Genomic DNA, 56,650 nt, shown 5'->3' with positions numbered 1-56,650 from the left:
AAAATAGCCCCGGTTTGCGAGCGATCCTCACTGCTCCCATCGAAGACGAGCCGCGCTGACGCCTTTGGGGGGATCGCGCAACCCCGGCTGAGGTTGCCCTCACCTCGCCGGACAGAAACTGAGGCGGCTATGCGCGTGCGTGCCGCGTAGCGGCCTCGTAAAGCTCGAAGGTGGCAAGAGCACCCGCCACCATCTGGTCCAGCCAATGTTGGTCCCGATCGGCGGCGGCAGCGTCGATGGCATGCCGAATCGCTCGCCACTCCCCTGGCTGGTGAACGGCAGACAAATAGGCGACCGGCATTCCCGGTCCGACCTGTTTCGCCAGAACGCCGCCACCCAGACGCGATCCCTCCACCACATAAAGCGCGCCCCATTGGGACGGCCCCTGTTCATTCCTGGTACTCACAGCCAAATCCGCAGGTGAACCAAGCGCGGCAAGATCGGCAGCCAATAGCGGCGTGCGAAGGCGCAAGGCTGGCCATACCGCAGCCGCCATCGCCTCCGCGTGCGGCAGCGCGCGCCCATGCGCTTCCAGGAAACGCTGGTACGACAGGGGATTGTTCAGATCATGGCCGCCGAAAACCGAGTCGACTGCCTCGTGGGACGCCGCCGTCTTTGCGCGAAGCAGAGCAATTGCTGACATCAATGGGCGATGCCCGATCCGGGCCGGAACGTCGAGCCCTCGACTGGTACGGGTGGTCGGACTCGAACCGACAATCTGTTGCCAGAGGCGGATTTTGAGTCCGCTGCGTCTACCAATTCCGCCACACCCGCGTGATCGGATGCGCGCATTGGCACAAACGATGCCGGGCCGTCCAGCCCGGACGGTGAGTAATCGCGCCTATCGAGGTGCGCCGTTTACTCCGGCAAGCACTTCCGCCTGCCCTGCACTTACTTACGCCTACGCCAGACCCACCGGTTTACGCACGAGCTGCGGATCAATGGGCTTGTCGAACGCGATCCCTGCGCGCCCTTCGGTCTGCCACGCGACTCGCCCGGCGAGCCACCCTAACGCGGCAAGCTCGATCTGAATGACCGAATCGGGAGCTACTGGCTCGGGAAGCTCCACCATCAAGCCACCGCTCGATAGATTGCGGACGCGAACAGTGGTTTCGCCATCCACGCCAGCCACCTTCAGCCGCGCCAACAGAAACAGGCTGTCGCGCCCTCGATCATCGCCGCCAACAGCGGTGGTGTCCAAGAATACGCCGGCCGCGGAGTCCATGCTCGTCAAAGTACGTCCCAATTCTTGTCGAATCACGAACGGGCCAAGCCGAGCGGCCGCGCCCGATCAATCCTCGCGAGAAATCTTCTCGTTGCGCTCGTGCCGCTCCTGAGCTTCCACCGTCATGGTGGCAATCGGTCGCGCCTCAAGCCGGCCCAGGCTGATCGGCTCGCCCGTAACCTCGCAATAGCCGTACTCACCTTCATCGATGCGGCGCAACGCAGCTTCGATCTTCCCGATAAGCTTGCGCTGCCGATCGCGCGTGCGCAATTCGATCGACCAGTCGGTCTCACTCGATGCGCGATCGTTTAGGTCAGACTCGCGAAGCGAATCGATCTGCAGCTGCGAGAGCGTACCCAGCGATTCTCGCAGAATGGCATCTTTCCACGCCAACAGCTTGGCTCGGAAATATTCCTGCTGACGCGGGTTCATGAAAGGCTCGTCCGGATGCGGACGATAACCGTCGTCGTTTGCAGCCCCAAGATCTTTAGGACTTAACTGATCCACGCGATTGTAAGCCGTCGCCATCAACCCGTCTCCCCGCCCGCGTCAGGGTGTCGTTGCACCCCGAGGGCCCCGTGGCGCGCCTATAAACGCCGACCGGGAAACTCACAAGCATTCGCGAGCGTGGAAAAATGCGTAATCGATGCGGCATTGCCCGGCAGTGAACAGACAGGACGTTTCAACGTGTCCCGCCATGGTACGTTAACGTAGAAAACGCGGTCCTACTTGCGTCGCTCGCGTAAAAACCCCCGCCGGGACGGTCATTGCAGTTGAGTTTAAATCTTTGTTCTGCACGTTGGCCGCAAGCAGATCCTGAATAGAACACAGGACGGCACGTTGCGCCGCCTGGGAATGAGAGAGTGACATCATGTCAGTGCGGATGGCCTTGGCGAAACTCTGCGCGTGCACCGTAGGGGGTGCAGTGATCGGCGGCGGCGCAGTGCATGTCGCCCAGACGCAAAAGGCGCGCAGTTCCTATACGAAGGTGGCGAAGGTCGCGCCGCAGAAGCGGATCGTCCGGCGTACGCCCGCCCGCCGCACCGCCGTGCGCCGCGTGGTGGCGGCAGCGCCCGCCGCCTGCGCGCCGACGGTCGTCACGGTGGCAGCACAGGCAGCCCCCGTCCCAGTGCCATTGCCCGTCGGTCCGGCGATTGCCAGCGGCGGCGGCGATGTTGCACCCGTTGTCAGCGGCGGTTGGGGACGCGGCGTCGGCGGCGGCGGCTTCTTTGCAGGTGGCTTCTTCGGCGGCTCTGGCGGTGTCAGCGGATCAAGCGGCATCGTGATTTCGTCGACGTCCAGCTCCAGCGGCGGCTCGACCTCGACCGGCGGTTCGTCAACTTCGACTGGCGGATCCTCAACTTCGACGGGGGGCTCGTCCACCTCAACCGGAGGCTCATCAACGTCAACGGGAGGATCCTCCACGTCGACCTCGACCGGTGGCTCCTCGACCTCAACCTCGACCGGCGGCTCGTCGACCTCGAGCTCCACGTCGACCGGTGGGTCCTCCACCTCATCTTCCACATCGACGTCGACCTCGTCGTCGACCTCGAGCTCTTCTTACGGTTCGTCGTCCAAGGGGTGGAGTTCGAACGGTGGCCATTGGTCATCCAACGGGGGTTGGTCGTCCAACGGGGGCCACGGCGGCAACAGCAGCGGCAATCCCTCTCCCGTGCCCGCGCCCCCGATGATGATCCTCTTCGGCGTTGCTGCAGCAGGTCTGGCGGTGCGTGTACGGTTCGCCCGGAAAGCTTCGGCCAAGGCCTGACTGACTGGCCACGAACAATCGGCCGCGCGCCCTCACCAGGGTGCGCGGCCTTTAAGCATCACGCGTTCAGCAGCGCCTGCTCGATGTCGGTGATCGGATGCCCCGTCAGGTCTTTCGACAGCTCGCCGGCAAGACGGTCCGTGACTTCCTTGTGGTAGTGCTTGCGCAACTCCCCCAGCGTCTTGGGCGGCGCAACGACGATCAGCTTTTCGTAATCGTTGGATAGCGCCCGCTTTTTCAGCAGCTCTGCCGCGTCGGCTGCAAAACGATCCTCTTCAAGCTGGTGGAAATCCGTTTCACCCAATGTGCCGCGCGCCGGCGCAAATTGAGCCCCGCCGCCCCGCGCGTGCATGGATCCGTTCTGTGCAACCGCCGGCGCTCCCGGTCCGGACTGGGTGGAGGAAGCGGCACCCGCGGCATCGGTTTTCTGATCGCGGTCCGCCGGATTGGGGCGCTCTTCCGCATGCTCCACCGTCAGGTTCGGATACACGTCATCTCCCTCGTTCCGCAGGAACAGCAGCTTGCGGCCGTCTGCCACTAGAACGACGGAGTTGTGCGGGACTTGCATGATCGTACCTCCTTGCATGCCGTGTTGCCCAACCAACGCCTTGACGCGCATGCGGGTTGCCTTTCGGTCCTCTATCCGAGGCCGCTGCACGGCTTGCCTGAACCCCGCACCCTCGGCATAGCCCCGCGCCATGCTCGACATTCGCCTGATCCGTGACGATCCCGCCGCCTTCGACGCCGCCATGGCGCGCCGTGGCAAGCCGGCGGACGCTACCACCATCCTCGATCTCGATCGCCGCCGCCGTGAGGTGGTGACGGAGCTTCAGGTCGGCCAGGCGCGCCGTAACGAGGCATCGAAGGCGATCGGCGCGGCCAAGGCGAAGAAGGACGAGGAAACCGCCACCGCGCTGATGGCGGAAGTCGCCACGCTCAAGCAGCGGCTGCCCGAGCTGGAGGCGGAGGAAGCGCGGCTCGGCGGAGAGCTCGACAGCCTCCTCGCCGGTCTTCCCAACCTGCCGCTCGCCGACGTGCCCGATGGCGCGGACGAGAACGACAATCAGCTGATCCACGAACGCGGTCAGCGCCCGACGTTCGATTTCGCGATCAGCGAGCATGACGCGATCGGCCCAGCCCTCGGCCTCGATTTCGAGGCCGGTGCCTTGCTGTCAGGTGCACGCTTTACGCTGGTGCGCGGCCATGTCGCGAAGCTCGCCCGCGCGCTCGGCCAGTTCGGCCTCGACGTGCTGACGCACGACTATGGCTATGAGGAAGTGATCCCGCCGCTCCTCGTGCGGGACGAGGCGATGTTCGGCACCGGCCAGCTGCCCAAGTTCGCCGAGGATCTGTTCCGCACCACCGACGGCCGCTGGCTGATCCCGACCAGCGAGGTCAGCCTCACCAACATCGTGCGCGAGAAGATCCTCGCCGCGACCGATCTGCCGCTGCGCTTCACTGCCCTCACCCCCTGCTTCCGCTCGGAAGCGGGCGCGGCCGGGCGCGATACGCGCGGCTTCATTCGCCAGCATCAGTTCGACAAGGCGGAGATGGTCTCGATCGTCGAGCCCGATCAGTCGGAGGCGGAGCATGAGCGGATGACCGCCGCGGCGGAGGACGTGCTGAGCCGGCTGGAGCTGCCGTTCCGCCGCATGAAGCTGTGCACCGGCGACATGGGCTTCTCCGCTGCCCGCACCTATGACATCGAAGTGTGGCTGCCGGGGCAGGATCGCTATCGCGAGATTTCCTCCTGCTCCACCTGCACCGATTTTCAGGCGCGCCGCATGAATGCCCGTTTCCGCCCCGAAGGCGAAAAGGCGACCCGCTTCGTCCACACGCTGAACGGCTCGGGGCTGGTGATCGGCCGCACGGTCGTGGCGATCCTGGAGAATTACCAGCAGGCCGACGGCTCAGTCGCAGTGCCTTCGGTGCTGCAGCCGTATCTCGGCGGCTTGAACCGGCTGGAGCCGCGGCCCGTCCAGGGTTAATGCAGCGGTAATGACGAACCGTATCCCGCTTGCGCTGCCGCTCGCGATCGCGTTGGCGGGATGCATTCCCTCGGTCGACCGCCCGGCGCGGCCGGCCCCGTCCCGGCCCGATGCCGGCGGCAGTTATCCGCCCCCACGCCCGGGGCCGCGGCCGCAGGAGCAGGTCGAACAGCTTCCCGCCCCGCCCCCGGCCTGGGAGCAGCGCGGGGTGGCGGACGATGCGCGCCAGGTTCCGGATCAGACCTATGTCGTGCGATCCGGCGATTCGCTGCGCTTGATCGCCGAACGCACCGGTGCCGGATCGGAAGCGATCGCCCGCGCGAACGGGCTTTCCGCTCCCTTCGTTATCTACGCCGGCCAGCGGCTGCGCATCCCCGGCGGCCGCTATCACCTCGTGCGTTCCGGCCAGACCGGCATCGCGATCGCCCGAGCCTATGGCGTCGAATGGTCGCACATCGTCGCCGCTAACGCCCTCAGCGAGCCCTACATCCTGCGCACCGGCCAGCGTATCCTGATCCCGGGCGACGCGCGCCCGCGCAGCGCCGCCGAACGCGCCGCGGCCTTCCGCCTCGACATCGACGACATCATCACCGGCGGCGAACCGGCGATCGCCGAGAACCAGGCGCCGGCGAAGGCCGTGGCGACGCCGCGCCGCGTCCTTCCTGCGACGGCGGCGGTCGCTCCGCCTACCAGCAGCCCTGGCCGGTTCATGTGGCCGGTCGACGGCCGCATCGTCGGCCGCTTCGGCGCCGGCGCCAGCGGCCAGCGCAACAACGGCATCAAGATCGCGGTGCCGACCGAAACGCCGGTACGTGCCGCGGCGGATGGTACCGTCGCCTATGTCGGAGACGGCATTGCTGCGCTGGGCGGCCTCATCATCGTTCGCCATGGCGAGAACTGGACCAGCGTTTACGGCCACGCCTCCAAGCTGCTCGTCCAGCGCGGCCAGGCGGTGAAGAAGGGCCAGACGATCGCGCTGTCCGGCGACACAGGCTTCGCCGATCAGCCTGAGCTTCACTTCGAATTGCGCAAGGGCCGCAACCCGGTCGACCCGACGAGCCAGCTACCCAAGCGGTAGCCACGACGCCCCGCCCGCTTGCGGGAGCGGCCGGGGAAAGGCATGTGCGGCGCGTTATGACCGAAGCAAAGTCCGATCTCCTCCGCGTCCTCACGGACCGCGGCTACATCCACCAGATGACCGACGCGGCCGCGCTCGATGCGCTCGCGGCTCGCCAGGTGGTGCCGGGCTATATCGGCTTCGATCCGACCGCGCCGTCGCTCCACGTCGGCAGCCTCGTCCAGATCATGCTGCTGCGCCGCCTGCAGCAGACCGGGCACAAGCCGATCGTCCTGATGGGCGGCGGCACCGGCAAGATCGGCGATCCGTCGTTCAAGGAAGAATCGCGCCAGCTGCTGACGGAGGATCGCATCGGCGCCAACGTCGCCTCGATCCGCCGCATCTTCGAACGGTTCCTGACCTTTGGTGACGGCCCGACCGATGCCGTGATGGTCGACAATGCGGATTGGCTCGACAAGCTCGAATACATCCCCTTCCTGCGGGAGGTCGGGCAGCATTTCTCGGTCAACCGGATGCTGTCGTTCGATTCGGTGAAGCTGCGCCTCGATCGCGAGCAGTCGCTCAGCTTTCTCGAATTCAACTACATGATCCTGCAGGCCTATGATTTCCGCGAGCTGTCGCTGCGCCACGGCGTGCGGCTGCAGATGGGCGGCAGCGATCAATGGGGCAATATCGTCAACGGCATCGAGCTTGCCCGCCGCATGGACGGCACCGAGGTGTTCGGCGTCACCACCCCGCTCCTCACCACTGCCGACGGGCAGAAGATGGGCAAGACCGTTTCAGGCGCCGTGTGGCTGCACGAGGATCAGCTGCCGCACTTTAATTACTGGCAGTTCTGGCGCAACACCGACGATCGTGACGTCGGCCGCTTCCTGCGCCTGTTCACCGATCTGCCGGAAGACGAGATCGCCCGGCTCGAGAAGTTGGAAGGCGCGGAGATCAACGAGGCGAAGAAGATCCTCGCCAACGAGGCGACCGCCATGTGCCGCGGCCGCGAGGCAGCCGAGCAGGCCGCCGAAACCGCGCGCAAGACCTTCGAGGAAGGCGCCAGCGGCGACGCGCTCCCCAGCTTCGCGGCGAGCGGAGAGGTGCCGCTGGTCGACGTTCTTGTCGGCCTCGGCTTCTGCGCCTCCAAGGGCGAGGCGCGCCGCCTGATCAAGCAGGGCGGCGCACGCGTCGCCGGCGAGAAGGTGTCCGACGAAGCCGCCACCGTCACCGCCGGCGGCGAGCCGGTCCGCATCTCCGCCGGCAAGAAGCACCACGGCCTGCTGGTCGCGGGGTAATCGCCGCCCTCGGCAGCGATCCGGCGCCGCTGGGTGGGCGCGGGAAGGCGGATGGTGGGTGGCGCCTCGCGCGCCGAAGGATACTATCGGGTGATCTGGTTGATCACCCCTGCCTGTTGTGGCGTGCGGCGGCCGAACCAACTGCTGATCCAACGGCGTTCCGGCGTCTCGATTTCCATGGTCTGCTCGGCCCCGCCCGCGACGATGTTGGGGTTCCGTTGGAACGTTGGAGAGGCATAGAGGCAGGGATCGGCCAATAGCTGATCGAGTGCGCGGCCCTCTTCCGAAGAAAGGCTTCGTTCGAGCGTCATACGATTGGGCTCGATGTCCGCCAGCACGGATGTGGCTTCACTAATGCCGCTCGTGTGCCACTTCCCTTGCCAATCACGCACGGCAACGACGCGGGACGAGACCATGCTGTGGTGTGCCCCCGATGACCAGAACAGGATCCGGCTGCCCCCTTCGGGTAGCGGTACCTTCATTCTCTCACGAAAGGTGCGATGATCTGGCAGGCGACTGACGTGGGGTGACCAGGATACATCGACAGCCGCCGCCAATTCAGAAGCGCCGGGACAATTCGCATAAGCACGTTCGGCTGCCGCAGGGTCGAGCGCGCCGGCCTGCGCTGCGCCACGGAGAGGGCGGCCGTTCTCCCCAGCGAAACAGCCGCCCAGCATCAGCGCGGCAAACGGAAAAGTCGCGAAAACACCGCGTTTTTTTAGCACGCGATGTAATTACCTGCGACCGCGCGCTGTTACCGCCGGACCAGGAACACTCCCGCCACCACCAACGCCAGACCCGCCAGCCGCGTCAGCGTCACCGGTTCCTGCTTCAATCCAAGTAGCCCAAAATGATCCAGCGCCACTGCCATCGTCAGTTGCGCTGCCAGCGTAACGGTCAGCGTCACCGCCAGCCCGAGCCGCGGCGTGGCATAGGCCACCGCCGCCACGAACACGACGCCGTACAGCCCGCCGATCCACGCCCAGGGCGGCGCCTGTCGCACGGCAGCGAGCGGTGTGCGGTCGAACAATGCCCAGATCGCAAGCAATAGCGTCAGCCCGCCCGTGAAGGAGATCAGCGACGCGAACCACACCGATCCGGTGGCGCGCGCCAGCATCGCATTGCTCGGCGATTGCACCGCCACGCACAGGCCGGCGGCGATGGCGAACAGGAACGGCAGCAGCACCGGCATGTCGCGGCGTTATCAGCCGGACCGCAGCAGCGCCACGCCCGCGTCTCGTTCGAACAGATACAGCGCCACCCGCGCCGCCTGCCCGCGCGGGCCGGAAAGCCCGCCGTCGCGATCGATCAGCAGCCGCGCATCATCATAAGCGATCGGCAGCAGCTCGTTGAGCAGTTCCGGTGTCGCCAGCCGGAACGCCGCCTCGCCCGATTGCCGCGTGCCGAGCAATTCGCCCCCGCCGCGCAGTCGCAGATCCTCCTCCGCGATCCGGAAACCGTCATTGGTCTCGCGCATCAGCGCCAGCCGCGCGCGCGATGTCTCGCTCAACGCCGCGCCGCGCATCAGCAGGCAACGCGATTGCCCCCCGCCACGCCCCACGCGCCCGCGCAACTGATGCAGCTGCGCCAGGCCAAAGCGGTCGGCATGTTCGATCACGATCAGCGTCGCATTGGGCACGTTCACGCCCACTTCGATCACCGTCGTCGCCACCAGCACGCCAAGCTCGCCGCCGGCAAAGCGCGCCATCACCGCATCCTTCTCGGCCGGTCGCATCTTGCCATGCACCAGCCCGACGCGATCCCCGAAGCGGCCCGCCAGCGCCGCCGCGCGGGCTTCTGCGGCGGCAAGATCGCTCTTCTCGCTCTCCTCCACCAGCGGGCAGACCCAATAGGCCTGCTTGCCCTCCGCGAGGTGCCGGCCGAGCGCATTGACCACCTCGTCCAGCCGCTCCTCGCTGATGACGCGGGTCTCCACCGGCTCGCGCCCGGGCGGCATCTCGTCCAGCCGGCTCTGGTCCATCTCGCCATGCTGCGCGAGGACCAGCGTTCGCGGGATCGGCGTCGCAGTCATCGCCAGCAGATGCGGCGTCGTCCTGCCCTTGGCCGACAGCGCCAGCCGCTCCGCCACGCCGAAGCGATGCTGCTCGTCCACCACGACAAGGCTGAGGTCACGGTAATTCACCGCATCCTGAAAGATCGCGTGGGTGCCGATCAATATGTCGATCGATCCATCCGCCAGCCCCATCAGCACGCCCTCGCGCGCCCGGCCCTTGTCGCGCCCGGTCAGCACCGCGATGTTCACCGGCAGGCCGGCCAGCGTCTCGCGCAGCGTGTCGTAATGCTGGCGCGCCAGTATCTCGGTCGGCGCCAGCAGCGCGCCCTGCGCGCCCGCCTCCACCGCGATCAGCAGCGCGAGCGCCGCGACCAGCGTCTTGCCCGATCCCACGTCGCCCTGCAGCAACCGAAGCATCGGCGCGTCCTGCGCCAGGTCGCCCTCGATCTCGCGCGCCGTCCGCGCCTGTGCGCCGGTCAGCGCATAGGGCAGCCGAAGCATGTCGCGCAGCCGCCCGTCCCCCTTCAGCGCGCGACCGCCGCGTCGGCGTGTATCCTGCCGCACCAGCGACAGCGCCAGCTGGTTGGCGAAGATCTCGTCATAGGCGATCCGCGCCCGCGCCACCGCATCGGCCGGATCGGCATGGACGCGCGCCAGCGCCTCCTTCCACCCCGGCCAGTCGCGCTGTGCCAGCAGTCCCGGCTCGATCCATTCACCAAGCTCCGGCGTCCGCGCGATCGCCTGATCGACCAGCCCGCCCACGCGGCGCGAAGTGATCCCTTCCGACAGGGGATAGACTGCCTCGCGCTCGCGGAAGCTGTCCTCCCCGTCGACGATCTCGGGGTGGATGATCTGCAAGTCCTGGCCGTATGTCTCCAGCTTGCCCGAGACGCGCACCGGCTCGCCCACGGTATAGAGCTTGCGCACCATCCCGCTCGATCGCCCGAAATAGACGAGGCTGACGATGTTGCCGTAGCCGTCCGCCGCCTGCACCCGCGTCGGGCCGCGGGGGGAGGAGGAGACGCGGATGTCGCGCACCGTCAGCGTGACCGCGATCGTGCGTCCCGCATCCTGCGCCATCAGCTCATCTCGCGGCAGCCGGTCGATCCAGCCGCTGGGCAAATGGAACAGCACGTCCACCACCCGCGCCAGCCCCAGCCGGTCAAGCGGCTTGGCCAGCCCTGCCCCGACGCCCTTTAGCGCGGTGACTTCGGCGAACAGTGGATTGAGGATATCGGGTCGCATGACTATCTCTTGCGCCACGCCTAGCCGTTCGCATCGATCCTGTCAGGCGAGCGGGTGAATAATCGTAGCCGACCGTGCGAAACCACGGCCGGCCAAGTGTCGTTGGAGCCCTGATGGATCACGAAACTCGTTTGCGGCGCACCCGCTTCCGCGCCTGGCACCGGGGCACGCGCGAGGCCGATTTCATGATTGGCGGCTTCTTCGATGCGCATCACGCCAGCTGGTCCGAGGAGCAGCTGCAATGGTTCGAACGCCTGCTGGAGGAGCAGGACGTGGACATCATGGGCTGGGCGATCGGCTCCATCCCCTGCCCGCCTGAATGGGAAGGCGAGATGATGCAGACGATGCGCCGCGTCGATTTCGCGCTCGCTACCCCCGGCAGCCAGCCCGGCGCCTGACCCGCCCCCACCTGCCGCCGCCCGATACGAACGGACCCGCATTTGCCCGATCTGAAGACGATTCTCTCCGCCACGACGCCGCTCACCCTCTCGGGCGTGCCGACCGGCTTCCTGCCGAGCCTCCTTGCCGATCTCGCCCGCGCGGCCAAGACCCGCGCAGTGTTCATCGCGCCGGACGAGGCGGCGATGCGCGCGATCGCGGGCACCGCGCGCTTCTTCGCGCCGGAGATCGAGATCGTCGAATATCCGGCCTGGGATTGCCTTCCCTATGACCGCGCCTCGCCCTCCTTGCGCGTCATGGCTGAGCGGATCGGCGCGCTCCACAAGCTGCAGGCTACGCCCAAGGCGCCGCAGCTCGTCCTCACCACCGTCAACGCCGCCACCCAGCGCACGCTCACCCCGTTCCGCATCCGCCAGCTCGTCGCGAACCTGAAGCCGGGTGAGCGGATCGCGCGCGACAAGCTCGCCGCGCTGCTCTCCGCCAACGGCTATGTCCGCACCGATACGGTGCACGACGCCGGCGAATATGCCGTGCGCGGCGGCCTCGTCGACCTGTTCCCCTCGGGCGAGACGCAGGCGCTGCGGCTCGATTTCTTCGGCGACGAGATCGAGAGCGTGCGCACCTTCGATCCCGCCGACCAGCGCACCACCGGCAAGATCCCCGGCTTCACCCTCCTCCCCGCCTCCGAGGCGCTGCTGGACGAGGAAAGCATCAAGCGCTTCCGCAGCCGCTATCGGGAAACCTTTGGCGCCACCGCCACCGGTGACCCGCTCTACCAGGCGGTCAGCGAAGGCCGCCGCCTCGCCGGCATGGAGCATTGGCTCCCGCTGTTCGAGGAGCGTCTCGAAACCCTGTTCGACCATATCGGCGAGGACGCGCTGGTCGTGCGCGACGGCGGCGTGAAGGCCGCGGGCGAGGCGCGGTTCGAGGCGGTCGCCGACTATTACGAGAACCGCAAGCGCGCCGAGGCGGCGCAGCCCGGCAGCTACCGCGCTCTTCCCGCCAAGACGCTCTACATGCCGCCCAAGGAGTGGGAGACCGCGCTCGCCACCGCGACCGCGCACGTCACCACCCCGTTCCACGAGCCCGAATCCGCCACCGTCGTGGACTTCGGCGTCGACGGCCCGCGCGATTTCGCGCCCGAGCGCGCCGCCAGCACCAACGTCTACGAAGCGGTGGTCGATCACCTCCAGAAGCTGCGCAAGGAGGGGCGCACTCCCGTCCTCGCCAGCTATTCCGCCGGGGCGCGCGATCGCCTCGGCAATCTCCTCAAGGATCACGGCCTCACCGGCGCGAAGCCGGTCGAGACGTGGCAGGGCGCGCAGGGCGTCGGCGAGACGCAGGTCGCGCTCATCGTCCTGCCGCTCGATCACGGCTTCACCGCGCCCAAGGTCGCCGTCCTCACCGAACAGGACATGCTGGGCGACCGGCTGATCCGCCGCGCCAAGCGCCGCAAGTCGGCCGACGCCTTCCTGGCCGAGCTCGCCACGCTCTCGCCCGGCGATCTCGTCGTCCACACCGATCACGGCATCGGCCGCTACGTCGGGCTCACCCAGGTGCCCGTCGCCAAGGCGCCGCACGATTGCGTGCAGCTGGAATATGCCGGCGGCGACAAGCTCTACGTGCCGGTCGAGAACCTCGAGGTCCTCTCGCGCTACGGCGCCGGCGAGGAAGGCGCCACGCTGGACCGGCTCGGCGGCGAGGCATGGCAGCGTCGCAAGTCGAAGATGAAGGAGCGCATCCGCGAAATCGCGGGTGATCTCATCGCCACCGCGGCGCTGCGCGCGCTGCGCCACGGCGAGGTCGCGGCGCCCGACGCCAGCGGCTATCCCAGCTTCGTCGATCGCTTCCCCTATCAGGAAACCGACGATCAGGATCGCGCGATCGAGGAAACGCTCGCCGATCTCTCGGCCGGCAAGCCGATGGACCGGCTCATCGTCGGCGACGTCGGCTTCGGCAAGACGGAGGTCGCGCTGCGCGCCGCCTTCGTCGCGGCGATGGCCGGCATGCAGGTCGCGGTCGTCTGCCCGACGACGCTGCTCGCCCGCCAGCACCACCTCAACTTCACCCAGCGCTTCGAAGGCTATCCGATCGAGATCGGCCGCCTCTCCCGCCTCGTCCCCGCGGCGGAGGCGAAGCGCGTCAAGGAAGGCCTCGCCAGCGGCACGATCGACATCGTCGTCGGCACCCACGCGCTCCTCGCCAGGAACGTCGATTTCAAGCGCCTCGGCCTCGTCATCGTCGACGAGGAGCAGCGCTTCGGCGTCACCCACAAGGAACGGCTGAAGGCGCTGAAGGCGGACGTCCACGTCCTCACCCTCACCGCCACGCCCATCCCGCGCACGCTGCAGATGGCGATGAGCGGCCTGCGCGAGCTCTCCGTGATCCAGACGCCGCCGGTCGATCGACTCGCGGTGCGCACCTATGTCATGCCCTGGGATCCGGTCGTCCTGCGCGAGGCGCTGCTGCGCGAACATTATCGCGGCGGCCAGAGCTTCCTCGTCACCCCGCGCATCGCCGATCTGCCCGACATCGAGGAATTCCTGCGCAAGGAAGTGCCCGAGGTCCGCTACGTCATCGCGCACGGCCAGATGGCGCCGACCGAGGTGGAGGAGCGCATGTCCGCCTTCGTCGAGAAGAAGTTCGAGGTGCTCATCTCCACCTCGATCATCGAAAGCGGCATCGACATCCCGTCCGCCAACACGCTGATCGTCAACCGCGCCGATCGCTTCGGCCTGGCGCAGCTATACCAGCTGCGCGGCCGCGTCGGCCGGTCGAAGACGCGCGCCTACGCCTATATGGTCACGCCGCCCGAACGGCAGATGACGGATGCGGCGGAAAAGCGCCTCAAGGTCCTCTCCGATCTCGACAGCCTCGGCGCCGGCTTCCAGCTCGCCAGCCACGATCTCGACATCCGCGGCGCCGGCAACCTGCTGGGCGACGAACAGTCCGGCCATATCAAGGAAGTCGGCTACGAACTCTACCAGTCGATGCTGGAGGAAGCGATCATGGACGCGCGCGCCGGCGGCCTCGCCAACCGCCCGCGCGATTTCTCGCCGCAAATCACCGTCGATGCGCCGATCCTCATCCCGGAGGATTACGTGCCCGATCTCGATCTGCGCATGGGCCTGTACCGCCGCCTCAACGATCTCGACACGAAGCCCGATCTGGATGCCTTCGCCGCCGAGATGATCGACCGCTTCGGCCCCCTGCCGGAGGCGACCGACAATCTCGTCAAGGTGATCGAGATCAAGCTGAACGCCAAGAAGGCCTGCGTCGCGAAGATGGACGTCGGCCCCAAGGGCGCGCTCGTCAGCTTCCACGACGATACGCCGCCCAACGTCCCCGCGCTCCTCGCCTATGTCGAAAAGCTCGGCCCGATCGCGAAGCTGCGCCCGGATTCCAAGCTCGCCCTGACGCGCAACTGGGCGGACCCGGCCGCCCGGCTCCACGGGGCGCTGCAATTGTCGAAGGGGCTGGCGAAAGCGGCGGGCTAATACCGCCAAACCTCAACCGCCCGCCCCAATCCAACGCCTCGTCACCCCGGCCCCGAGCCGAGGGCCCGCTCCTTCTTGCCGGCGAGCCAAAGCCACTCCCCCTAACCCCGTCACCCCGGGCTCGACCCGGGGTCCCGCTGCCTGCGAAACTCACCTCACGCCCCGAACCCGTCACCCCGGGCTCGACCCGAGATCCCGCTTCCTCCTCCAAGCGTGCGAAACTCACCCCCCGCGCCAAGCCCGTCACCCCGGACTTGATCCGGGGTCCCGCTGCCTCCCCTCCCAGCCAATCACCCCAGCAGGTCGAACAGATCGATCCACTCAGGATTGCCCTGCTCGATCAGCGCGAATTTCCACTCCCGCCGCCAGCGCTTCAGCCGCTTCTCCTGCGCAATCCCGTCCAGCACAGAGCCGGCCCGGTCCGCCCAGACGAGCCGGTCCAGCCCGTATCGCCGACAGAAATCGGACCCGTCCCCACTACGATGCTGCTGAACACGCGCCGCCAGATGCGTGGTAATGCCAACATAGATGGCGCCCCGATAGCGATCGGCCATCATGTAAACCCATGCGCCGGCACCCTCTTCCATAAGTCGAAAAGAGAAGAAGCGGGATCCCGGGTCAAGCCCGGGATGACGGACGTTCAAGCAAACTTGCGATGATCTAGGACAAGTGTCATCGTGAAGCTAACTTGCTAGTCTCCGTCACCGGTGCTGACAGTGAACATTTTTAGCTCGCAAGGGTCTGGAGAAGCCGGATTAGAAGATAGACCGAAGATACTAGGCCGACGAGGAGTACGGCGGTTGCACCTCTAAGGAACCACGTTGGCCAGATACGTTGAGGCCCCATAGCTATTTCTTTACCTTCACATTCATCGCAGCGCACCGCGGTCATCGCCGGCAGGTCGGCGTTGATAGCCATTATGTTGATAGTGGTCTGCTCTTTCGGAGCCAAGCTATCGAATTTGATAGAATACCGATTGAAGGCGCTATCTATTTCGGAGAACGCTCTAGCAGGAAACACGTTCATGATGCGTGGCTTCCAGTTGAACGCAACCTCAAGACCTCGCGCCGGATTTAACCCGCTGTTTACCACTACGATGGATGCCATTTTGACGATCTGATTTGGCGATATGACGTTCTTCTGCTCGTCCAATAAAGGCTCATCCACGAGTATACTGGACGAATGGTGGATGCTGAAGTTTACCTTCGGCCGTAGCCGCATAGCTCGGGCAACCAACGCACCGAATATTACTGTAACCAAGCTCCACAGCTGAACCTGATATGGGCTAACAGCACTCCAGATCGTGGTCATCGAAACTCTCGCCCCCGCAAAGTGATGGCAACGAAAGTGCAATTCGGTACCAAGAGCAAGCGGCAGAAAATCAATGGTGATAAATAAATCACAGATCCTGCGGGAGGATCAATCGGATGAAATATGTAACTGCGTAACGGACAGATCGTGCCGGGCGCTACGATCTCGACAGCCTAGCTCAATTCGCGTCATCCCGCGTGGCTAGCCCCATCTCATAGACTACCGCCAAGTTTGCTAGAGCGCATCCCCATCACCAGCCCTACAACCACCAGCACCGCCGCCACGGCCGCCGCGCCCGCCACCAGCGTCGCCTCCTGCCCGCCGGCCGCGAAGATCGCCGCCAGCGCCCACAGGAACACAACCGCATAAGGCAGATTGCCGCGCCCGCGGATCAGCGCGGTCGCCGCGATCACGCCGGCCACCACCACCACGGCGGCCGCGATCATCGGTGCCGCCGCGCCGCCCTCCACGTCGTGGAAGCGCAGGCTCGCAGCGATGTTCACTGTCGTCGCCACCGTCAGCCACGCGGTCAGCGCGCTCAGCGGCACATAGGCGAGCCAGCGTTCGCCGGTGCTGAGCCGCCCGCTGCCGACCTGCCCATTGCCAAGCCGCCCGCTCACGAACACGCGATAGATGGCGACAAGGCACGCCAGCGTCAGGATGATGATCGCGGAGGAAATCGCGCTCAGCCCGAACACCTGGGTGTACGCCGCCCACAGGCCGTTGCCGAGGAACGCGCCCGCCGCCGGCCAGCGGATGCGCGCGAGCAGCGGATTGTCACGCTGTGCCGGCAGCAGCTGGTAGATCGCAAACAACGTCGACCCGAGATACAACAGCCCCCAGATCGAAAATGCCCAGCCCGCCGGTGTGATCAGCGTGCGCACCGTATCGGATTGGTCGCCGATCGGCCTCCCCACCCCCAGTTGCGGCAGCAGCGGCGTCAGGATCTGGAACGCAGCCGCCAGCAGCACGGCGATGGAAGCGGCGTTCAACGTGCCGCCGGCGGGGGAGTGGATGCGGGTTGCCATTGGCGCTGAACGCCCGTCCTGCCGGCCCGGTTCATCGCCGCGCCGCCCCATGCACCCGCCCCTTCCGCCGCCCGGCGGCGCGCCTACCGGCCAGCCCGTCGCACGGCCGATCCCGGCAGCCCCCCGGCGCCGATCCGCCTTCCTGTCCTACATGCCCGCCGGGGCGTATGATCCGCGCCATGATCCACGCCCCGCCCTACCCCGCGAATGTTGAGGCTGTTGGAAAAAAACGCGCTATCGCCTCAACTTCCTCAACATTCGCGAGCAGGCATTTTTTGAGAAGCGCGGTTTTCCGCCGTTTGTCACAGGCACGTTCCTTTTCGCACCCGGCCCGCCTAAACGCCCCTCCATGACTTACGACATCCACGTCATTGGCGGCGGCCTCGCCGGTAGCGAAGCCGCGTGGCAGCTCGCCGAAGCCGGCTTCAAGGTCCGCCTTTCCGAAATGCGCGGCTCGGGGGAGAACACCCCGGCGCATCACACCGATCATCTGGCGGAGCTCGTCTGCTCCAACAGCTTCCGGTCGGACGATGCCGAAAGCAACGCCGTCGGCCTCATCCACCAGGAAATGCGCGCGCTTGGCTCGCTGATCCTGCGGGAGGGGGATGCGCACAAGGTGCCGGCCGGCTCCGCGCTGGCGGTGGATCGCGATGGCTTTTCCGCCGGCGTCACCGCCGCGCTCGCCGCGCATCCCAATGTCACGATCTCGCGCGAGCGGGTCGATGCATTGCCGGAAGGGCCCGCGATCATCGCCACCGGGCCGCTGACGGCGCCGGGCCTGTCGCAGGCGATCGCCAGTGAGACGGGGAAGGACGCGCTCGCCTTCTTCGATGCGATCGCGCCGATCGTGTACCGCGATTCGATCGACATGGAGAAAGCGTGGTTCCAGTCCCGCTGGAACAAGGGTGATGGCACCGATTACATCAACTGCCCGCTCAATCGGGAGCAGTATGAGGCGTTCGTCGAAGGGCTGCTCGCCGGCGAGAAGAGCGTGCCGCGCGAATGGGAGAACGTGCCCTATTTCGAAGGCTGCATGCCGATCGAGGTGATGGCGGAGCGCGGGCGCGAGACGCTGCGCTTCGGCCCGATGAAGGGCGTCGGCCTCGATGATCCGCGCACCGCGACGCCGGATCATCCCAATGGCCGCTGGCCTTATGCCTGCGTCCAGCTGCGGCAGGATAATGCCGCGGGCACCCTGTGGAACATCGTCGGGTTCCAGACGAAGCTGAAGCATGCCGAACAGGTGCGCCTGTTCCGCACCATCCCGGGACTGGAAAAGGCGGAGTTCGCCCGGCTCGGCGGCCTCCACCGCAACACCTTCTTGCGCTCGCCTGAGCTGCTCGATCCCGAACTGCGGCTGAAATCGCGTCCGAACGTCCGCTTCGCCGGGCAGATCACCGGCTGCGAAGGCTATGTCGAAAGCGCCGCGATCGGGCTCCTGGCCGGCCGCTTCGCGGCGGCCGAGCTTGGCGGCCGCCCGATGACGCCCCCGCCGGTGGAAACCGCGCTCGGTGCGCTGTTGAACCACATCACCGGCGCCGCGGTGGCGGAAACGTATCAGCCGATGAACGTCAATTTCGGCCTCTTCCCGCCGATCGAGGGGCGCACGAAGAAAGCGGATCGCAAGAAGATGTACACCGACCGCGCCCGTAAAGCGCTTGGGCAGTGGCTAGAGGGCTGACCACCGCTCACCTGCGCCGGTTCGGCAATGCTGCACCGGCGTCGGCGGCCATATGGCCTCAGTCATCCTCCCCGGCGCCCGCGGTCGGGCACAGGCACTTCGGCTTGGTCTTCGCCTTGCGTTTCACCGCGGTGGTGGCGAACTCCGCGCGGTCCATCGCGGCGGATTTGTCGCGATCCGCGGCGGTGAACTTGCCGATCGACTTCGCTGCCCACTCCTCGAACGAAAGCCGCCCGTCGCCATTCACGTCTAGCTTGGCAAAGGCCTTGCGACGACTCGCGAGATACTCCTCGCGCGTGATCCGCTCGTCCCGATCCTTGTCGTAGCGGTCGAACCGCTTTTCTTCCCGCGTCCGCTCGCTTGCTTCAGGCACCGGCGCTTCCGGAGCAGCCCCTTGCTGCGCCTGGTTCGTCGTCACCGCCGGCGGCATCGGGGGCAAAACGGGCTCGGTGCGCGCCCGGCCAGAAAACAGCGTCCACCCGGCAGCCACCATCAACAGTGCTGCAAGTCCCCCCGCCAGATATCGCCACATGCCCCGCTCTCCCCCACGCGGCATGCTAGCGGCTCCGGCCGAACCGGCAAGCCTAGCGGCCGCTCATCCGGTGCCAGGCCAGGCGGAGCACCCTCAGCGGCGCGCCCGCGGCCTTCTCGCCGAGAAGATCGGCCTGGGCCACATGGACCAACGCGCCTAGAAAACGTCCGGCCGGGCTCCACCGCTGCGCCGCGGCGCGTTGCAGAAGGGGCCGCGCCAACGCACCCGCGCGCGCGGAAAGACCGGCATCCACCGTGAGGCGCGACAGATCGGCGAGCGCCCATCCCCTAGCCGCCGCAACTACGTCGTCCTGCGCCCTGGCAAGGCGCGCCGCCTCTGCGAACAGAATGCCGCGCTCCTCGCTGAAAGCGGACAGCGCCTCATCATCGGGTGCCGCAAGCAACCGTTCCCAACCGACCTCCATTTGCGCAAGCGCAGCGCCATTAGCCTGCGCCTCGGAAAGCGCCCGCAGGATCGGCTGAGCAGGCGGCCGCCCGGTGCCAAGCGCCGACAGCGCCTCGTGCCACCACGTCAGTCGCAGTTGCGCCACCATCGGGTCGCGCGTCCCCATCGCAAGCTTCGCCAGCGTCGCATCCAGAGCAAAGAGCGCCACGATTCCGTCGTGGGCCGCAAGAGGCGCGTAGCCGAGCGCGAGCGCGCGCTCCGGATGGCCGGCAGCAGGGTCGATCCCGAAGGTTTGCGTGTCGTTAACCATGTCGTTTGAGGCGGGCTTAGCGGCTCCTGCGGCAATGCGCATCGTGAAGACGACTATGGTCATGCAGGGTTCGAAGCGAGTGGAAAACAACGGAGCCGCGCACTTTCTCGGGAGGCTGCGGCGCGATGTCAGAGGCAATACGCTTGCCATGATGGCGGCGTTCCTCATCCCGCTTGCGGCCTTCACCGGGTCGGCGGTGGATGTCGGCCGCATGTACCTGGTTAAGATCCGACTCCAGCAGGCCTGCGACGCCGGCGTTCTGGCGGGCCGCAAGTTCATGGCCGACAGCACCAGCAGCACCCTCGACGCTAACGCGATAACTCAGGCGCGGGCCTTTTTCGCCAGCAACTTCCCGAGCGGCATCATGGGTACGCCGGCCTATACCAACACCACCAATCCCTATCCGTTCATCCCCACCAAGACGGCCGACAACCAGGTCGCCGGCACCGCGACGACGCTGGTGCCGATGACGATCATGACGATGTTCGGCGCCCCGACCCAGCCGCTGACAGTGACGTGCGAGGCGCGGTTTGACATCGCCGATACCGACATCATGTTCGTGCTGGACACCACCGGTTCGATGGCGTGCCTGCCTACCGACACGAGCTGCAGCCAGCCTGCCCAAAGCTATCAGCGGCCAGACAATTCGGGAATAGCTTTCGGTTGGGTAGAGAAAAGTGGCTCGGCGATATCGGGACTGAGAACAGCCGTTCTGAATTTCTATGACACGATGGCAGCCAACATCGATACAAGAACGAAGGTTCGATACGGCTTCGTTACCTACACCTCGACAGTGAATGTTGGCTCTGTGCTTCCCGCTGGCTCCTTGGTTAGCCAAGCTAATTATCAGTCGCGACAGCTAAATGGAGAGAGTGTCATAAATACGGTTGGCCCACAGTATGTTCAGGAAGGCTACAACAACTGCATGGCGCGCGCTGGTCGCAGCCCTTCGGATGGCTTTTCTACAAACGGGCTAGCTACACGAACATACACGAACTGGGCGTCGGGCTACTGCACGATCTACAGGCAGAACCTCAAGCCGAATTGGCGTTATAGCCAAACTCAGCGCGACGTTAGAGCGTTCGGACGTGGCGAGTGGGTCACGGATCCTACCAAGGTTACGGGGGCTATGGTCAAGTGGCAAGGTTGTATCGAGGAGCGGAGCACCAACGCGGGTGCGACGTCATTCGATACTGATAACCTGCCTCCTGATCTTGACCCAGATCTCCGGCCAACGACTGAAGACACACGGTGGGTACCTTTGTGGCCAGACGTAACATACTACCGGCCAGGCCCGTATCCCGTTGATTATTCTGGTTCGGGGACAAATCCGTACGGAGATTTTGCCTTATATAGTCAAAGTGGTGGCACCAATTATACCAATGTCTCGCCCGACGCCGGAACTGGATGGTCGAGAAACCTAGACTCAGGCTTCCACACTTGCGGCAAGCCTGTTCAACTTCTGAAAGAGATGAGCAGGGCTGACGTCTCGAACTACGTGAACGCAACTGATTTTCGAGCCATCGGTGGCACCTATCATGACGTGGGCATGATCTGGGGGCTGCGCCTGATCTCGCCTACGGGCCTGTTCGCCAGTTACACCGCGGCTCATCCGGGACGACAATCGCCGAACAGATATATCGTCTTCATGACCGATGGCGAAATGGCACCGGATGATCGTGTCTATGGCATGTACGGAATCGAGAGGCTGGACGACCGAATTTCTGGCGGATCGGGGGATCTGAAAAACTACCATAACAAGCGATTCGTGGCGGTCTGCTCCGCCGCCAAGGAGCGCGGCATTACCGTGTTCGTCGTCGGGTTTGGCCAAACCTTGAACAACGAACTCACTGCCTGCGCCTCGCAGGGTCAAGCGTACTACGCCCGCGACAACGCCGCACTAACCGCCGCTTTCCAGTCGATCGCCAAGCAAGTCGCCTTGCTCCGGATCTCGAAATGAGGCTGGCAAGGCGTCTTGCGACCGATCGCCGCGGTGTCACCATTGTCGAGTTCGCGCTTGTCGCGCCCGTAATGTGCCTGATGATGATGGGACTCGGCGACATGCTGTATCAGATGTACGCCAAGGAGCTGCTCGACGGCGCGCTCCAAAAGGCGGCACGCGACTCCGCAATCCAGGGCGGCGGTCAGCAGACCGCAGAAATCGATGGCGAGGTGATGGACATGATGGGCGCCATCATGTCGCGCCCAACCGCCTCGTGTGCCACCACGCCAGTCGCGGGCACCTATTGCGCCATCCGCCGTAACTTTGCCGTCTTCTCCGCCGCCGGTCCGGAGCCGTTCAACGACGACAATGCCAACGGGCAGCGGGATGCGGGTGAATGCTATCAGGATCTGAACAACAACGGCAACTGGGATGCCGTGGGCGGCACGGGGACGGCCGGTCAGGGCACGGCCAACGACGTGACGCTCTACACAATCAAGATTACCTACACGCGCATCTTTCCCGTACCACAGTTGCTCGGGTGGAGCCCGAACAACACCATCGCGGCGCAGGCCCTGCTGAAGAACCAGCCATACGCCTCCCGGCCGGAACCCACCATCACATGGAAATGTTCGTGATCTTTCCCGCCTTGCTGCGCCGGCTCGCCCGCGACAGTCGCGGGGCCGCGCTAATGGAATTCGCTTTCGCCACGCCACTGGTGCTCGCGCTCGGCCTCTATGGCGTGGAGATCGGCAATCAGGCGCTCACCCACATGCGGCTCAGCCAAATCGCGCTCAACCTAGCCGACAATGCGTCGCGCATGGGCCTGATCGGCAACAACAATGTCGAGACGATGCGCGAAGGCGACATGAACGACATGCTGCAGGCCGCACGATTGCAGGGCGAAGGAATCAATCTGACGAAAAATGGCCGGATCATCGTCTCCAGCCTGGAGAACGTCCAGCAAAGCTACGACAACGCGCCTGTCCAGCGCATTCATTGGCAGCGCTGCATCGGCATGCAGCGCGGCACCGGCTTTGATTCCGAATATTCCACTAGCACCAATGCCGGCACCACGTCGACAATGACGGATTCGGGCACCGCGATGCCCGGCGGCATGGGGCCGACCGGCTCGAAGGTGAACGCACCACCCAATTCAGCGGTGATGTATGTGGAGGTAAATTACCTCTATGAGCCGATCGTCACCCAATGGCTGAGCAGCCCGTTCCGCATGCAATATCGCGCGTCTATGATCGTCCGAAACAACCGCGACTATCGCCAGATCTACAATCCATCGTCCTACGCGCGCCGATCGACCTGCAACCTTTACACGAGCTAAGCATCGCCGCCCCGACGCGCGGCCGGGGCGGCGATGCCGGCGATCACTTCCTGTACGTCACCTTCTTCACGCCTTCGACGATTTTGTCGGACGAGATCAGCGCCAGCTTCTCGAGGTTCGCCGCATAGGGAAGCGGCACGTCCTCGTTGCACACGCGCACGACCGGGGCGTCCAAGTCGTCGAAACCTTCTTCCATGCAGATCGCGATGATCTCACTGGCGATCGAGCAGGTTGGCCAGCCTTCCTCGGCTACGACCATGCGATTGGTCTTGGCGAGGCTCTTGAGCACGGTGTCCTTGTCGAGCGGGCGCAGCGTGCGAAGGTCGATCACTTCCGCGTCGATCCCCTCACCGGCCAGCTTCTCGGCGGCTTCGAGCGCTAGGCCAACGCCGATCGAATAGCTGACGATCGTCACGTCCTTGCCTTCTCGCATGACGCGGGCCTTGCCGATCGGCAGAACCCAATCGTCGAGCTTGGGCACTTCAAACGACCGGCCGTAGAGCAGCTCGTTCTCGAGGAACACTACCGGATCCTCGCTGCGGATCGCCGCCTTCAGCAGCCCCTTTGCGTCAGCCGCGTCGTAGGGCGCGATGACGATGAGGCCCGGCACGCTGGCGTACCATGGGCCGTAGTTCTGGGAGTGCTGCGCGGCGACACGGCTGGCGGCGCCGTTGGGCCCGCGGAAGACGATCGGGCAGCGCATCTGCCCACCGGACATATAGTTCGTCTTTGCAGCCGAATTCACGATGTGGTCGATCGCCTGCATCGCGAAGTTGAACGTCATGAACTCGACGATCGGGCGAAGACCACCCATGGCGGCGCCCGTGCCGACGCCGGCGAAGCCGTATTCGGTAATTGGCGTGTCGATGACACGGCGGTCGCCGAACTCGTCCAGCAGCCCCTGGGTCACCTTGTACGCGCCCTGGTACTGCGCGACTTCCTCACCCATCACGAACACACGCTCGTCGGCGCGCATTTCCTCGGCCATCGCGTCGCGCAGGGCCTCACGAACGGTGACCTTCACCATTTCGGTGCCTTCGGGGACCGTAGGGTCGGTCACCTCCGCGTCGTGCTTCGCCGCCTCGAACATCTGCCGAGCGCCGGTCTCAACCTTCTCCTGCGCCGGGTGTGCGGAGTCCTCGACCTTGTCGGCCTTCTTCTCGTCCGCCTTGGCTTCCGGAGCGGCGGTGTCTTCCTTTGTCGCGGCAGGATCGCTGGTGCCCGCGGGCGCCGCGTCGGCGCCCTCGCCTTCCAGCTGCATGATCACCGTGCCGACCTTCACATTGTCGGTGCCCTCGGCGATCAGGATCTTGCTGACCACGCCTTCGTCGACCGCCTCGAACTCCATCGTGGCCTTGTCGGTCTCGATCTCGGCCATGATGTCGCCGGACTTCACCGTGTCGCCTTCCTTGACGAGCCACTTGGCGAGCGTGCCCTCTTCCATCGTGGGGGAGAGCGCCGGCATCTTGATGTCGATCGCCATCTCAATACTTCTCCACCAGCACGTCGGTATAGAGTTCCTTGGGATCGGGTTCGGGGGTGCTCTCCGCGAAATCGGCAGATTCGTTCACGACCTTGCGGATCTCGGTCTCGATGGCCTTCAGCTCGTCTTCCCTGACGCCCTGCGCATCAAGCAGCTTCTTCACATGCTCGATCGGATCGGACTTTTCTCGAACCGCCTGCACTTCCTCGCGGCTGCGATACTTGGCCGGGTCGGACATGGAGTGGCCGCGATAGCGATAGGTCTTCATCTCGAGGATGATCGGCCCCTTGCCGGATCGCACCCATTCAAGCGCCGCCTCGGCTGCGCCGCGCGCCGCGAGCACGTCCATGCCGTCGACCTGGATGCCCGGGATGCGGAAGCTCTCGCCACGGCGATACAGCTGGTCCTCGGCCGACGCACGGTTGACGCTCGTGCCCATGGCATATTGATTATTCTCGATGACGAAAATGACGGGCAGCTTCCACAGCTCCGCCATGTTGAAGCTTTCGTACACCTGCCCCTGGTTCGCCGCACCATCGCCGAAATAGGCCAGGCACACGCCGCCATCGTTGTTGTACTTGTGCGCAAAGCCAAGTCCGGCGCCCAGCGACACCTGCGCGCCCACGATGCCGTGCCCGCCGTAGAACTTATGCTCGACGCTGAACATGTGCATCGAGCCGCCCTTCCCCTTGGAGATGCCGGCCTGACGCCCGGTCAGCTCCGCCATCACATCCTTGGGCGGGATGCCGCAGAGCAGCATGTGGCCGTGGTCGCGGTAGCCGGTGATAACGCTGTCCTTCTCGGTCAGCGCGGACTGCAGGCCGACCGCAACGGCCTCCTGGCCGATGTACAGGTGGCAAAAGCCGCCGATCAGGCCGAGGCCATAAAGCTGGCCAGCCTTTTCTTCGAAGCGCCGGATGAGCAGCATGTCCTTGTAGAACTGCAGCAGCTCGTCCTTCGACGCTTCATAGGGCTGCGGCTCGTTCGGGCGCTCACGATTGGGTACGGGGGGTTCGGCGCTCTTCGCGCGGGATGTTCTTGCCACGGGGCTGGACCTCGCAGGTTCCTGGGGAAAAGGGAGAAGCCGGCCTATAAGCCTCAACGGGCGGCGCGCGCAACGCCGCGGCATTGCCCGTTGTGCCTGTTTGACGGGCGACTTAAGTCCGCCGGTGCATGTCAGCCGCTGTTCATCCGCTCCGCATCGCCAATTACCGCAGTTATTGGCTGGCCCGCCTCGCCAGCACCATTGCGCAATCGGCCCTCGCCATCGTGCTCGGCTGGCAGGTGTACAGCCTCGCGCGCGAAACCATGGACATCCGGGAGGCCGCCTTTCTGCTCGGCATGATCGGCCTCGCCCAGTTCATTCCCCTGTTCCTGCTGACGCCGGTCGTGGGGTTGATCGCGGACACGATCGATCGCCGCTGGATCGTGCGGGGCACCACCACCCTGCTTGCCGCCAATGTGATGTTGCTGGGTCTGGCGACGTGGGAGGGATGGATCAGCCTGCCGGTTCTGTTCGGCGCCGCGGTGCTGGTTGGCGTCGCGCGCGCCTTCGCCGGCCCGGCCTATGGCGCATTGGCGCCTAACCTTGTCCCGCGCGAAAGCCTGCCCAGCGCGATCGCCCTTGGTTCCATTGCCATGCAGGTCGGGTTCATCGCCGGCCCCAGCGTGGGCGGCCTCTTGTTCGCGATCGGCCCGATCACCGCTTATGCCGGTATGGCTGCGATGTTCCTGCTCGCGCTGGTCATGTTGCTCACCATCAGGCGCGTGCCGCAGCCTCCGGCGCAGAAGGACCGGCGCCCGCTCGCCCGGATTGTCGACGGCTTCGCCTATGTGAAGCGCAACCGGCTGGTACAGGCGGCAATCACGCTGGATCTGTTCGCCGTGCTTCTCGCCGGGGCGACTGCCCTGCTCCCGATCTATGCACGCGACATCCTGCATGTCGGTCCCACCGGCCTTGGCTTGCTGGCCGCCGGCATGGGAATTGGTGCTTCGCTGACCGGCGTCTTCCTGTCCTTTCGTCCGATGACCACCGATGTCGGGCGCAAGATGCTGATCGCGGTTCTCATCTTCGGGCTCGCCATCCTGACGTTCGGGATCTCGAAGAACTTCGCGCTCAGCCTCGCCGCGCTGATCGTGGCGGGCAGCGCAGACATGGTGTCGATGTACGTGCGCGGCTCGCTCATCCAGCTTCACACGCCTGATGAAATGCGCGGCCGCGTCAGTGCCGTCAGTCAGCTCACCATTTCCGCCTCCAACGAACTGGGCGAGGCGGAAAGCGGCCTCATGGCGTCACTGCTTGGCCCCGTTGGCGCCGTGGTGGTTGGCGGCGTCGGCGCAATCGCCGTCACCCTTTTGTGGTCGCGGTTGTTTCCGGAACTGAAGCAAGCCAAAACCTTTGACCCGCCAGAGGCACCCTTGTCGGTGGTGCCGCCCGAAACCCAGCACGGAGTAGCTCAGCCATGAAGGCGAACACGATCCTCGAGACGATCGGCAACACGCCGCACATTCGCGTGCAGCGGCTGTTTCCGGGATCAGAGGTCTGGATCAAGTCGGAACGGTCGAACCCAGGCGGCTCGATCAAGGATCGTATCGCACTCGCCATGATCGAGGCAGCGGAGGCATCCGGCGACCTGAAGCCCGGTGGCACGATCATCGAGCCGACCAGCGGCAACACCGGCATCGGCCTCGCGATGGTGGCCGCGGTGAAGGGCTACAAGCTCGTCCTCGTCATGCCGGAAAGCATGTCGCTGGAACGCCGACGCCTGATGCTGGCTTATGGTGCGACCTTTGATCTCACCCCACGTGAAAAGGGCATGAAGGGGTCGATCGAACGCGCGCTGGAACTGGTGGAAACCACGCCCAATGCCTGGATGCCGCAGCAGTTCGAAAATGCCGCAAATATCGACGTTCACGTCCGCACGACGGCACAGGAAATCCTGAACGACTTCCGCGATGCCCCGATCGACGTGCTGATCACTGGCGTCGGCACCGGCGGCCATATCACCGGGGTTGCCGAAACCCTGAAGAGGGAATGGCCGAACCTGAAAGTGTTCGCGGTCGAGCCCGCGGCGTCGCCCGTCATCAGCGGTGGCCAGCCCGGCCCGCACCCCATCCAGGGGATCGGCGCAGGCTTCATTCCGGCAAACCTCCACACTCAGGCGTTGGATGGCGTCATTGAGGTGGATGCGAATGTCGCCAAGGACATGGCGCGCCGCGCCGCGCGCGAAGAGGGCATGCTCGTCGGCATCTCCTCGGGCGCTACGCTGGCGGCGATCCTCCAGAAGCTGCCTGACCTGCCTGACGGTGCCCGCGTCCTTGGTTTCAACTATGACACCGGCGAGCGCTACCTGTCGGTGCCGGAGTTCCTGCCGGAGGCGTAAGGCACTGCATTCAGCCGCTGCGATGTCGATCCGAACACGGTTCGCCTTGAACGCGTCCTCCCGGGATTGTCTCGGGAGGACGTCGCGGCTTTGCGCAGCGGCCAGCAGCGCTGTCAGCTTCGCCGCACGGGGAAATTAGGTTAAGCGCGCCCCGTGCCGACCTTTCGACCGCTTCACCTCATCCTTGCTGCCATCGCGCTTGCCGCGATCGCCTTGCCGCTGATCGTCACTCATCTGGTGCCGCACGCTGCCGTTGAGATCGGAGAGCCGATCATCCTTTCACAACGCGCTGTTGTTCCCCAGGCCGCGCCACCGCCCGTCGAGCCGGTCGAATATGCCGAGATCGCGCCGGAGGATGCCCGCGCCATCAACGCCGCCGTTCCGTTCGTGAAGGGCCCCGTGCCGCCGGCCCGCCCGTTCCGCTTCGTCGGCGGCACGGAGGAATTCGCCCGCGCAACAGATTGCCTCGCCGCCGTGGCTTATTACGAGGCTGGCGATGATGCCGTTGGCGAACGCGCCGTCGTTCAGGTCGTCCTGAACCGTCTGCGCCACCCCGCCTTTCCGAAGACGGTCTGCGGCGTGGTTTTCCAGGGCGCGGAGCGGACCACCGGCTGCCAGTTCACCTTTACCTGCGATGGGGCGCTCCGCCGTACGCCATCGCCTGCCGCATGGACGCGCGCGCGGGACATCGCCGCCAAGGCGCTTCGCGGATCCGTGTACAAGCCGGTTGGCTGGGCAACGCACTATCACACCGACTGGGTGGTGCCTTACTGGAGCTCAAGCCTGGACAAGATCGCTGAGGTCAACACGCACCTCTTCTTCCGGTGGACTGGCTGGTGGGGCACTGGCCCCGCGTTCAATCGCGGGCAGCAGCCGGGCGAAGCGACCATCCCGCAACTCGCGGCGATTTCCGAATATCACCGCGGCGGCGCCCCCTTGGCTGATGACGTTCAGTTGGCCGAGGCCGTTCCGTTCTTCGGCCGCACCCCGGCGCCGCTCGCCGGCGATCGCGACACGTTTCTGACCATGCTCAATCCTGCGCAGGCCGACACTTTCCAGGGGATGGCGCTCGCCTCCTGCGGTGAGCGTCCCCGCTGCAAGTTCATGGGCTGGACGGAGCCGGACGCCATGGCGTTCACACTCCCGCTCACCCCCGAACAGATGAACGCCATGTCGTTCAGCTACATCCGCGATCGCGGCAGCAACTTCGAGCGGGCGCTGTGGAACTGCGAGGAGTTCAAGAAACGGGCCCCCTGCATGAAGCGAATGACCCTTCGTGCCGCTCCCGCTCCACAAGAGAATCTGCGCGGGCCCGCCGAGCTGGAAGGCGTACGTCGCAAGGCTGATGCCATAGAGCCGCCGCCGGGGAACGCCGCCGGGGTCGAATAAACAGGCGGTCCGGCCGATAAATCTCCATCCCGCGCGCCGGCCGCCAGCAAGAGTGCCTCACGAACACAGGAAGGTCGGCAACCCTCACCTGAGAAAAATCATGCCGGGAAGCGCGAACGCCCCCGGCATGAATTGAACGTCACATCGTACCAACGCTGATCACGCGGCGCGGAACATCTCCGGCGGCAGGGCCATCAGCGCCTCGGCACCACCCTCGATCTGGCGCCGGAAGGAGCCCGCCTCCGGCAGCACACGCTCGGCAAAGAAGCGTGCGGTCACCAGCTTCGCTTCGAGGAACGCAGCATCACCCTCGCCCGCGTCCTTCAGCGCCGCCGCAGCCACCGCCATGCGCAGCCACATGAGGCCGACCGACACGACACCCAGCAGATGCATGTAGGGCACGGCACCAGCACCGATGTTGTTCGGGTTGGAGATGTTACCCATGAACCACATGGTCGCGGCCTGTAGCTCACCCAGCGCCTTCTCGAGGCGGGTGGCCAGATCGGCCGCCGGGCCGCTCTTCGCCGCCGCGCATTCCTGCGCCACGATCTTGAAGAATAGCTGGATTGCGCGGCCACCATTCATCGCCAGCTTGCGGCCCACGAGGTCCATCGCCTGCACGCCATTGGTGCCTTCGTAGATCATCGCGATGCGCGCATCGCGGACGTACTGCTCCATCCCCCACTCCTGGATGTAGCCGTGGCCGCCATAGACCTGCTGCGCATCGGTCGCGATCTGGTAGCCCTTGTCGGTGCCGACACCCTTGATGACTGGGGTCAGCAGCCCGATCAGATCAGCCGCTTCCTGGCGTGCGGCCTCGTCCTCGGCATTATGCTCCAGATCGACCTGAAGCGCGCCCCACAGGCAGAGCGCACGCAGACCCTCTAGCCACGCCTTCCCATTCATCAGCATGCGGCGCACGTCCGGATGGACGAACAGCGTGTCTGCCTTCTCGTCAGGCTCGGCAGCACCGGTCAGCGCCCGGCCCTGGCGGCGATCCTCGGCGTACTGCACCGCATTCTGATAGGCCGTCTCGCCGACCGCGAGGCCTTGCAGGCCGACACCGAGACGCGCCGCGTTCATCATGATGAACATGGCGGCCAGACCCTTCATCTCCTCGCCGACGAGCCAGCCGGTCGCGCCGTCATAGTTGAGGACGCACGTGGCGTTGCCGTGAATGCCCATCTTGTGCTCGATCGAGCCGCAGGAGACGGCGTTGCGCTCGCCCAGCGAACCGTCGTCGTTCACCATCACCTTAGGCACCACGAACAGGCTGATGCCCTTCGAACTGTCCGGCGCGCCCGGCGTCTTGGCGAGGACGAGGTGGATGATGTTCTCGGTCAGGTCATGCTCGCCGGCCGAGATGAAGATCTTGGTGCCGGTGATCTTGTACGAACCGTCAGCCTGCGGCTCGGCGCGGGTGCGGATGAGGCCCAGGTCCGTGCCGCACTGCGGCTCGGTCAGGTTCATGGTGCCGCCCCATTCGCCGGACACCATCTTGGGCAGATACTTCTCCTGCTGCTCCGGCGAGCCCTTCGCCACCAGCGCCGCGATGGCGCCATGCGCCAGGCCCGGGTACATGGCGAACGCCATGTTGGAGGAGATCATATATTCCTGGAACGCGGTCGAGATGACATGCGGCATCCCCTGCCCGCCGAACGCTTCCGGCGCGGACAGCGTGCCCCAGCCGGACTCGACGAACTGCTTGTACGCTTCCTTGAAACCGGCCGGCGTCGTGACCGATCCGTCCTCATGCCGGGTGCAGCCTTCCTGGTCGCCCGACTGGTTCAGCGGGAACAGCACCTCGGCAACGAAGCGCCCGCCTTCTTCCAGCACGGCGTCCACCGTGTCCGGCGTCGCTGCGGCAAAGCCGGGCACGTTGGCGTAGCGGGACAGGCCGACGACATGCTCCAGGACGAAGCGGGTGTCGCGCACCGGCGGTGTATATTGCGGCATGAGGGGTCAGTCCTTGTTTTCGGGATAGTCGATCAGGGAAACGAAGTCTTCTAGCTCGGCGATGGCGGCGTCGAGGTCGCGCTTTTGGGCGTTCAGCGCGTCAATGCGAGCGCGACAACGCGCGATGGTGACGGCGCGCTGCGTGTGCCGCCCGTCGCCGATGTCATAAAGGTCGATCATCTCGCGGATCTCGGCGAGGCTGAAACCCACGCGCTTGCCGCGCAGGATCCAGGCGAGCCGGGCGCGATCACGATGCGAATAAATCCGCGCCGTGCCGCGCCGCTCCGGCGCAATCAGCCCCTCGTCCTCGTAGAAGCGCAATGCACGAGGCGTCACGCTGAACTCGGCGGCGAGATCGCTGATGGTGAAGTGGGTTCGATCCGCGCGGGGCGGAAGCGAGTCAAAAACGCCAGCAACCGACATGCCGGATCATCTAACTTCCGCTTACGTGAACGTCAACCGCAGAGCGGCTGCTTGTCAGGTCCTCGCATGGCGCGTGCCTCGGCCTCCGCGTCGCTCAACCGGCTGGCGCTCAGCGCTGTCAGCGTTGCGCGGCCAGTGCAGCGGGTGTCGCAGGCGCTGGGAAGGGTCGCGGGGAAGGACACTCGCCCGCCGTCGAAATCTGCCTCGAACGTGCATTCGTCGCCGAACTCGAACCGCAGCTTGGTGCGCCCGCTCGCTGTGCCCCGCGCAACGCAGCTTTGGCGATCGCCATAGTCGACGCTGGCGCCCACGCGGTAGCCACCCTCCTGGGGCACGATGCAGACACGGTCGGTTTCGGAGGCATACGCGCCCACCGGATTCAGCTTTGCCGGATCAGTGACGATGCCTGCATCTATGGCCGCTTGCTCCAGCGCCGCTCCTGCCCCGGCGCCGCCAGCGCCATCTGCCGCATCCGGTTTGCCCCGTTCACAACCGGCAAGCAAAAGGCCAATCGCCAGCGCGGCCGGCACTGCTCTCAACCGACGCGCTCCAGCCCCTCGGGCACGATGCGGCGATAGAAGCAGGATCGCGCATCTGTGTGGCAGGCAGGGCCCGCCGGCTCTGCAATGATCCAGATGGCATCTTGGTCGCAATCGATCCGCATCTCACGCACGCTCAGCACATGGCCCGAGGTCTCGCCCTTCACCCAAAGCGACTGGCGGCTACGCGACCAGAACGTCGCCTTCCCGGTCTCGCGAGTCGCCGCGAGCGCCTCGGCATTCATATGCGCGACCATCAGCAACTCGCCCGTGGCTGAATCGGTCACAACGGCGGTCACCAGGCCCGCCGCATCATATTTGGGATCAAGGGCCAGGCCCTGTTCGCGCGCATCAGTCATGGCGCGCTCTTATCCGGGCGGCGGGGCGAATCGCCAGCCTGGTTGTCCGCTGTCGGGCGGGATCACTTGTGGTTGCGGATCGCGTCCACCAATTCCGCCTTGTTCATCTTTGATCGACCCTGGATGCCGATTTCCTGCGCTTCTTCGTACAGGTCGTCCTTGGTTCGCTCCTCCAGGCGAGTGCTGCGGTGATCGAGGGACCCGTTCGCCTTCGCATTCGCGATTCGCGCTGCTTTTTCCTTTGATTCGCCCTTTTTGCGCAGCTCCTCGTACAGCCGGTCGTCCTTGATTTGCGCGCCGTGATCTTTGGCCATTGGCTGTCTCCTCTCGCGCGCAAACAACCGATCGACGATCCATTCGCTCCGCCCCCATGACAAATCGGCGACAAGCGCTATATGGACCGCGCACGACGCGAGCCCCCACGCCATGCTGACCACCAATCCTTTCGACGACGACCATCTGCACGAGGAGTGCGGCATCTTTGGAGTCTCCGGCTCCGATGGTGCAGCTGCCCTGGTTGCGCTTGGGCTTCATGCCCTGCAGCACCGCGGCCAGGAGGCCGCCGGCATCACCTCCTTTGATGGCACCAACTTCCACACCAAGAAGGCGATGGGCCACGTCGCCGGCAATTTCGACAGCGAGGCCGTGATCGGTGCGCTGCCGGGCAAGGTTGCCTGTGGCCACGTCCGCTATTCCACCACCGGCGAAACAGCGCTGCGCAACGTCCAGCCGCTGTATGCCGAGTTGGCCAGTGGCGGCTTCGCGGTGGCGCACAATGGCAACATTTCCAATGCCATGAAGGTGCGGCGCGAGCTGATCCGGCGCGGTTCGATCTTTCAGTCGACCAGCGATACCGAAACGATCATCCACCTGGTCGCGACATCCAACTACCGCACCCTGCTCGATCGCTTCATCGATGCGCTGAAGCAGGTGGAAGGCGCCTATGCGCTGATCGTGATGACGCCGGAGGGCATGATTGCCTGCCGCGATCCGCTCGGCATCCGCCCGCTTGTCATGGGCAAGCTCAACGATTCGATCATCTTCGCCAGCGAGACCGTCGCGCTTGACGTGGTCGGCGCGGAGTTCGTCCGCACGGTGGAGCCGGGCGAGCTGGTGATCGTGCAGGGCACGGAAATGCGTTCGATCCGCCCCTTCGGCCCGGTCGCCCCGCGCCCGTGCATCTTCGAATGGGTCTATTTCTCCCGCCCCGACTCGATCGTGGACGATCACTCCGTCTATTCCGTCCGCAAATCGATCGGGCAGCAGCTCGCCATCGAAGCGCCGGTCGAGGCTGATCTCGTCATCCCGGTCCCTGATTCGGGCGTTCCCGCTGCCATCGGCTATGCGCAGGAAAGTGGGATCCCGTTTGAGCTCGGCATCATCCGTTCGCATTATGTCGGCCGCACCTTCATCCAGCCGGGTGACAAGGTCCGCCATCTCGGCGTCAAGCTGAAGCACAACGCCAATCGCGCGCTCATCCAGGGCAAGCGGGTCGTGCTGATCGACGATTCCATCGTCCGCGGCACCACCAGCCTCAAGATCGTTCAGATGATGCGCGAGGCCGGTGCGGCGGAAGTGCACATGCGCATCGCCAGCCCGCCGACGAAGCACAGCTGCTTCTACGGCGTCGACACGCCGGAACGCGCCAAGCTGCTGGCGGCAACCCATGATCTCGGCGCGATGACCGACTTCATCCATGCCGATAGCCTTGCCTTCGTGTCGATCGACGGCCTGTACAAGGCGCTGGGGCAAAAGGGCCGGTCGCAGTTCCGCCCGGGTTATTGCGACGCCTGCTTCACCGGCGATTACCCGACCACGTTGACCGACCATGACGATACTGCCGCCGTGGATCAGTTCGCGATGCTCGAGGAACGCGTCGCCTAACCACCTTGGCGTGCCCTCGCCTCGAGGGCACGCATCGGGTTCCCGCCGGCGCGCGGACCCGCCTGCCTGGGATTCTGGATGAACAAGCCGCTTGAGAACAAACTCGCCCTCGTCACTGGCGCGAGCCGCGGGATCGGCGCCGCCACGGCAATCGCCCTTGCCGCACAGGGAGCCCATGTTGTCGTCACTGCCCGTACGGCCAAGGCGCTGGAGGAAGTCGAGCAGACGATCTTCGACGCTGGTGGCTCGGCCACGATTGCTCCGCTTGATCTGACGGAAAAGGATTCGATCGCCCGGCTCGCCGCCGCGATTTCCGAACGGTGGAAGGCGCTGGACGTGATGGTGCTCAACGCTGCCACGCTGGGCACGCTCGCCGCGGTGCCCGCGATCGACGCGAAGGAGCTCGCCGCCGTCCTGACGCTGAACGTCTCGGCCCAGGCCGCGCTCATCCAGGCCTTCGACCCGCTCCTTCGTCAATCCGACGCTGGCAAGGTGATCGGCATCACCTCGTCCGTCGGGCGTAAGCCGCGCGCGTACTGGGGCGCTTATGGCGCGTCCAAGGCGGCGTTTGAAACGCTGCTCGGCGCCTATGGGGACGAGGTCTCCGAAATCAGCCGCGTGCGGACCGCGATTATCGATCCGGGTGCCACCCGCACGAAGATGCGCGCCCGCGCCTATCCCGGCGAAGATCCGGCATCGGTGAAGCCGCCGGAAGCCGTGGCGGATCACATTACGGCGCTCGTAATCAACGGCTTCGAAACCGGCCTCTGGGAGCGGGTTCCCGGCTGATCGACCTCCTGCCCGACGCGATCAGTCGCGTCGGGCGGACTACCGCCAGGGCAGCGCGCGCATCAGCGCCGCTCCCGCGGCTTGCTACGCTACTGAGCCGCTACTGCCGAGCGGCCGCAAACAGCTTCTCCAGAAAAGCCATTCGCGCCTGCGACAGGTCGGTCCCGGTCGCCTTGGGCCAAGCGGATACCATCGCGATCACCGTCCGGCTTTTCGGATCGACGGTGATGCTCTGGCCGAAGATCCCCTGCCCCCCGAACCGATCCTCCGGATAGGTCCACCATTGATAGCCATAGCCGAAGCCGGGCCGCCCGGTGGAGGCATGGGCGCGCGTCGCCTCGGCAAACCAGCCGGTGGGAACCACGCCCGCGCCGCCTTCCAGCGCCAGCTGCCCCATGCGAGCGTAGTCCCGCAACGAGACGGACAGGCAGCAACCCGCCACTTCACGCCCGGCAGGATCGATCATCCAGTAAGCGTCACGCTCCATGCCATATCGGCGCCAAACGGTTTCGCTAAGGTAGGTCGCCAGCGGCTTCTTAACGGCATTGCCGACCAGCACACCGATCAGGTTCGTCTCGCCGGTCTTGTACACCCACTTCGTGCCCGGCTCCGCCTCGCGCGGCAGGGTGCGCATATAGGCGACGCTGGGGTCCATGCCGGGGGGCACGGCAATGGAGAACATCCGCGCCACGTCGGATTTCGGATCGGTATAATCCTCGTTCCACTTCACACCCGAGGTCATCGTCAGCAGTTGCGCGATCGTCACGCCATCATAGGCGCTTCCGGAAAGGTCGGGGATGTACTTCGTGACCGGCTCCTCCACGGATCGGATGAAGCCGTCCCGGATTGCCGCACCCGCCAGCGTTGAGGTGAAGGATTTCGCCACCGAGAAGCTGGTCCAACGGCCCTCGCGAGTCAGCCCGCGGGCATAGCGTTCCAGCCGCACCTTCCCGTCCTGAACCACGATCAGGCCGGCAACATTCTGGCTCTGGATATAGGCGTCGGTCTCCGCCGCTGGCACCGGCAGTGCCTTGCCGTTCGGAAGCGGGCGGACCCGGTCGCCAGCCTTCACGACGTGGACCGGAAACTGATCCTCCATATGCGGGAAGTTCTGGTCTCGCTGCTGCTGGGACCAGAACAGAACCGCAGCACCGACCTGTTGCAGCTTGTCACGGTTGGCATCGGTAATCGGCACACCGGCGGTGATCGCCGTGGCACCTGTGTCGCGTTTGGCCGTGCTGACTGCTTCGGTTTGCCCGATTGCTGACGCCCCGGTCGCTACGGTCGAGGCAGGGCTCGCCTCCTGCTGAACCGCACATCCGCTGAGCAGAATCGCGCCCAGCGCCGCTCCCATGGCGATCCGTTTCATGCCCCCTCCTTTGCCAGCGTGATCTGCACGACGTCGATGCCGCCGCCACGAAACCCGCCTTCGCAATACATCAGGTAGAACCGCCACAAGTCAATGAAGCCGGGATCGAAGCGCGCCGGCAGGCGCCCTTCCGCCACGGCGGCATCGAACCGGATCCGCCACTGCCGCAACGTCTCCGCATAATCCTCGCCAAAGGCGTGACGATCTCGCCAGGCCAGCCCGTGGGCCTCCGCCAGCGCACGGAACCGCGGTTCGTGGATCAGCATGCCGCCAGGGAAGACGCAGGCCTGGATGAAGTCGACGTTGCTGGAATAGGCCGGCCACACATCTTCGGCGATCTTGATGAACTGGATCGCCGCCCGCCCGCCGGGCTTCAGCGCGCGTGACACCGCGGCGAGATAATCATCCCAGTAACGCTCGCCGACCGCCTCGACCATCTCGACGGAGGCGATGCCATCGTATGTTCCTTCGACGTCCCGGTAATCGGTCAGCGACGCCGCCACCGGCAGGCCGCGGGTACGGGCGGCGACGTGGCGTTGCTGCTCCTGCGCCAGGGTGATGGCGCGCACCTTGATGCCACGCTTCCCCGCCGCTTCCGCCAGCGAACCCCAGCCGCAACCGATCTCCAGCACGGTGCCACCAGCCGGCACGTCCAGCCGATCCAGGATTGCGGCCAGCTTGCGGTGCTGCCCTGCCTCCAGCGTATCTCCCGGCGCGAACAGCGCGCTGGAATAGGTCAGCGTTGGGTCAAGCCAGGCTTCGTAGAAATCGTTGCCCAGATCGTAATGCGCCGCGATGTTCCGCCGTGCATTGCGCCGATCATTGTGGCGCAGAGCATGGATCAGCCGGGCGGCAACTCGCGCCCCGCGCTTTGCCCGCGCCACGTTGCCCAGGGTGGTGCGGTTGCGCATGAACAGGTCAAAGATCGGGACTGGATCGGGGCTCGTCCAATCGCCGTCGGCCCAGGCTTCGTACCAGCCGATCGAGCCGCCCGTCACCAGCCGGCGCAACGCCCGCCAGTTCGCCACCGTCACATGCGCGATCGGCCCAGCGCCCTTTCCGCCCAGCAGCCGTCGCGTGCCATCGGGCAGCGCCGCCTCGATCGCACCCTGCTCCAGGCCGTCATCGATTCGGTCGAGGATGCGATGATAGATGGGCGCAATGCTGCGCGCCCAGCGGCTTCGTGACTGCGCCAGTTGGACCTTCCCGTGCATCGCGCGCTCATGCACCGGCGCGGGCCAGCGCGGAAGAGGTCAGCGCACCTTCCGGCCGGCGGCCAGCGCCCGTTCGCGCGCTTCGCGATGACCGATGATCTTGGGCGGATAATCGGCGGGTCGCCGACCGGCTTCTTCCGGATCATGGATGACCGCGTCAGGCAGCCCGCGCAATTCCGGAACCCAGCGACGGATGTAGGCGCCCGCGTCGAACTTCTCCGACTGGCTCAGCGGGGCCATGATCCGCCCGAACATGTTCGCGTCGATCCCGGTGCCCGCGATCCACTGCCAGTTCACGGCATTGTTGCCGTAGTCCGCGTCGACCAGCGCATCCCAGAACCAGCGTTCGCCCTCGCGCCAGTCGATCAGCAGGTGCTTCACCAGAAAACTGGCCGTGATCATGCGAACCCGGTTGTGCATCCAGCCTGTCTCCCACAGCTGCCGCATTCCTGCATCGACAATCGGATAGCCGGTTCGTCCCTGTTGCCACGCTTTCAGATCCGCAGGGGCATGGCGCCAGGGCAGGCGATCGAAATGCGGTCGCCCATTCTCGCGCGCATAGTTCGGCAGGCCCAGGATCAACCCGGCCGTGAAGTCCCGCCATGCCAGTTCGCGCCGGAACGATGCCGCCCCCTCTCCCGCTCCCGAGAGTGCATGCCACACCTGTCGCGGCGACACTTCGCCATGATGGAGATGGGGCGACAAGCGGGACGTGCCCTCCACGGACGGCAAGTTCCGGCCCTCCGCGTAATTGCGCAACGCATCCGCGAACGTATCCAGCGCATCGTTCGCGCCCTCTTCGCCCGGCGTCCATACGTCAAAGCCGGTGGCCCAGTTCGGCCGCGTGGGCAGCAGCTTCCAATCCTCGAGCCGTTCGCTTTGCGGCCACTGATCGGGCCCCGCCAGCTGATCCGGCGCGGGCAAGGGCGGGTCCGGCGGCAAGCTGGCCGAGAGGGTTCGGAAAAAGGCCGAAAACATCCGGAACTGGCCACCGCTTGCTGTGGTGACGCTCTCCGGAGGCCGGAGGTGCCCCCCCTCGTGCAAGCACAACCGCTCGCCAAGCTTCGTCTCCGCCGCGCGCCACCATGGCTCATAATGGCGAACGGCGTGGATCGCCTCCGCACCGACTTCCTCGGCCAACGCCATAAGTGTTTCCGCGGCAGGCCCTCTTCTCAAAATCAGCCGGCTGCCGTTCGCCCGCAATGATGCGTCCAGCGCCGCAAGGCTGTGGTGCAGCCACCAGCGCTGCGCTCCACCGATCCGCCACTCACCGGGTCCTTCGTTATCAAGCACATAGACCGGGATGACGGCACCCGCTGCCGAGGCGGCGAGCAGCGCGGGCTGATCCTCAAGGCGAAGATCCTGGCGGAACCAGACGATAGTGGTCATCGCACTCCTATACAGCTGGTGTCAGCGCAGCTCCCGCGCGCCAGCCGTCCTGATAGGCGCGACCCAACCGCAGAATGACGTCCACGTGACGCCTGGCGATTGCCAGAACGTCATCGCCATATCCTCCCCCCACCGTACAGGCGAGCGGCAAGCCATGGCGAAGCGCAAGATCAGCCACGAACAGATCTCGTCGCGCCAGCCCCTCCTCCGTCAGCGACAGCCGGCCGAGACGATCACCACCGAATGGATCGACGCCGCCCTGGTACAGGATCAGGTTGGGCGCGAACTGGTCGACCAACGGCGGCAAACTCGATTTCAATGCGGCGAGGTAAGCGAGGTCATCTGCGCCATCGGGCAACGGCACGTCCACTGTCGAACGCGCCTTGCGCGCCGGAAAGTTCTTTTCCGCGTGAATGGAATAGGTTGCGATGTCCGGATGACCTGCGGTGAGCGCCGCCGTGCCATCGCCCTGGTGAACATCAACGTCCACGATCAGCACACGCCGCCCCTCTCTGGCGAGTTGAAGGGCCGCAACGGCGAGGTCGTTGAAGACGCAATAGCCAGCGCCTGTTTCCGACAGTGCGTGGTGGCTCCCCCCCGCAGTGTTGGCGGCAAAGCCACGGGAAAGCGCGAGATGCGCCGCGCGATATGTTCCGCCCGGCACAACCTTCGCGCGCCGCGCCACGGTGGTGGTCACCGGAAAGCCAATGCGTCGTTCCTTTTCTCGCGGCACGCGCGCTTCAAGTACCTCCGCGACATAGACAGGATCATGGGCTGCCTCGATCCAGTCACGCGGCGCCGCGTCGGGCTCATGCCAGTCGATCGCCTCGCCTTCGGCCAGAAGAAGGTCGCGGATCGCCCCGTTCTTGCCCCAGCGATAATTGCTCTTCCGCGGCGCTTCCGGGACGTAATCGGGGTGATGGACGACAGCGATCATCTGCGCCAAGATAGGTAGCAAAAGCGAACCTGAGGAGAGAGAAATGACTGATACGCTGATCCGCGAGGAGCAAGGAGATGCGGCGCCGTCAAATGATGGCCCGTACGTCCGGCCAGACGTGCGCGGGTTTCTCGACTTCCTGAATAGCACGCCGGGGCCGAAAACGCATGAAGGCACCGCGGAGGCGGCGCGCCAGATGTACTTGGCGATGAAAGACGTCGCCGATCCTCCACTCGGTGAGCTCGCCACGATCAAGGACCTGACGATCCCTGGTCCTGCCGGGGACATTCCTGCTCGCCTCTTCGACGTACGCGCGTCCCGAGAGCCGGGACCGGTGGTTGTCTTCTTTCATGGCGGCGGCTTCGTCATCGGGAACATTGACACGCATGCCAGCTTTACGGCGGAAATGTCGCGCCAGCTCGACCTGCCGGTCGTGTCCGTGGACTACCGCCTCGCCCCGGAGCATCGCTGGCCGGCCGCCCCGATTGATTGTGAAGCGGCTGCACGCTGGGTGGCCTCCAATCCGGCTGAGCTCGGCCGTACTGCGACCAGCCTCGTCCTGTCAGGCGACAGTGCTGGCGGAACCCTGACGATCACGACCGCAATGAGCCTGCGCGACAATGCGGCCGAGGTCCCCGTCATCGTACAGGCACCGATGTATCCGGCCGCCGACATGAACAAGGAATATCCTTCGTTTAATGATTTCGCAGACGGCTACCTGCTGACCCGCGAAACGATGATCTGGTTCGCGGAGCACTACCAGGCAGACTTCACTGACTTCCGGGGCTCGCCGATGATCGGCAACCTCATCGGCCTGCCACCGGCGGTGGTAATCACCGCCAGCCTGGATCCGATCCGCGATCAGGGTCGGGCCTATGCCGCCGCCCTTATTCTCGCAGGGGTGCCGGTCACGTTCCGCGAAGCGATCGGCAACATTCACGGCTTTATCACCCTACGACAGGCGGTGCCGTCGAGCGCAGGTGACGTGGCGGGATATCTCGCTGCTGTGAAGGACGCCATCGTCGAAGCAGAAGGCCAGTGGGTGATGAAGCAAGCGGCCGGCTGACGGCCGGCTCGACATAGCTCGCAAAGAAAAAGGGCTGGAACGTTCGTTCCAGCCCTTTTCGTTTCTAGCCTAGGGATCCGATCAGAAAATCGAGTCCAGCGCGATCCGCGCACCCGCGTAGAAGTACCGGCCAATTGGCGAATACGGATAGCGGATGCTCGCCACGTCACCGACCTCGTTGGTCAGGTTGTTGACGCCCAGGTAGAAGTTGAACTTCTCACCGGCGGCGATCGATGCCTGCAGGTCATGCTCCCACCGCTCACGGTAGAAGATGTACTGCGGCTCTGCGATATCAGGATTTGCGGACACCTGATCTTCCGTGAAGCGGCGCAGCTTGCTGAAGTAGTTCAAGCCATAGTTCAGCGTGAATGCATCCTTCGTCCAGGTAAGGTCGAACGTGCCGCTGTACTTCGGCGCCAGCCGGCTCACGCTCGCCCGCATCAGCTCGTTCTCACGGTCTGCACCCGGCGTCGGAACGAAGTCCAGCCGGTCCAGATAATTGCCCACCAGCTTGAAGTTGAACACACCGACCGAACCCGCATCGAGCCGGTAGTTAGCGGTCACGTCCAGGCCCTGCGTCCGGAATTCGGCGACATTCTGCGGCCCGACGAAGTAGTCGGACACATAGCCCGTCGTACCCGAGCGGGTCACGTTGGCGCAGTAGATGTTGTCGAGCGTGGGCTGGTCAACACACAGGTCGACAAGCTGCTGTACCTCCGGCGTGTTGATCGCGTCCTTCAGCTTGATGTTGAACCAGTCGGCCGTGATCTGCAGGCCCGGCACGAAGCTCGGCTGAAGGACGACGCCGACGGTCCAGGTCTTTGCCGTTTCCTGACGCAGCGCATTGTTGCCGCCGCTCCGGCCAGGAAGGCTGGCAGTCGCCTGCGGATCACTGACCGGGTTGAACGAGGCGATCTGAGCTGGGGACAGACCTGCCGCGGTCAGCGCCGCCTGGCAGTTCGCCACGCGATATTGCGTGCCTTCCGGCAGGTTCTCCGGGTCGCACGGATCGTCGATAAACGCGAACGTACCGTTCTGCGGAGCGAACAACTCCGTCACGTTCGGGGCGCGCACTGCCTCCGAATACCCGCCGCGGAAGCGGATGTCCCGGACCGGAGCATAGACGCCGCTCACCTGCCAGGTCGTCGTGCTTCCAACCGTGGAATAATCCGACAGGCGGATGGCGGCGTTCAGCTCGAGAGTCTCGGCAAACGGCAGGTCACGAAGAACCGGCACGCGCAATTCGCCGAACGCTTCCTTCACATCGAAGCTGCCGCGCTCCGGCAGGATCTGCGCCAGATCGGCCAGCGCGCCCTGCTGCGATAGCGGGTCCGAGACGAACGAGCTGATTTCCTTGCGATATTCGCCACCGATCGCGAAATCGACCGGGCCGCCGGGCAGCTCGAAAAACTTGCCGAAATCGCCCGAGATCGATCCCGAAACGACGTGTTGCTGCACCCGATACGTATTGGTGAGGTCGGCGTTGATGAAGTTCAGCGCCGCGGCGCTCGCCACGTTCTCACCCAGGATGTTGAGCGGCTGACACCCGCTGTTTGCGCCCGGCGCGAAGGTCGTTGCCGGCCCATCGAAGTTGTTGGGGTCGATGTTGGCGCCGGGGAGCAGGTTCGACCGGCAAACGATCTGCCCGGTAGCGGGATCGCGCACCGCATCAAGCGCCGCGAAGTAGCGATCTGCGATACGATAGTTGGTGCTCAGGAAGCGGCTGTCCGTACGGCCATAGACGTACGACAGCTCGTAACGAGCGTGATCGCCGATCCGACCGTCGGCACCGACGACGGCCCGATACGTCTCGCGCTTGTTGGACTCGCCGCGGACACCCAGATCGAAGTTGTCGCGTGACACATACGCCCCGTTGGAGGCCGCCGCCGCGCCGAAACGATCGATCAGGAATGCGTTGTCGGGCGCCAGGTACGTGCCGAAGTCAAAGCTCGGCTGCGAAACGCTGAAGCTCTTGGTGTTCGTGTACTTGCCCTGCGCAAAGATGCGCAGCGCCGGGGATACTTCATAGCTGGTCAGCAGATTGAAGTTGTGAATGCGGTTCTTCGGCTGGAGATCGCCCTGATACCCGGCCTGTGGCGTGCTGTCGCCGCCCTGCACCAGCCCGCCCGAACCGGGAAGAAGGCGGCCGCGGTCGTACACCTTGCCGCTGCCCGTGAAGTCGGGGATTCCATCGCCATCCAGATCGACGGCGCCATCTGGCGAGCTGTCCGCATAACGCAGGTCATTGGTCAGCACGCGGTCTGGCCGGGTCGGATCATCGGGGAAGTCGTTGGGATCACGAACAAGGCCGAAAAGGCCCAGGGGATTGCCGGTGCGGTACCGACGGAAACTGCTCAGACGATCATCGTCGCGGAATTCGTAAGAGAACGCCACATTGCCGCGGCCCTCTGCGAAGTTCTTGCCAGCGGTGATCGAGAGATAGCGGTTGCCAGCGTCGCCCTCGTCGGAAATGCCGGTCTGCGCGCGTGCCATCAGCCCTTCGAAGTTGCGCTTCAGCACGAAGTTGACGACCCCGGAAACGCCGTCCGCGCCGTAAATCGCGGACGCGCCACCGGTGGTTACGTCGATCCGGTCGATCAGGTCGACAGGAATGGTGTTGATGTCCACCGACGCGGAACCCGGCAGACCAGCAACATGGCGGCGACCGTCAACAAGCACCAACGTGCGGTCGGTACCGAGATTGCGAAGGTTCAGGAGGTTGGTGCCGGTCGCGCCAAAACCAGCGTTCGAACCGGCCTGCGCCCCGCTCGTGGCGGAGCCGAGCAGCGCAGGATTCTGCGACAGGAAGTCGGTTACGTTGACGCGTCCGGACTGCTGAAGAGTTGCTGCCGAGAAGGACGTCACCGGCGTCGGCGCATCGACTTCCGGGCGGGCGATGCGCGAGCCGGTGACCACGATGTCAGCGTCTGCACCTGCATCGTCATTCACCGTGGCAACATTATCCGCAGTCGGCACTTCAGCCGTCTGGCTCTGCACCGTTGGCTCGACCTGAGCCGCGACGGGAAAAGCAACGATCCCGCCCAGAAGGGATGATGCCAGGAGCGTACGACGCAACGTATTCATGATATGCCCTTTTTACTGGGGCACCTTTGGCAGGCGCTCTCGTTTGGGGACCTCAACTCCTCGCATCCGGATAGGGATGCAAGCTTGTCGTATCGTTAACCTTATTACCTCGGCGCTTGTTGCTCGCGCGCCACACTTACCCAAAACGAAGACGGCGGCCGCCCATCGGACGACCGCCGTTTGCGCCAATGGCTTACGGATCAGTAGCGGTAGTGGTCCGGCTTGAACGGGCCTTCGACCGGCACGCCAATGTAGCCGGCCTGCTTCGGCGTCAGCTTCGACAGCTGCACGCCCAGCTTCTCAAGGTGAAGCGCCGCAACCTTTTCGTCGAGGTGCTTGGGCAGAACGTACACTTCGTTCTTGTAGTTCTCGCCCTTGGTCCACAGCTCGATCTGAGCGAGCGTCTGGTTGGTGAACGACGCGCTCATCACGAACGACGGATGGCCGGTGGCGCAGCCGAGGTTCACGAGGCGGCCCTTTGCCAGCACGATGATCTGCTTGCCGTCCGGGAACTTCACCAGATCCGTGCCCGGCTTCACTTCGGTCCACTCGTAATTGTCGAGCGCGGCGATCTGGATCTCGCTGTCGAAGTGGCCGATGTTGCAGACGATCGACATGGGCTTCATCGCCTTCATGTGATCGGCGGTGATCACGTCGGCGTTGCCGGTCGCGGTGACGAAGATGTCGGCGCGCTTCACCGCCTCGTCCATCGTCACAACCTCGAAGCCCTCCATCGCCGCCTGCAGCGCGCAGATCGGGTCAATTTCGGTCACGAGCACGCGGGCGCCGCCGTTGCGAAGCGACTGGGCCGAGCCCTTGCCGACGTCACCGAAGCCGGCAACGCAGGCGACCTTGCCGGCGAGCATCACGTCGGTAGCGCGACGGATCGCGTCGACCAGGGACTCCTTGCAGCCGTAGAGGTTGTCGAACTTCGACTTGGTCACCGAGTCGTTGACGTTGATCGCGGGGAACGGCAGCTCGCCCTTCTTGGCGATCTCGTACAGGCGGTGGACGCCGGTGGTGGTCTCTTCGGACACGCCCTTCAGGTTTTTCACCGTCTCGGTCAGGTAGCCCGGCTTCTTGGCGATGAACGCCTTCAGCGCGCGCTGGAATTCGACTTCCTCGGCATTCTCCGGCTCACCGAAGCTTTCGCCGCGCTCAAGCTTGGCACCCCACAGGGCAAACATGGTGGCGTCGCCGCCGTCGTCGAGGATGATGTTGGCGGTCTGGCCGGTGCCGTCATCCCAGTCGAAGATCGAGCCGACATAATCCCAGTAATCGGCGAGACTCTCACCCTTCACAGCGAAGACCGGGATCCCCGCAGCGGCGATCGCGGCGGCGGCATGGTCCTGCGTCGAGAAGATGTTGCACGTTGCCCAGCGCACATCGGCGCCGAGAGCGACGAGCGTCTCGATCAGCACCGCGGTCTGGATCGTCATGTGCAGCGAGCCGGTGATGCGCGCGCCCTTCAGCGGCTGCGACGCGCCATATTCCTCACGCAGCGCCATCAGGCCGGGCATTTCGGTCTCGGCAATGTTGATTTCAGCGCGGCCGAAATCGGCCAGGCCGATGTCCTTGATGACATAATCAGTGGTGGGGCGATCGAGAACGGTGGCCACAACGGGTCTCCAGGAAAGTGACGCCGACCAAGGCATATCACCGGCCGACATAGCCGCCACATAATCGGGCGCATTGCCGAATACAAATATAAAGATATCTTTATATGTCGGCAGAGCGAGGTCGTGTGGACGCGCTCGCAGCCCATCTGGGTGATTGGCATAGCTCCTTTGAGCCGACCGGAGGCATAATCACGTCGCGGCGTAGCCATGCTCGATCGGCTGGGAAACGAACCCTCATGCCTTCAACGGCGCCCCAGAAGCTTCATCGCGCCGCCGCCTCACCATCCGTACCGTTTCCGCATGCTAGTCTCGCTTGAAGAAGTCGAACCGCTGCTACGTTCCCCTGTCACGGGTGGACGCCTGAAGCGCTGCGAAGCCTCGCTGGTGGACGAGGCGGATACGTCCAGTCGCTTCGCCTTCGTCGGCCACGCTCCGGTGCTCGTCGACTTCGATCGCTCCATATTCTCGCCGAGCGATCTGCTTGATGGCCAGGCCGTGAGTCAGGTGGCCCGCCCCCGCTTCAGCGGGCTGCGTTCGCGATTGAAACGCCTCCTCTCGCCTCCCAAAAGAGTGACGAGCGAGAATGTCGACGAGTTCATTCGCCTGCTCCTGAGGGACAATGACAACCCGGTGGTACTCGTCGTCGGCGGCGGCACCGTGGGCCAGGGAATGGCCCCGCTCTACGAACACCCCAATATCCGCGTGCTGGCGCTCGACGTTTACGCTTCTCCATTGGCGCAGCTGGTCGCCGACGCACACCAGATCCCGTTGGCAGACGCCAGCATTGATGGCGTGGTTGTGCAAGCCGTCCTCGAACACGTGCTGGAGCCGCAGGTGGTTGTGGATGAGATTTGGCGGGTCCTGCGACCCGGCGGCATCGCCTATGCCGAAACACCGTTTCTTCAGCACGTTCATGAAGGCGCGTACGACTTCTTGCGTTTTACGGCGAGCGGTCACCGTTGGCTGTTCAGGCGGTTTGAGGCGATCCGAACTGGGGTTTGCGGCGGTGCCGGCACGCAAATGCTTTGGTCGATCGATTATTTCGTCCGCGGGCTGTTTCGCTCCGTAGCCGCGGGCAAGGCGGCCAAGCTTTCCTTCTTCTGGCTGGCGCTGCTCGACCCCTTGGTACCTGCCGCCTATGCCAATGACGCCGCCAGCGGATTTTACCTGATGGGCCGCAAAACCGAAACCAGTCTGAAGCCGCGCGAGATGGCCTCTGCCTATCGCGGTGCGCAGGCCTGAGCCGACCCGCTTCGCCTCATCAGGCAGCCGCCGGCATTTTCAGGCGTGGCCGCTTTCGTTACCAAGAAGCCGGGGATCGATACCGGCAGCGTTGAACCCACGAGCCCATCGCTCAGTGATTTGAGTGTCGAAGAGCATGCCGTCGTCGTCATCCACGTTCAGCCAGCCGTGCCGAGTCATTTCGCCGTCAAGCTGCCCCGCACCCCAGCCGGCATAGCCCAGGGCAACCAGCCATCGCGTTGGCCCTTTACCTGATGCGATCGCCCGCAAGGCATCGAGTGTGCCCGAGAGCGCCCATTTACCCGCAACGTCGATCGTGTCCTGCCCGCTCCAGTCACGCGAATGAAGAACGAAACCGCGCCGGGTCTCGACCGGGCCACCGAAGTGAATGGGGGCATTCGGCGTGTCTCCCGGATCGATGTCGACCTGTTCAAACACGTCATGCAACCCAAGGCCGCCGATCTGAGCACCAATGCCGATGCCAATCGCGCCCTTCGTATCATGCGCGCACACCGCGATCACCGCTTGCTGAAATCGCGGGTCGCCGATCCCCGGCATCGCAAGGAGGAACTGGCCGGTAAGAAAGGTCGCTGTCTCCATGGACTTACTCTAAGCCGAGCCGCAGCGGATCGTCACGCTTGAAAAGCAGTCTTCTGATTGCGAGGAAAGATCGACCGCAACCAGCGGCTGCAGGAGATACCGAATGACGATCAACGTCGGCGACAAGCTGCCTAGCGCGACCCTTGTGAAGGCAACCGAAAACGGGCCGGAGGCAGTAAACTCCGCGGATTACTTCGCTGGCCGCCGGGTTGCGTTGTTCGCAGTGCCCGGCGCCTTCACGCCGACCTGCTCAGCCAAGCACCTGCCAGGATTCATCGAAAAGGCTGCCGATCTGAAGGCGAAGGGGATTGATGAGATCGCATGCACCTCGGTGAACGATCCCTTCGTGCTCGGCGCTTGGTCGAAATCGGCCGGCGCGGCAGATGTGACAATGCTGGCGGACGGCAATGGGGATTTCGCGGAGGCGCTTGGCCTTTCCATGGATGGCACCAAATTTGGTATGGGCAAGCGCAGCCAGCGGTACGCGATGGTAATCAACGACGGCGTCGTCGAGCAGCTTCACGTAGAGGCGCCGGGCGAGTTCAAGGTCAGCTCTGCAGATCACCTGCTCGGCAACCTCTGATCCTGGCAAGCGTTGGTCGGCCTATCTTCGGAAAGGAGGATCGGCATGACCAACGCAACCCACACCAATGCGGGCCAGAAGGGCTCAGCCACTCTGGTGGAGCGGGCTCGTGACGCCGCCGGCGGCGCGCAGGCTCGAGTGACGTCGGCCACGACTGCCACGATGGATGCGGCAAAAGGGCATCCCTATGCGGCCGCCGGAATCATCGCGGGCGTTGCCGCCGCTGTCGGCGGTGCCGCCTATGCGGCAACCCGGCGCGGTCAGCCCGATACGGGCAAGGGCAAGACAAAGCACTAAGTTCAAGACGCCGCTCCGAACAACGGGCGGAGCGGCGTCTTGCCAGTGTCACCGACGCGGCGTAACCATCCGCGATGACTGCTCAAGAGATCGTTGCCGAACTAGACCGGCTCTACACCGACGCTGTTGCCCGCCTACAAGCTGCGCTGAACCTTTATTTAACCGAAGGTGTCGCGCCCTCGACTGAGGCCCGCCGCAACGGTTCATTTGCTTATCCGGAAATCCGCCTCCGGTTCACTGGCGGTATCGATCGCCCCACGCCGCTCCGCTCATTCGGCCGGCTGGTGACTCCCGGTGAATACCGCATCTCCGTCACCAAGCCTGGGCTGTTTGCCGAGTATCTCATCGAGCAGCTAACCCTGCTGATGGAGGATTATGACGTAACGGTGGAGGCGGCCCCTGGCGCAACGGAAATCCCCTTCCCCTATGTGCTCGATGCCGGTCACGCACTAAGCCTGGATGAAGTGTCGGCCGCTGAATTGGCGCGCCACTTCCCGGCGACAGAGCTCGCGCACATCGGCGACGAAATCGCCGATGGACTGTGGGCCTCCATAGATGGCACCCGCCCCCTCGCCCTCTTTGACGCGCTTCGTACCGATTTCAGCCTTGCCCGACTGCGGCACTACACCGGCACCGCGCCGGAACACGTCCAGCGTTATGTGCTCTTCACGAACTATCATCGCTATGTCGATGAATTCGTCAGGTGGGCCACGGCACAGGTGGGCGGCGACAGTCGCTTCACCGCGCTTGCGGGTCCGGGTGGTGTGATGTTCGGGCCGGGGGATGATCCCGCCGTGCTGGACGACACGGCGTGGCGCCGGCTCCAGATGCCGGCCTATCACCTGATGGCGCCTGATCGCGCCGGCATCACGCTGGTCAACATCGGCGTGGGCCCTTCCAACGCAAAGACGATCACCGATCACTTGGCCGTGACTCGACCGGACGCGTGGATGATGATCGGCCATTGCGGCGGATTGCGGCCCTCGCAGCGGATTGGCGACTATGTGCTGGCGCACGCCTATCTGCGCGATGATCACGTGCTCGATGACATGCTCCCGCCGGAGATCCCGGTACCGGCCATCGCTGAGGTCCAGCAAGCCCTGGCTCGCGCGGCGGAGACCGTCTCCGGCCAGTCCGGGGAGGAATTGAAGCGCCGCCTGCGCACGGGCACGATCGTGACCACCGACGATCGAAATTGGGAATTACGCTACAGCCGGTCCGCGCTTCGCTTCTCGTTGAGCCGCGCTGTCGGCATCGACATGGAGTCGGCGACGATCGCCGCGCAGGGTTTCCGCTTCCGAGTCCCCTATGGCACGCTGCTTTGCGTATCGGACAAGCCGCTCCACGGCGAGTTGAAGCTGCCGGGGCAGGCAAATCGCTTTTACGAGCGCGCAATCTCCGAACACATGCGGATCGGGATCGAAACCTGTGAGGAGCTGCGCCGGGAGGGGCAGAAGCTTCACAGCCGCAAGCTGCGGGCCTTCAACGAGCCGCCCTTCCGCTGAGCTACGTTCCACCGAGGAAACGATTCATCGAGTCACTGCGTTACGCTCCCCATTCAGGCAGAAAGGGGAGCTGACCATGGCCGACAACGAAGAAACGCCGCCCGCCGCTGCGCCCAAGCCGCCCGCTCGTCGGGCTCCGCGCAAAAGCACGGCGTCGAAGTCGGCCCCGGACAAGCCCGCAAGCAAGCCGCGGCGCAAGCCAGCCGCGGCGAAGAGCGAGAGCGCTGCGGAGCCGGCAACCGTCAGAAAGCCGCCGGCGCCTCCCAAGCCGCGTTCGACAAAACGGGCGACCCCGCCCCCCAAGCGCCCGGCGAAACCCAAGGCAGAAACGCCGCCCGAATCTGAAAAGACGCCCGTCTGGAAGAGCAAGGCGGCGCTCGCCGGCGGCTTGGCGGCCGTAGGTGCGGCCGCAACCGCGGCCTTGCTGTCGCTGCGCGGTTCCACGCCGAAGAAGAATGCTGACCAGAAGCCGGACGGAAAGCCCGAAGAGGCCGCTGGGGAAGGCACCTCCTCACCCCCCAAGTCAGCAGACGACAAGTCACATGCGCACATGCCGGACGGGCAGGACGCGACTGACTCGTTCGAGGCGGGCATCGCGGACGAGAACATCATCCCTGATGAGATCCCGAACCAGCCAAAATAAGGGTTTGCGGGCCGCAGCCGGCGAGCAGCGGCCCTATGCCCCACGTTCCACGACAGTCACCGTCAGGCACCGCTACGCATAAGCCGTAGCGGTGCCCGACTTCTGATTGTTACCAGCCGCTCGGCTTGCCCTTGTTCTGCTGATCCAGCCACTTCTTCAGCGGCGCGAAGTACGCGACCATCGATTTGCCCGACATTTCCCGCGTGCCCGTGAACGCCTGCAGCGCATCGGGCCAGGGCTTGGACTGACCCATCTTCAGCATAGCGTCCAGCTTCGCTCCCACTTCCTTGTTGCCGTAGAACGAGCATCGATGAAGCGGCCCCTTCCAGCCAACCTGGCGGCAGGCAGCTTCATAGAACTGGAACTGCAGCAATCGCGCGAGGAAGTAGCGGGTGTAGGGAACCGCCGCGGGTACGTGATACTTCGCACCAGGGTCGAACTTGGTCTCGTCGCGTGCAACGGGTGGCACGATGCCCTGATATTGCAGCCGCAGCTTGTCCCAGCCCGCCTGCATCTGTCCTTCCGGGATTTCCCCCGAGAACACCTGCCAGCGCCACTTGTCGACCAGCAATCCGAACGGCAGGAACGCCACCTTGTCCATCGCCTGACGCAGCAGCAGGCCGATATCCTTGTCTGCGGACGGCACCTTGGCCGGATCAAGCAGATTGATCTTCACCAGATAGTCCGGCGTGATCGACAGCGCGACGAAGTCGCCGATCGCTTCGTGGAAACCATCGTTTGCACCGCTCCTGTAAAGTAGCGGCTGCTGGTTGTAGGCCCGCTGATAGTAATTGTGGCCGAGTTCGTGATGGATCGTGACGAAGTCGTCAGAATTCACCTTCGTGCACATCTTGATGCGCAGATCATCGACGTTGTCGACGTTCCAGGCGCTGGCATGGCAGATGACCTCGCGATCCTGTGGCTTCACAATCTGCGACCGCTGCCAGAACGTTTCCGGAAGAGGTGCAAAGCCGAGCGAAGAATAGAAACCCTCGCCGGTCTTCACCATCTTCACCGGATCATATTGCTTGGCCTTCAGCAGATCGCCGATGTCATAGCCCAGATCACCCGCGCCGGCCGGAGCCACGACGTCATAGATGTTGCCCCATTCCTGGGCCCACATATTGCCAAGCAGATCCGCGCGGATCGGGCCCGTCTTGGGCTGCACGGCGTCGCCGTACTTCTCGTTCAGCTTCCAGCGAACATAGGTGTGCAGCGACTTGTACAGCGGCTCCACCTCGTTCCACAGCTTGTCCGTCAGTGCCGCGAACTGGTCCGGTCCCATATCGTAGCCGGAACGCCACAGCGCGCCCGTGTCCTTGAACCCCAGGCCCGTCGCACCTTCATTGGCAAGCTTGGTCATCGCGGCATAATCCTGCCGCATCGGCGCGCCGACATTGTCGTGCCAGCTTACCCACATCTCCTTCAGCTTCTCAGGATCCCGCGAGTCGCCCATCGCCGCTTCGATGTCGGATCCATTAATCGGCTTCCCATCAAGCGTTCCCCGCCCCTTGCCATAGCTGGACGACATGCGCGTGTTCAGGGTCGATAGCTCTTCGGCCGCGCCCGGCCGGTTCGGCGCTGGAAGCGTTACCCCGCCGGCCATGATGTAGAGCTTGCGCGCCGTATCGGCGGAGAGGCCCGGCACGTTGCGGTACTTTGCAGCCTCGGTGGCAAGCTGCACCTGCCGTTCCGTGAACCGCCCGCCAGCTTTCGCGGCGAGCGCGTCCGTGTCGTCGGTGATGTACGTGGCGTTCACCCAGGAGATCTGAGCGAGTTCCACGCTGGTACCGGCAAGCTCCTTTTCCGCGGCAGCGACAAAGGCATCGGCCTGCGCTGCAGTGGGCGCGGCCCGCGTGGCAGCAGGAGCAGCCTGCTGGGCCAAGGCGGGTTGCACCGCAAGCGCTACCGCCAGGGCGGCAAGCGAAACGATCTGACGATTCATGGTGAGTCCTGATGTGTCGTTATGTTGTCACACTGAGCGCAGCGGACGATCGGGTCAACCCGCGAGAAAATCTGCAATCGCCTGGCCAAGCTCAGCTTTTGTCACCGAACTCATATGGTTGCCCGGCACTTCCACCAGACGGGCATTGGGCAACGCGCCTGCGAGGGCTGCCGCAGAGCCATTGTCGTCATCTTCCCGGCCATTCACCACTAGAGTCGGCTGGTCAAAGCCTTCTACGGCGCTCAACGGGGTCGAAACAAACGTATCCAGGACGCCGAGCAACGCCACCGGATCACCTCCGGTAGTCTTCAGGAACGCCTCTGCCATCCAAGCCGGGCTTCCTCGTTCATGCGAGCCCAGGTTGGTAAGGATATGCCGGAAGTGGCTCTGCCGCCTTTCCGAATTGGTGAGCCCCTCAAGCCCCATGCCGGAAAAAACGATCCGCTGCGGCGTCGCGCCGGTCGCCAGCATCCGGGCCGTCGTTCGCGCGCCGAGCGAGTATCCGCCAAGATCGTAATCGGACAGGCCGAGGTGCGCGATCAAGGCATGACCGTCCTTTGCAAGCGCGTCGGGTGGGTAAGCCGCGGCGTCATGCGGCTTATCACTCTCCCCGTGCGCACGCAGGTCAGGCATGATCACCCGGCGCCCCTTTCCCGCAATTGCCTCCGCATGACCGTAGCGGATCCAATTCGTGTTCGCGTCCGAGAAATAGCCGTGGAGCAGGAGAACAGGTCGCCCCTGCCCCATCTCATGCCACGCCAGCCTCGTTCCATCGAAGCTGGCAAAATGATGCGTCTCAATCGGGAGTTTTGCCACAAGCGTCCATCCAGCGTTTCACGACGTTCTCATTCTCTTCGCTTCGGACTCGTGGCAAGCCTCGCGTGTCGATCCAGGCCTCGTGCATGCTTTCAACGGCATAATGATGCACCGGCTTGAACCGCCCAGGATCGTCAAAGCTGCCGACGGTGATGTCCACGTTTTCCGCGTGCTCCAAAAACGCGAAGCCCAGCGGCGTGCCGCAGGCAGAGCAGAACGGCCGATGAGCGATCGGCGACGAACGATACCAGTCCGGGCTACTCTCCCACCTCAATTTCGCGGCGGGCACGTTAACAAACGCAATCGACACGCCGCCCGTGGCACGCTGGCACATCCGGCAATGGCATAGATAGGCGTCATCGCTGTCGATTTCGGCTGCATACCGGATCCGTCCGCATTGGCAGCCGCCCTTCATGAACGTCATCGACCTGCTCCTCACGATACCTGAACGCCCGACGATGCCGCTACGCTGCAAGAACCTTCCGCGCCCGCACTTCCGACAACACTTCCATTATATAAGCTTGCTTATTATGTGCCGGCGTATGACAGACACGTTCGGATTCCTGTTGAGCGATACGGCGCGCATGCTGCGCAAACGCTTTGACGAGCGGGCGCGGCAACACGGCGCGACTCGCGCGCAGTGGAAGGCGTTGTCGGGCATCAGCAGAAACGAGGGGATCAACCAGGGGAACTTGGCCGATCTGCTCGAGGTAGAGCCGATCACCCTGTGCCGGCTTATCGATCGCATGGAAGAAAGCGGTCTGGTTGAACGGCGTCGCGATCCGAATGATCGGCGAGCCTGGCAGTTGTTCCTGACCGAGAAGGCAGGCCCTGTACTGGAAGAGCTGCACGCCACGGCGGACGAGTTGATGACTCAGGCACTGCTCGGCATCTCCGAGCCTCAGATCGAGATGATGACCGGTCTTCTCAACCGCATCCGCAACAATCTCTGCTCAACCGAGACCAAGGAGGTCGTCCATGGCTGATGCCGATCCGAAGCCGGGTTCGGCCGCCGAGTCACAGATCGCCATGGATGCGCCTGCACCTGAACAGTCGGCAAAGCGGCGCAGCCTGATGCGGCCGTTGCTGATGTTTGGCCTTCCGCTCCTGATCGCGCTGGTTGCCGGCTACTTATACCTGACGTCCGGCCGATACATCTCGACGGACAACGCCTATGTGCGTCAGGACGTCATCTCGGTGAGCCCGGACGTATCCGGGCGCATCGTCGCCGTGAACGTGAAGGAAAATCAGCGCATAAAGGCGGGGGACGTCCTTTTTCAGATCGATCCTGAGCCTTATCGCATCGCTCTTGCTCAGGCCAATGCAGACCTTGCGGCTGCACGGGTTCAGGTTGCGACCATGGCGACGGACAGCAGCAGCGCTGCCGCGGATATCGAAAGCGCCCGGGCCGAGTTGACGCTGGCTGAGGCAACCTATCAGCGCCAGAACGAACTGATGAAGCGCGGCTTTACCACCCGCGCAAGCTTCGACGCTGCCGTTCAGGATGTCGCCGCCGCGCGAGCCAAGATCGCAACAGGCCAAGCTGCTGCAGCACGGGCCCGTCAGCAGATCGGTAGCGGCGGGGGATCGGGCCAGCCCGCAGCCATTCAGGTCGCCTTGGCGAAGCGAGCCCAGGCAGCAATGAACCTGGAGCGTACCACGGTGCGAGCGCCCTCTGACGGCGTGGTCAGCCAGACCAGCCGGCTTCAGGTGGGCAATATCACCCCGTCGGGAGTTCCCGCCCTCAGCCTGGTGGTCAGCGATCAGGCCTGGGTCGAGGCGAACTTCAAGGAGACTGATCTCGATCACATGCGAGTGGGTCAGGCTGCCGAACTGGAGTTCGATGCGTATCCGGGCCTCAAGGTTCATGGCCGGGTGCAGTCGATCGGCGCCGGGACGGGCAGCGAGTTCTCCGTTCTTCCCGCACAGAATGCCAACGGGAATTGGGTGAAGGTAACGCAGCGAGTCCCGGTGCGGATCGCGATCAACGGCAAACCACCTCGCGTGATGATCGCCGGCCTCTCCACGGACGTTAGAATCGATACTGGGGCCCGCTGACATGGCGTCAGGGGCAGCGGCCGCAACACCGCCGGGGCGGCAAGCTCCGACGGCGGCAAATCTCACCGGCGGTAAGCCGCTGCTGGAAACGAACAATCGCGGCCTGCTGACGATCGGCATCATGGGTGCCATGATCATGCAGATCCTGGACACCACGATCGCCAACGTGGCGCTGCCACATATGATGACCAGCCTCGGCGCCACGGTGGATACCGTAACTTGGGTGCTGACGAGCTACATCGTGGCGACGGCGATCGCGCTCCCGGCGACAGGCTGGCTTTCCGATCGCGTCGGAAGCCGGAACCTGTTCCTCATTGCGGTAGGCGGCTTCATCGTCGCTTCCATGCTCTGCGGCATTGCCACGAGCCTGGAAGAGATGGTGATCTTCCGCGTCTTCCAGGGCGTTTTTGCCGCCTTTATCAATCCTTTGTCCCAGACATCGATGCTGGACATCAACCCGCCGGGCAATGCCGCCAAGGCGATGAGCGTCTGGGGCATGGGCGTGATGGTCGGCCCGATCATGGGTCCGGTGCTCGGCGGATGGCTGACCGAAAGCTATAACTGGCGCTGGGTGTTCTACGTGAACGTACCGGTCGGGGCGCTGACGTTCGCGATCCTCTGGTTTCTACTACCCAGCCGGCCCAAGGCTGTACGATCGTTCGACTTTGCCGGCTTCGTTTACCTCGGGGTCGCCGTAGCGGCATTTCAGCTGATGCTGGACCGGGGGCAAAGCGAGGATTGGTTCGACAGTTGGGAAGTGATCATCGAAGCGCTGGTGACGGTGGCGTTTACCTGGCTGTCGATTTTCCACTTCGCCACGGCCAGAAAGCCGTTGTTCGATCGAGCGCTGTTCCGGAACCGGAACCTGGTGACCGGCCTGCTCTTCATGCTGGTGGTCGGTATCTCGACCATGGCGCCGATGGCGCTGCTGCCGCCGATGCTCCAGAACCTGTTCGGCTATCCGGTTATCGATACGGGCGTGATGATGGCGCCGCGCGGCATTGGCGTCCTGTTCACCATGTGGCTGGCCGGC

The 56,650-nt window shown here is 64.6% G+C and carries 54 protein-coding genes and 1 tRNA gene (2 of these 55 only partly in view); 24 read left to right on the top strand and 31 right to left on the bottom strand.

What is annotated here, in order from left to right; translation table 11 throughout:
- Positions 1-59: the 3' portion of a histidine kinase dimerization/phosphoacceptor domain -containing protein gene (locus LK535_RS00770; RefSeq protein WP_227769998.1), read on the top strand. The gene continues 2,080 nt to the left of window position 1, outside the view; 59 of the gene's 2,139 nt are visible here — the last part of the coding sequence; its start codon lies beyond the left edge, outside the window; its stop codon occupies positions 57-59.
- Positions 60-127: 68 nt separating this feature from the next.
- Here LK535_RS00770 and LK535_RS00765 read toward each other — a convergent pair whose 3' ends face one another.
- From LK535_RS00765 to LK535_RS00740, 6 genes are all read right to left on the bottom strand, one after another.
- Entirely contained in the window at positions 128-643 is a 516-nt protein-coding gene (locus LK535_RS00765) for a hypothetical protein (protein ID WP_227769997.1), read from the bottom strand.
- A gap of 44 nt (positions 644-687) precedes the next feature.
- Positions 688-774 (bottom strand) — tRNA-Leu (locus LK535_RS00760).
- Positions 775-901: 127 nt separating this feature from the next.
- On the bottom strand, positions 902-1,201 hold the full coding sequence (locus LK535_RS00755) for a PilZ domain-containing protein (RefSeq protein WP_227769996.1): 300 nt from the start codon (positions 1,199-1,201) through the stop codon (positions 902-904).
- A gap of 90 nt (positions 1,202-1,291) precedes the next feature.
- Positions 1,292-1,753, bottom strand: a complete 462-nt coding sequence (gene dksA / locus LK535_RS00750) for an RNA polymerase-binding protein DksA (protein ID WP_227769995.1) — start codon at positions 1,751-1,753, stop codon at positions 1,292-1,294.
- Between the two features lie 450 nt (positions 1,754-2,203).
- The gene (locus LK535_RS00745) at positions 2,204-2,737 is read right to left on the bottom strand and encodes a hypothetical protein (protein WP_227769994.1); all 534 of its coding nucleotides are present in this window, start codon (positions 2,735-2,737) and stop codon (positions 2,204-2,206) included.
- Positions 2,738-3,051: 314 nt separating this feature from the next.
- On the bottom strand, positions 3,052-3,561 hold the full coding sequence (locus LK535_RS00740) for a host attachment family protein (RefSeq protein WP_227769993.1): 510 nt from the start codon (positions 3,559-3,561) through the stop codon (positions 3,052-3,054).
- Between the two features lie 130 nt (positions 3,562-3,691).
- Here LK535_RS00740 and serS point away from each other — a divergent pair, with 130 nt between their 5' ends.
- Genes serS through tyrS form a run of 3 tightly spaced genes read left to right on the top strand, consistent with a single transcriptional unit; the run spans position 3,692 to position 7,342 of the window.
- Positions 3,692-4,981: a serine--tRNA ligase gene (gene serS / locus LK535_RS00735; protein ID WP_227769992.1), complete on the top strand. Its 1,290-nt coding sequence runs from the start codon at positions 3,692-3,694 to the stop codon at positions 4,979-4,981.
- Between the two features lie 10 nt (positions 4,982-4,991).
- Positions 4,992-6,059 (top strand): M23 family metallopeptidase, encoded by a 1,068-nt coding sequence (locus tag LK535_RS00730; protein ID WP_227769991.1) that lies wholly within the window; start codon positions 4,992-4,994, stop codon positions 6,057-6,059.
- Positions 6,060-6,115: 56 nt separating this feature from the next.
- Positions 6,116-7,342 carry a tyrosine--tRNA ligase gene (tyrS, locus tag LK535_RS00725; RefSeq protein WP_227769990.1) on the top strand — a complete coding sequence of 409 codons (1,227 nt, stop codon included), beginning with the start codon at positions 6,116-6,118 and terminating at the stop codon, positions 7,340-7,342.
- Positions 7,343-7,425: 83 nt separating this feature from the next.
- On the opposite strand, the gene LK535_RS00720 is transcribed toward tyrS, so the two are convergent.
- The 3 genes from LK535_RS00720 to recG all read right to left on the bottom strand — a co-directional run bounded on the left by LK535_RS00720 (position 7,426) and on the right by recG (position 10,601).
- Positions 7,426-7,680, bottom strand: coding sequence for a hypothetical protein (locus tag LK535_RS00720; RefSeq protein WP_227769989.1), 255 nt, complete (start codon positions 7,678-7,680; stop codon positions 7,426-7,428).
- A gap of 416 nt (positions 7,681-8,096) precedes the next feature.
- Complete coding sequence (locus tag LK535_RS00715; RefSeq protein ID WP_227769988.1) at positions 8,097-8,534, bottom strand: DMT family transporter; 438 nt, start codon at positions 8,532-8,534, stop codon at positions 8,097-8,099.
- 12 nt (positions 8,535-8,546) lie between these two features.
- Positions 8,547-10,601, bottom strand: a complete 2,055-nt coding sequence (gene recG, locus LK535_RS00710; protein ID WP_227769987.1) for an ATP-dependent DNA helicase RecG — start codon at positions 10,599-10,601, stop codon at positions 8,547-8,549.
- Positions 10,602-10,714: 113 nt separating this feature from the next.
- Between recG and LK535_RS00705 the strand changes: the two genes are divergently transcribed.
- Together LK535_RS00705 and mfd are read left to right on the top strand one after the other, a co-directional pair.
- Positions 10,715-10,999 (top strand): succinate dehydrogenase assembly factor 2, encoded by a 285-nt coding sequence (locus LK535_RS00705; RefSeq protein WP_227769986.1) that lies wholly within the window; start codon positions 10,715-10,717, stop codon positions 10,997-10,999.
- 42 nt (positions 11,000-11,041) lie between these two features.
- Entirely contained in the window at positions 11,042-14,497 is a 3,456-nt protein-coding gene (gene mfd / locus LK535_RS00700; protein ID WP_227769985.1) for a transcription-repair coupling factor, read from the top strand.
- 290 nt (positions 14,498-14,787) lie between these two features.
- Here the strand turns inward: mfd and LK535_RS00695 are convergent, their stop codons facing one another.
- The 3 genes from LK535_RS00695 to LK535_RS00685 all read right to left on the bottom strand — a co-directional run bounded on the left by LK535_RS00695 (position 14,788) and on the right by LK535_RS00685 (position 16,887).
- On the bottom strand, positions 14,788-15,051 hold the full coding sequence (locus LK535_RS00695; protein ID WP_227769984.1) for a GIY-YIG nuclease family protein: 264 nt from the start codon (positions 15,049-15,051) through the stop codon (positions 14,788-14,790).
- A 172-nt stretch (positions 15,052-15,223) separates the two neighbouring features.
- The gene (locus tag LK535_RS00690) at positions 15,224-15,808 is read right to left on the bottom strand and encodes a hypothetical protein (RefSeq protein WP_227769983.1); all 585 of its coding nucleotides are present in this window, start codon (positions 15,806-15,808) and stop codon (positions 15,224-15,226) included.
- Positions 15,809-16,020: 212 nt separating this feature from the next.
- The gene (locus tag LK535_RS00685; RefSeq protein ID WP_227769982.1) at positions 16,021-16,887 is read right to left on the bottom strand and encodes a hypothetical protein; all 867 of its coding nucleotides are present in this window, start codon (positions 16,885-16,887) and stop codon (positions 16,021-16,023) included.
- 298 nt (positions 16,888-17,185) lie between these two features.
- On the opposite strand from LK535_RS00685, the gene trmFO reads away from it, so the two are divergent.
- Positions 17,186-18,517 carry a methylenetetrahydrofolate--tRNA-(uracil(54)-C(5))-methyltransferase (FADH(2)-oxidizing) TrmFO gene (gene trmFO, locus LK535_RS00680; RefSeq protein ID WP_227769981.1) on the top strand — a complete coding sequence of 444 codons (1,332 nt, stop codon included), beginning with the start codon at positions 17,186-17,188 and terminating at the stop codon, positions 18,515-18,517.
- Between the two features lie 58 nt (positions 18,518-18,575).
- Here trmFO and LK535_RS00675 read toward each other — a convergent pair whose 3' ends face one another.
- Both LK535_RS00675 and LK535_RS00670 read right to left on the bottom strand, forming a co-directional pair.
- On the bottom strand, positions 18,576-19,049 hold the full coding sequence (locus LK535_RS00675) for an EF-hand domain-containing protein (RefSeq protein WP_227769980.1): 474 nt from the start codon (positions 19,047-19,049) through the stop codon (positions 18,576-18,578).
- A gap of 52 nt (positions 19,050-19,101) precedes the next feature.
- On the bottom strand, positions 19,102-19,827 hold the full coding sequence (locus tag LK535_RS00670; protein WP_227769979.1) for a squalene/phytoene synthase family protein: 726 nt from the start codon (positions 19,825-19,827) through the stop codon (positions 19,102-19,104).
- On the opposite strand from LK535_RS00670, the gene LK535_RS00665 reads away from it, so the two are divergent.
- The 3 genes from LK535_RS00665 to LK535_RS00655 are packed head-to-tail and all read left to right on the top strand — an operon-like array spanning position 19,799 to position 23,045.
- Positions 19,799-21,724: a TadE/TadG family type IV pilus assembly protein gene (locus tag LK535_RS00665; RefSeq protein WP_227769978.1), complete on the top strand. Its 1,926-nt coding sequence runs from the start codon at positions 19,799-19,801 to the stop codon at positions 21,722-21,724. The two genes, LK535_RS00670 and LK535_RS00665, sit on opposite strands and share 29 nt — an antisense overlap.
- A complete protein-coding gene (locus LK535_RS00660; RefSeq protein WP_227769977.1) occupies positions 21,721-22,344 on the top strand; it encodes a TadE/TadG family type IV pilus assembly protein in 624 nt (207 codons plus the stop codon). The genes LK535_RS00665 and LK535_RS00660 overlap by 4 nt, the downstream gene beginning before the upstream one ends.
- Positions 22,341-23,045, top strand: a complete 705-nt coding sequence (locus LK535_RS00655; protein WP_227769976.1) for a TadE/TadG family type IV pilus assembly protein — start codon at positions 22,341-22,343, stop codon at positions 23,043-23,045. Before LK535_RS00660 ends, LK535_RS00655 begins: the two co-directional genes overlap by 4 nt.
- A 43-nt stretch (positions 23,046-23,088) precedes the next feature.
- On the opposite strand, the gene LK535_RS00650 is transcribed toward LK535_RS00655, so the two are convergent.
- Positions 23,089-24,528 (bottom strand): pyruvate dehydrogenase complex E1 component subunit beta, encoded by a 1,440-nt coding sequence (locus tag LK535_RS00650; RefSeq protein ID WP_227769975.1) that lies wholly within the window; start codon positions 24,526-24,528, stop codon positions 23,089-23,091.
- A 1-nt stretch (position 24,529) separates the two neighbouring features.
- A complete protein-coding gene (gene pdhA / locus LK535_RS00645) occupies positions 24,530-25,657 on the bottom strand; it encodes a pyruvate dehydrogenase (acetyl-transferring) E1 component subunit alpha (protein ID WP_265333961.1) in 1,128 nt (375 codons plus the stop codon).
- 44 nt (positions 25,658-25,701) lie between these two features.
- Here pdhA and LK535_RS00640 point away from each other — a divergent pair, with 44 nt between their 5' ends.
- The 3 genes from LK535_RS00640 (at position 25,702) to LK535_RS00630 (ending at position 29,300) form a co-directional block, all read left to right on the top strand.
- Entirely contained in the window at positions 25,702-26,994 is a 1,293-nt protein-coding gene (locus LK535_RS00640; RefSeq protein ID WP_227769973.1) for an MFS transporter, read from the top strand.
- Positions 26,991-27,911: a cysteine synthase A gene (gene cysK / locus LK535_RS00635; RefSeq protein WP_227769972.1), complete on the top strand. Its 921-nt coding sequence runs from the start codon at positions 26,991-26,993 to the stop codon at positions 27,909-27,911. The genes LK535_RS00640 and cysK overlap by 4 nt, the downstream gene beginning before the upstream one ends.
- Before the next feature lie 153 nt (positions 27,912-28,064).
- Entirely contained in the window at positions 28,065-29,300 is a 1,236-nt protein-coding gene (locus LK535_RS00630) for a cell wall hydrolase (protein ID WP_227769971.1), read from the top strand.
- 159 nt (positions 29,301-29,459) lie between these two features.
- On the opposite strand, the gene LK535_RS00625 is transcribed toward LK535_RS00630, so the two are convergent.
- The 5 genes from LK535_RS00625 to LK535_RS00605 all read right to left on the bottom strand — a co-directional run bounded on the left by LK535_RS00625 (position 29,460) and on the right by LK535_RS00605 (position 32,891).
- Entirely contained in the window at positions 29,460-31,256 is a 1,797-nt protein-coding gene (locus LK535_RS00625) for an acyl-CoA dehydrogenase C-terminal domain-containing protein (protein ID WP_227769970.1), read from the bottom strand.
- A gap of 6 nt (positions 31,257-31,262) precedes the next feature.
- Positions 31,263-31,679, bottom strand: a complete 417-nt coding sequence (locus LK535_RS00620; RefSeq protein ID WP_227769969.1) for a MerR family transcriptional regulator — start codon at positions 31,677-31,679, stop codon at positions 31,263-31,265.
- 32 nt (positions 31,680-31,711) lie between these two features.
- Positions 31,712-32,209, bottom strand: coding sequence for a hypothetical protein (locus LK535_RS00615; RefSeq protein WP_227771022.1), 498 nt, complete (start codon positions 32,207-32,209; stop codon positions 31,712-31,714).
- Positions 32,210-32,214: 5 nt separating this feature from the next.
- A complete protein-coding gene (hisI, locus tag LK535_RS00610) occupies positions 32,215-32,577 on the bottom strand; it encodes a phosphoribosyl-AMP cyclohydrolase (RefSeq protein WP_227769968.1) in 363 nt (120 codons plus the stop codon).
- Between the two features lie 62 nt (positions 32,578-32,639).
- Entirely contained in the window at positions 32,640-32,891 is a 252-nt protein-coding gene (locus tag LK535_RS00605; RefSeq protein WP_227769967.1) for a Rho termination factor N-terminal domain-containing protein, read from the bottom strand.
- A 112-nt stretch (positions 32,892-33,003) separates the two neighbouring features.
- Between LK535_RS00605 and purF the strand changes: the two genes are divergently transcribed.
- Complete coding sequence (gene purF / locus LK535_RS00600) at positions 33,004-34,461, top strand: amidophosphoribosyltransferase (protein ID WP_227769966.1); 1,458 nt, start codon at positions 33,004-33,006, stop codon at positions 34,459-34,461.
- A 78-nt stretch (positions 34,462-34,539) separates the two neighbouring features.
- On the top strand, positions 34,540-35,250 hold the full coding sequence (locus LK535_RS00595; RefSeq protein WP_227769965.1) for an SDR family NAD(P)-dependent oxidoreductase: 711 nt from the start codon (positions 34,540-34,542) through the stop codon (positions 35,248-35,250).
- A gap of 100 nt (positions 35,251-35,350) precedes the next feature.
- Here LK535_RS00595 and LK535_RS00590 read toward each other — a convergent pair whose 3' ends face one another.
- From LK535_RS00590 to LK535_RS00575, 4 genes are read right to left on the bottom strand one after another with little or no spacing between them, the layout of a single operon-like run.
- Positions 35,351-36,619 carry a serine hydrolase domain-containing protein gene (locus LK535_RS00590; protein ID WP_227769964.1) on the bottom strand — a complete coding sequence of 423 codons (1,269 nt, stop codon included), beginning with the start codon at positions 36,617-36,619 and terminating at the stop codon, positions 35,351-35,353.
- On the bottom strand, positions 36,616-37,833 hold the full coding sequence (locus LK535_RS00585) for an SAM-dependent methyltransferase (protein ID WP_227769963.1): 1,218 nt from the start codon (positions 37,831-37,833) through the stop codon (positions 36,616-36,618). The genes LK535_RS00590 and LK535_RS00585 overlap by 4 nt, the downstream gene beginning before the upstream one ends.
- 39 nt (positions 37,834-37,872) lie before the next feature.
- Positions 37,873-39,222, bottom strand: coding sequence for a cryptochrome/photolyase family protein (locus LK535_RS00580; protein ID WP_227769962.1), 1,350 nt, complete (start codon positions 39,220-39,222; stop codon positions 37,873-37,875).
- Between the two features lie 7 nt (positions 39,223-39,229).
- Entirely contained in the window at positions 39,230-40,159 is a 930-nt protein-coding gene (locus tag LK535_RS00575; RefSeq protein ID WP_227769961.1) for a histone deacetylase, read from the bottom strand.
- Positions 40,160-40,202: 43 nt separating this feature from the next.
- On the opposite strand from LK535_RS00575, the gene LK535_RS00570 reads away from it, so the two are divergent.
- Complete coding sequence (locus tag LK535_RS00570; RefSeq protein ID WP_227769960.1) at positions 40,203-41,225, top strand: alpha/beta hydrolase; 1,023 nt, start codon at positions 40,203-40,205, stop codon at positions 41,223-41,225.
- Positions 41,226-41,306: 81 nt separating this feature from the next.
- Here LK535_RS00570 and LK535_RS00565 read toward each other — a convergent pair whose 3' ends face one another.
- The gene (locus LK535_RS00565) at positions 41,307-44,309 is read right to left on the bottom strand and encodes a TonB-dependent receptor plug domain-containing protein (RefSeq protein WP_227769959.1); all 3,003 of its coding nucleotides are present in this window, start codon (positions 44,307-44,309) and stop codon (positions 41,307-41,309) included.
- 200 nt (positions 44,310-44,509) lie between these two features.
- The gene (gene ahcY / locus LK535_RS00560; protein ID WP_265333995.1) at positions 44,510-45,964 is read right to left on the bottom strand and encodes an adenosylhomocysteinase; all 1,455 of its coding nucleotides are present in this window, start codon (positions 45,962-45,964) and stop codon (positions 44,510-44,512) included.
- Between the two features lie 264 nt (positions 45,965-46,228).
- Between ahcY and LK535_RS00555 the strand changes: the two genes are divergently transcribed.
- Positions 46,229-47,170 carry a class I SAM-dependent methyltransferase gene (locus tag LK535_RS00555; RefSeq protein WP_227769957.1) on the top strand — a complete coding sequence of 314 codons (942 nt, stop codon included), beginning with the start codon at positions 46,229-46,231 and terminating at the stop codon, positions 47,168-47,170.
- Positions 47,171-47,209: 39 nt separating this feature from the next.
- Here the strand turns inward: LK535_RS00555 and LK535_RS00550 are convergent, their stop codons facing one another.
- The gene (locus tag LK535_RS00550; RefSeq protein WP_227769956.1) at positions 47,210-47,770 is read right to left on the bottom strand and encodes a YqgE/AlgH family protein; all 561 of its coding nucleotides are present in this window, start codon (positions 47,768-47,770) and stop codon (positions 47,210-47,212) included.
- Positions 47,771-47,873: 103 nt separating this feature from the next.
- Between LK535_RS00550 and LK535_RS00545 the strand changes: the two genes are divergently transcribed.
- The 4 genes from LK535_RS00545 to LK535_RS00530 all read left to right on the top strand — a co-directional run bounded on the left by LK535_RS00545 (position 47,874) and on the right by LK535_RS00530 (position 50,798).
- Positions 47,874-48,353, top strand: a complete 480-nt coding sequence (locus tag LK535_RS00545; RefSeq protein WP_227769955.1) for a peroxiredoxin — start codon at positions 47,874-47,876, stop codon at positions 48,351-48,353.
- Between the two features lie 45 nt (positions 48,354-48,398).
- Entirely contained in the window at positions 48,399-48,650 is a 252-nt protein-coding gene (locus tag LK535_RS00540; protein ID WP_227769954.1) for a hypothetical protein, read from the top strand.
- 74 nt (positions 48,651-48,724) lie between these two features.
- Entirely contained in the window at positions 48,725-50,155 is a 1,431-nt protein-coding gene (locus LK535_RS00535) for an AMP nucleosidase (RefSeq protein WP_227769953.1), read from the top strand.
- Between the two features lie 76 nt (positions 50,156-50,231).
- A complete protein-coding gene (locus tag LK535_RS00530; protein WP_227769952.1) occupies positions 50,232-50,798 on the top strand; it encodes a hypothetical protein in 567 nt (188 codons plus the stop codon).
- Positions 50,799-50,907: 109 nt separating this feature from the next.
- Here LK535_RS00530 and LK535_RS00525 read toward each other — a convergent pair whose 3' ends face one another.
- From LK535_RS00525 to LK535_RS00515, 3 genes are read right to left on the bottom strand one after another with little or no spacing between them, the layout of a single operon-like run.
- Positions 50,908-52,743 carry a M2 family metallopeptidase gene (locus LK535_RS00525; protein ID WP_227769951.1) on the bottom strand — a complete coding sequence of 612 codons (1,836 nt, stop codon included), beginning with the start codon at positions 52,741-52,743 and terminating at the stop codon, positions 50,908-50,910.
- Between the two features lie 54 nt (positions 52,744-52,797).
- Positions 52,798-53,559 carry an alpha/beta fold hydrolase gene (locus LK535_RS00520; RefSeq protein ID WP_415837048.1) on the bottom strand — a complete coding sequence of 254 codons (762 nt, stop codon included), beginning with the start codon at positions 53,557-53,559 and terminating at the stop codon, positions 52,798-52,800.
- Positions 53,540-53,974: a GFA family protein gene (locus tag LK535_RS00515; protein ID WP_415837047.1), complete on the bottom strand. Its 435-nt coding sequence runs from the start codon at positions 53,972-53,974 to the stop codon at positions 53,540-53,542. Before LK535_RS00515 ends, LK535_RS00520 begins: the two co-directional genes overlap by 20 nt.
- Here LK535_RS00515 and LK535_RS00510 point away from each other — a divergent pair.
- The 3 genes in view from LK535_RS00510 to LK535_RS00500 are tightly spaced (at most 1 nt apart) and all read left to right on the top strand, a layout consistent with a single transcriptional unit that may run on beyond the window.
- Entirely contained in the window at positions 53,973-54,545 is a 573-nt protein-coding gene (locus LK535_RS00510; RefSeq protein WP_321576525.1) for a MarR family transcriptional regulator, read from the top strand. The two genes, LK535_RS00515 and LK535_RS00510, sit on opposite strands and share 2 nt — an antisense overlap.
- Positions 54,538-55,617: an HlyD family secretion protein gene (locus tag LK535_RS00505; RefSeq protein ID WP_227769949.1), complete on the top strand. Its 1,080-nt coding sequence runs from the start codon at positions 54,538-54,540 to the stop codon at positions 55,615-55,617. The genes LK535_RS00510 and LK535_RS00505 overlap by 8 nt, the downstream gene beginning before the upstream one ends.
- Before the next feature lies 1 nt (position 55,618).
- Positions 55,619-56,650, top strand: partial view of a DHA2 family efflux MFS transporter permease subunit gene (locus tag LK535_RS00500; RefSeq protein ID WP_227769948.1) — the 5' portion only. It continues 555 nt past the right edge of the window; the window shows 1,032 of its 1,587 coding nt (coding positions 1-1,032); its start codon is at positions 55,619-55,621; its stop codon lies beyond the right edge, outside the window.

Origin of the sequence: Sphingomonas sp. IC4-52 (genome assembly GCF_020707225.1) — a bacterium.
In the GTDB taxonomy this organism is placed as follows: domain Bacteria; phylum Pseudomonadota; class Alphaproteobacteria; order Sphingomonadales; family Sphingomonadaceae; genus Sphingomonas.
The sequence above is the reverse complement of the archived record's forward strand: the minus strand, read 5'-3'. Positions and strand labels throughout refer to the sequence as shown.

Coding starts and splice junctions, on each gene's coding strand:
- LK535_RS00765 (WP_227769997.1), bottom strand. CDS start 643: ATGTCAGCAATTGCTCTGCTTCGCGCAAAGACGGCGGCGTCCCACGAG.
- dksA (WP_227769995.1), bottom strand. CDS start 1,753: ATGGCGACGGCTTACAATCGCGTGGATCAGTTAAGTCCTAAAGATCTT.
- LK535_RS00740 (WP_227769993.1), bottom strand. CDS start 3,561: ATGCAAGTCCCGCACAACTCCGTCGTTCTAGTGGCAGACGGCCGCAAG.
- serS (WP_227769992.1), top strand. CDS start 3,692: ATGCTCGACATTCGCCTGATCCGTGACGATCCCGCCGCCTTCGACGCC.
- LK535_RS00730 (WP_227769991.1), top strand. CDS start 4,992: ATGACGAACCGTATCCCGCTTGCGCTGCCGCTCGCGATCGCGTTGGCG.
- tyrS (WP_227769990.1), top strand. CDS start 6,116: ATGACCGAAGCAAAGTCCGATCTCCTCCGCGTCCTCACGGACCGCGGC.
- LK535_RS00715 (WP_227769988.1), bottom strand. CDS start 8,534: ATGCCGGTGCTGCTGCCGTTCCTGTTCGCCATCGCCGCCGGCCTGTGC.
- recG (WP_227769987.1), bottom strand. CDS start 10,601: ATGCGACCCGATATCCTCAATCCACTGTTCGCCGAAGTCACCGCGCTA.
- LK535_RS00705 (WP_227769986.1), top strand. CDS start 10,715: ATGGATCACGAAACTCGTTTGCGGCGCACCCGCTTCCGCGCCTGGCAC.
- LK535_RS00695 (WP_227769984.1), bottom strand. CDS start 15,051: ATGGCCGATCGCTATCGGGGCGCCATCTATGTTGGCATTACCACGCAT.
- LK535_RS00690 (WP_227769983.1), bottom strand. CDS start 15,808: ATGACCACGATCTGGAGTGCTGTTAGCCCATATCAGGTTCAGCTGTGG.
- LK535_RS00685 (WP_227769982.1), bottom strand. CDS start 16,887: ATGGGGCGGCGCGGCGATGAACCGGGCCGGCAGGACGGGCGTTCAGCG.
- trmFO (WP_227769981.1), top strand. CDS start 17,186: ATGACTTACGACATCCACGTCATTGGCGGCGGCCTCGCCGGTAGCGAA.
- LK535_RS00675 (WP_227769980.1), bottom strand. CDS start 19,049: ATGTGGCGATATCTGGCGGGGGGACTTGCAGCACTGTTGATGGTGGCT.
- LK535_RS00665 (WP_227769978.1), top strand. CDS start 19,799: ATGCGCATCGTGAAGACGACTATGGTCATGCAGGGTTCGAAGCGAGTG.
- LK535_RS00670 (WP_227769979.1), bottom strand. CDS start 19,827: ATGACCATAGTCGTCTTCACGATGCGCATTGCCGCAGGAGCCGCTAAG.
- LK535_RS00660 (WP_227769977.1), top strand. CDS start 21,721: ATGAGGCTGGCAAGGCGTCTTGCGACCGATCGCCGCGGTGTCACCATT.
- LK535_RS00650 (WP_227769975.1), bottom strand. CDS start 24,528: ATGGCGATCGACATCAAGATGCCGGCGCTCTCCCCCACGATGGAAGAG.
- pdhA (WP_265333961.1), bottom strand. CDS start 25,657: ATGCCGCGGCGTTGCGCGCGCCGCCCGTTGAGGCTTATAGGCCGGCTT.
- LK535_RS00640 (WP_227769973.1), top strand. CDS start 25,702: ATGTCAGCCGCTGTTCATCCGCTCCGCATCGCCAATTACCGCAGTTAT.
- cysK (WP_227769972.1), top strand. CDS start 26,991: ATGAAGGCGAACACGATCCTCGAGACGATCGGCAACACGCCGCACATT.
- LK535_RS00625 (WP_227769970.1), bottom strand. CDS start 31,256: ATGCCGCAATATACACCGCCGGTGCGCGACACCCGCTTCGTCCTGGAG.
- LK535_RS00620 (WP_227769969.1), bottom strand. CDS start 31,679: ATGTCGGTTGCTGGCGTTTTTGACTCGCTTCCGCCCCGCGCGGATCGA.
- hisI (WP_227769968.1), bottom strand. CDS start 32,577: ATGACTGATGCGCGCGAACAGGGCCTGGCCCTTGATCCCAAATATGAT.
- LK535_RS00605 (WP_227769967.1), bottom strand. CDS start 32,891: ATGGCCAAAGATCACGGCGCGCAAATCAAGGACGACCGGCTGTACGAG.
- purF (WP_227769966.1), top strand. CDS start 33,004: ATGCTGACCACCAATCCTTTCGACGACGACCATCTGCACGAGGAGTGC.
- LK535_RS00595 (WP_227769965.1), top strand. CDS start 34,540: ATGAACAAGCCGCTTGAGAACAAACTCGCCCTCGTCACTGGCGCGAGC.
- LK535_RS00590 (WP_227769964.1), bottom strand. CDS start 36,619: ATGAAACGGATCGCCATGGGAGCGGCGCTGGGCGCGATTCTGCTCAGC.
- LK535_RS00585 (WP_227769963.1), bottom strand. CDS start 37,833: ATGCACGGGAAGGTCCAACTGGCGCAGTCACGAAGCCGCTGGGCGCGC.
- LK535_RS00580 (WP_227769962.1), bottom strand. CDS start 39,222: ATGACCACTATCGTCTGGTTCCGCCAGGATCTTCGCCTTGAGGATCAG.
- LK535_RS00575 (WP_227769961.1), bottom strand. CDS start 40,159: ATGATCGCTGTCGTCCATCACCCCGATTACGTCCCGGAAGCGCCGCGG.
- LK535_RS00570 (WP_227769960.1), top strand. CDS start 40,203: ATGACTGATACGCTGATCCGCGAGGAGCAAGGAGATGCGGCGCCGTCA.
- LK535_RS00565 (WP_227769959.1), bottom strand. CDS start 44,309: ATGAATACGTTGCGTCGTACGCTCCTGGCATCATCCCTTCTGGGCGGG.
- ahcY (WP_265333995.1), bottom strand. CDS start 45,964: ATGCCTTGGTCGGCGTCACTTTCCTGGAGACCCGTTGTGGCCACCGTT.
- LK535_RS00555 (WP_227769957.1), top strand. CDS start 46,229: ATGCTAGTCTCGCTTGAAGAAGTCGAACCGCTGCTACGTTCCCCTGTC.
- LK535_RS00550 (WP_227769956.1), bottom strand. CDS start 47,770: ATGGAGACAGCGACCTTTCTTACCGGCCAGTTCCTCCTTGCGATGCCG.
- LK535_RS00545 (WP_227769955.1), top strand. CDS start 47,874: ATGACGATCAACGTCGGCGACAAGCTGCCTAGCGCGACCCTTGTGAAG.
- LK535_RS00540 (WP_227769954.1), top strand. CDS start 48,399: ATGACCAACGCAACCCACACCAATGCGGGCCAGAAGGGCTCAGCCACT.
- LK535_RS00535 (WP_227769953.1), top strand. CDS start 48,725: ATGACTGCTCAAGAGATCGTTGCCGAACTAGACCGGCTCTACACCGAC.
- LK535_RS00530 (WP_227769952.1), top strand. CDS start 50,232: ATGGCCGACAACGAAGAAACGCCGCCCGCCGCTGCGCCCAAGCCGCCC.
- LK535_RS00525 (WP_227769951.1), bottom strand. CDS start 52,743: ATGAATCGTCAGATCGTTTCGCTTGCCGCCCTGGCGGTAGCGCTTGCG.
- LK535_RS00510 (WP_321576525.1), top strand. CDS start 53,973: ATGAACGTCATCGACCTGCTCCTCACGATACCTGAACGCCCGACGATG.
- LK535_RS00515 (WP_415837047.1), bottom strand. CDS start 53,974: ATGAAGGGCGGCTGCCAATGCGGACGGATCCGGTATGCAGCCGAAATC.
- LK535_RS00505 (WP_227769949.1), top strand. CDS start 54,538: ATGGCTGATGCCGATCCGAAGCCGGGTTCGGCCGCCGAGTCACAGATC.